The sequence below is a fragment of the Pseudacidovorax sp. RU35E genome, from assembly GCF_900156165.1.
Lineage (GTDB): Bacteria > Pseudomonadota > Gammaproteobacteria > Burkholderiales > Burkholderiaceae_C > Xenophilus.
In genome coordinates this window covers 221965-276035 of sequence record NZ_FTMY01000007.1, presented here as the reverse complement: position 1 = coordinate 276035, position 54071 = coordinate 221965, and the positions used below count along the sequence as shown (strand labels likewise).

Sequence of the window (54071 nt, the reverse complement as noted above, 5' to 3'; positions counted from 1 at the left end):
TCTTGGCCTCGACCACATCCATGATGCCCAGCGCGCGCTGGTAGCCGCCAATGCCGATGGCGCTCGGATCGGTCTTGTTGGTCCGGCCTTTGCCAGCACGGCCGAGCGACGGATCGCAGGCGCCGTAGAAGATCCACTCGGCGAGGCGATTCACCCAGAAGCGGATGCTGTCGGCGAAAGGTGCGTCGTCACCGGCCGTGGGGTCGTTCTGCTGCTCGCTGTCGAAGGCGCCGTGGCCCTCGCGGGCCCGCTTGATCATGAGCTTGACCAGCGGGCGCAGAGCCGGCCAGGAGACCTTGGCGCCCTTGTCCATGGCCGCCTTGTTCTCTTCGTAGAAGGCCATGGCCGAGGCCATCCCTTCATCGGGCGAGCCGGCGTTGAGCAGCAGGCCCTCGAAGGTGTCCCACTTGTCCATGTCATCCGGCCACTGGATGATGGCCTTCATGACCTTGCCGTGCCACATCGGGTTCTTCAGGAACCGCGCAAGCACCGAGTCGTAGGCCAGCACCGTCCCGATGATGATGGCGTCCATGCTGTCATCGGGCGGGCCCAGGTTGAGCACGCTGGCCGTCACGAACTTGGCGAGTTTGTCCCGTTGCGCTGGCGTCTGGACGTTCTCGTCGTTCTCGATGTCGTCCATGATGGCCAGGTCAGGACGGTGAGAACCATGGCGGCGGCCCCGGATCTTCTTGGCCGAGCCGAAAGCCTCGATCTTTCGGCCGTTGGCCGTGACGATCACCCCGGCCCGCCAGACCTTACCCTGGCCCGCAGCCTCGGGGAAGTCGCCCGCGATCCGCGGGTTGGCCTCCAGCTCGGCCTTGATCGCTTCGAGCATTTCGGCGGCCTGCTCGAATGCGTCCATCACGATCACCGGATACCACTTGATCCCGGTGATGACGGTCCAGAGCACGAAGGACATGGAGACCTTCGTGGACTTGGCTTCACCCCGTGGCGCGGCGATGGCATCGCGCTGGCCGGCCTTCGTGGCGACGATGCGCGGCAGGCGCTCATACAGGTACTTGTGCAGCTCGCTCGGTTCGGCCGTGCCGTAGTGCGGGAAGTAGGTGCGGTCCCAGAATTCATAGCCGCTGATCGGATCGAACACCTTGCGGCGGCGCTCTGCCACGGCCTCCGGCGAGATGTCCCAGCCGTCGAGGTTGGCATCGATCTGGCGGCGCAGCTGCTCGGCGAGCTGCGCAAGGCCTTCGAAGAACTCCTTGCCCGGTTTCTTTGCCACGGTTTAACCCGCCTTCGCCAGCTCTTCGCCGAAGGGTTCGAGCATGTCCAGCAGCGCTGCGACGTGCTGGGGAAAGCGGCGCTGGGCGAACCCGGCCAGCAGGCGCAGCACGTCCAGCTGGACCGCCTGCTTGTTCAACTCGGGCGACAGGCGGCGGAACGAAGCCATCGTCTTGTTGAAACTGTCGCTCATGCTCGCCAGCGTCTCTGCGCGGTCGCGGGCGGACATGTTCTTGTCGTCTCGCAGCATGTCCATGGCGGCCTGGTGCTGGACAAGGTAGTCCTCCAGCAGCTTCTTGCCCATGGTGGCGAAGTTCTCGTCGCCCAGGGCCACGGCCGAGCGGACGCTGTCCCAGTCATCGCCCGCCGCCTTGGCCTCCGTCTTCCAGCGATTACCCGTCGACTTGGGCACGCCTGCCTTGGTGCAGGCGATTTCCATCGGCAGGCGCTGGTAGACGTACAGGCCGCGCAGCGTAGTGCGCTTCTCCGAGCCGTGTGCCATGGGTCAGGGGCCCGGGAACATGCCGCCGCCACCACCGCCGCCGCGGAACCAGGCCTTGATGCCTTCGATGATCAGCGCGGTGCCGACCGCCATGGCGCCGCCCGAGACGGCCCCGGCCACGGCCGCGCGCTGCTCGACCGTGCGCAGGCGGCCGTCGATGCCCTCCAGTCGGGCATTGAACGCGTTGCCCTGGGCCTCCATGCGCGCGTTGATCGTCCGGCCCTGCTCCTCGATCCGGGCGTTGGTGGCCTCCTGCCCGTCGCGCAGTGCCTGCACCATGCCGTGGATCTGGCCCAGCAGCAGCAGCTCCTGGGTGCGGGCGCTGTCACGGCCGCGGTCTTGTTCTTCGGGTGCGCTCATTGGGCGGGGCTCTCGGTGAGGAACTCGATCAGCGCGCGGTGTCGTTCTCGGTCGACGGCGCAGCTCTTGGCGTTGGCGTGATGGTTGGCCCAGGCGTCGGCGAGGCTGAGGCCGGAATCAGCAGCACAGGCTTGCTCGGAGGTGTCAGCAGATCCGCAGGAATGGGCCGGGACATCAGTGCCGGCGAGCGAGCTGTTCCACATCCATACAGCAGCAAGGCTGAGGCGAAAACGATCAGCATCGACATCGCCACGCTTCGGCTGGCCAGCAGCCGCATCAGGGCTGGCCGGCTGAGCAGCACCTGGCGATGGACTGCCCGAACCCCCAGCCACACGGACAGGGCGAACAGCAGCAGGAACGACAAGAGGCACGCGAGCCAGAACATCACGGTATTTCCCTTCGAGGGCGGTGTAGGAATCGTTGAGGGTGAGCAGCCGGCGATTCAGATCGGCAGAGGCCTGTTGACCGCGCTTGGCCTCGGCGGCGAGCTGCTGCGCGAAGGCTTCGGCCTGGTCGCGCTCCTTCTTCACCCAGATGACGCGCTCGCGGTTCTGGCCCGCGTTGTCGCCCGCGTGGTAGGCCAGGGCGCCGAGGCCGAAGAGCATGGCCGCGAAGGCCAGCATCGCGACCACGGCCCAGAGGTAGGACTTGAATCCGTTCATGGCTTGGCTCCATCGGGCTTGATGCACCAAGCGGCCTCCGCCTTGCGGCGGTTGTGGAGACCCTGGACGAAGCGGTACTCGGGCTGGCCGTTGGGCAACATGCGGCCGGTGCGCACCAGCGCCCAGTTGGGCTTTCCGTCAGGGGTGAAGGCGAGGGCGCGGCAGCCTTCGGCAAGGCGGCCGGCATTGATCAGTCCGAGCGCGCGGCTTTCGCAGAGGTTGCGGTTGCCGAGGTTGTGGGCGAACGATGAGAGGGCGTCGAAGGTGTTCTGCCCGATGCGCGTCTTCACGCAGTCGAGCAGCGTGAGCTGGCCGCGCTCGATCACCAGCTGCTCGACCTCGGCGCAGCGCTCGGGCGACCAGGTGTCGCCGATCACCACGGGGTACGGGCTCACGTACTTCGTGATGCCGTTGCATACCGTGGGCAGGCCGCTGGCCAGGTTGTCGGCATATACGCGTCCAGGGTTGGCGTGGTCCGGCTCCCACTGGCCAATGAACGCCATCAGGCCCGCGCTCGCCAGGGCCAGCGGCGCGCCGAACTTCCAGACTGTGGTGGGGACTCGCATGGACCGGGATCGTGGTCCGCGTCGCCCAAACGAATAAGGCCGACAGATGTCGGCCTTGAGTCCTCGTTGAGGGCTTTCTAACTTAGCACGGCCCCGACGACACGGTCAATCGGTGGCCGTCGAAAGGGGGTCGATGCTCACGAGCCAAGCAAACTCAGTTGTGGTGCAGGTACTCATGCGTAACGCCTGCACACACCCCTTCCTTGAAGGCAAGCGCGATGTGGTAGCCGGTGCGCTGCCACTGCATCAGCTTTCCTCCGTCAGCCATGGCGCTGATGGCATTGGCTGGGCCTACAGCATCCACGATCTCTTGCTCGGTACGCCCAGTTAGCGTTCCCAACGCGGCAAACGTGTTCGCCAGGTCGCGACCAGGCGCCGTAACGGCCTTCTGCTGGGCAACGGAAATCAAGCCGACCACGAGTGCCACGCCGACCATGATCAAGAAGTAATCCATGACCCCTCCGGTGTTGGGCTTGCAGGCCCGTTGTTAAGCAGCCTTCTTCTTGGACGTCACTGACGCCTTGAACGGATCGCTTGCCGCCTTGATTGCGGCCTTGGCTTCTGGCGGGCTGTTGCGGTAGTTGTCCAGCAGGATTCGCTCGTCCTCCTTCAGCGCTGGCGCCTCACCCAGAGGTCTTCCGTTGAGCAGGTAGTTCAGGTCCGCATCGAACTCCGTCAGAAGCTTCATCAGCTTAGAACCATCGGGCAGGCGCTCGCCAGCTTCCCAGCGCTCGACCGTCTTTCTGTCAACACCAATGCGCTGTGCGAACTCCTGCTTTGTCAGGCTGCCTCGCACCTCCGCGATCCGCGCTCCCACCGCCTCGAACTCGTTCTTCATTGGACGAATAAATCCTTGACACGGGACTTATTCGTCCCATAATTCCTCGCACCGATTCGCAATGACTAACAGCGAACACATGCGCACACCAACCGCCAACGAAATCAAGCACAGCCTGCGCAAGCAGGGCAAGACGCTCAAGTCCTTCGCCGCCGAGAACGGCTTCAAGTACCGCACCGTCAGCGATGTGGTGCGGGGCCTTCGCCAAGGCAACTTCGGTGAAGGCCGAGAGGTGCGTCTGAAGCTGGGCCTGCCCGTCAACGACTGATTCGATTTTCACACTGTTTAACAGCATCATGAAACCAGCCCCGAACACGAAGGCGACCGGCGCGCAGGCTATGGAAGAGGCGATGCGCGCAGCGCTGGACTTCGCTGCCGCTGCACACGCCTCGTTGGAAGCTCAGCGGAGCGATCAAGGCATAAGCGCCTCTGCCTATCGGAAACACATTCGCGCCATGCGAGCTGTGTTGTGGTGCGGCATGAACGACGTCGGCCGCGCCAAGCGCATCGCTGTTCGTCAGCGTCGTCAGAAGCACGGCTGAGGACCAGACACATGGTGATGAAGCCGCGCTATCGCCTCCACACGGACGGCGCACTCTCGTTGGTGTACTGCCCGCCCGACTACTTCCAGGTGCATCTCGTTCGCTGCAAGCAGTTCCTTACGCGACATCGCGCCACGCCTGCGCGCGCCTGCAAGCCAATGGACCCCGAGCGCATCAAGGCAGGCCTGCGCATGAAGGGGGTAACCCCTGCGGCGATTGCGGAGCAACTGGGCGTGTCGACGCCCACCATGTCGCAGGTCATCAGTGGTCGGAGCGTCTCGGCGCGTATCCGTAACCGTATTGCCGAGATCCTGGGTAAGCCAGTTGACGAGATCTGGCCGCCCGCGAAGAAGCCACCCCTGCGCCGGACGAAGGCCCAACTGGCGAGGGCTGCCGCGTGACCTGGCGTACAGCCCGCGAGTTGGCAGGCCTACCCGGCATGCCCTCATCCGAACGGCGGACGCGTGAGCGGCTGGCGCGTCTTGGCCTGCCCAGTCGGCAACGCGCCGGCCGTGAAGGCGGCGGCGGCATGGAATACGACTGCAGCGCGCTGCCTGCCGAGACGCGCAAGGCGATCCTGGTTAACCAGATCGCGGCCGTGCCGGTGTTGCCCACTGCCGCCCTTGCGACGCCCATCGCCAAGCCCATCCAGTCCGCTGCCCTGCCGGCGGTGGCCACGGCGGCCCGCCGCCCGCCCAGCGATCAGGAGCGCGCCTGCGCCGATGCCCGGCTGATCCTGATACAGCACGCCATAGACCTCGCCGGCCTGCAAGGGCGCGACAAGGCCTGCCAGATGCTGGCGCTGCAGTTGCTGACGGGCCAGGCCAGCGCTGAGCTGCAGATGGCCGCGCGGCTGGCAAACCGGCGGGCCCGCACCGCCGCCGTCAGCGCCCGCACTCTCTATCGCTGGCTCTCCCAGTACCAGACGGATGGCTGGTCTGGTCTCCTGCCGGCCGAGCAGACACGCGAGGTAGTGGCAGCGCTGGACGAGGACGTCGCCGAGGTGCTGGCGCGCTACCACTCCCGAAATGCGCTCTACCGCAATCTGTCGGTCGCAGCCAAGGAGGTAACCAAGGATCTTGGCCGCACCTATGACAGCTGGGAGCAGCTCTACGGCCGGGCCCGGCGCGCCCTCGCCAAGGTCGACAAGGTCAAGCTCATCAAGGCCCGGCACAGCGGGTCGGAGCGCGCGGCCAAGCTGCCCTACAAGAAGCGCGACACCAGCATGCTGCGCCCGCTGGACGTGTGTCTGGTGGACGGCCACACCTTCAAGGCGAAGGTGCGCCACCCGGATCACGGTGCCCCCTTCGCGCCCGAAGTAACGCTGGTGATCGACGCGGCCACGCGCCGGGTCTGCGGCTGGTCTGCCTCGCTGTCGGAGAACACCATCGCGGTCGGTGACGCCATGCGCCACGCAGTCGGCAACGCGGGCGTGTGGGCCATCGTCTACTCCGACAACGGCGCGGGCGAGCGGGCCAAGGTCTTCGACTGCCCGGTCGACGGGATCATGAAGCGCCTGGGCAGCGATCACCGCACCGGCATCGCTGGCCACCCGCAGGGCCACGGCCTGATCGAGCGCAGCTGGCGCACCCACATGATCAACGTGGCGCGGCGCTTCGGCTCCTACCAGGGTAGCGATGTCGACCAAGGCACGCTTCGCAAGGTTCGCGCAGACATCGACAAGGAGCGGCGCGCGCTCAAGCGCGCCGAGTCATCCGGCGGTGTGGTGGCGCTGACGCCCAAGGTGCCGAGCTGGCAGCAGTTCCTCGATGCCGTCGAAGCCGGCGTCGCCGAATACAACGCATGCCATCGGCATCGCTCCCTGCCTCGGCGCGCAGACAACAAGCGCATGACGCCGGACGAGGCGTGGGAGGCAATGTTCGAGCCCGAGCTGCAGGTCAAGCTGGACGTGCAGCAGCTGCGCATGACCTTCATGCCTTCGGTGCTGCGCACCGCCACGCGCGGCCTCGTGACGCTGTTCAACCAGGACTACACGGCCGACGAGCTGATGGGCATGGCGGTGGACGGCAAGCAGGTCTCGGTGCGCTACGACATCCACGACCCGAGCTTCGTGTTGATCTACACGACGGCCGGCGAATTCGTCTGCCAGGCGAAGTGGGACGGCCGCAAGGGCGACTACTTCCCGAAGGCCGTCATCGACCACGCCCGCGAACAGCGGGCCCGCCGCGCGGTTCGCCGGCTGGAAGACAAGGTCGAGCTGGCCCTGCGCGAGATCAGCGGCCCCCCGCTGGCCGAAACCCTTTTGCTGCCCGAGCCCAGCGCCCCCGAGGTGCTGGTGCCCATCGTCGTGGGGACTTCCTTTGCCGAGCCCCTCCCCACTTCCCACGACGAAGTCGAGGAGGTGCGAGCCACCTTGAGGCGGCCTTTCTTCGAGTCCGAGAGCGACCGCTACGAGTGGCTGATGGGCCATCGCGGCGAGTGGAGCGGGGAAGACACCCAGTGGGTGCGGGGCTACGTCGCGGGCGCTGAGTACGCCGGACTTCGGGAGTACTTCCAGAGCCGGGGGCTGGCCTGGGATGACGACGAAGCGATTTTTAAGAGTGCCCGGTGAAGGCGGCCACCTTCACCGAGCGTGCCTGCAAACGTGGTGATGCCACAGACAAGGAGATTGTGATCATGAAGCCAGGATTCGTCAAAACGGCGAACTACAAGGCGCTGCAGCAACGGTTCAAACAGGTTGAAGGCCGTGGCGCACGCGAGGCCGGCCTGCTGGTCGTATACGGCCCCTACGGCATCGGCAAGAGCGAGCTGACCAACCGGTGGACGGTGGACATCGGCGGCGTGTTCCTGCGCGCGAAGAGCACTTGGCGGACCAAGTCGATGTTGGCCGAGCTGGCATCGGCCCTCGGGCTTGACCCCCGCGGCAGCGTGGCCCAGATCCAGAACGCGTGCATCGCGCACCTGGGCGTGCACATGACGCCCATCGTCATCGACGAAGCCGACCACCTGTTCAAGGGCGCCGGCTCCAAGTTGACCATCGATCTGATGGAGGCGCTGCGCGACATCACCGACCTGACGGGCATCGTCTGTGTGTTGGTGGGCATGAAGCAGCTCGGCCTCAAGGTTGACGCCCACGGCTGGATCGGCAGCCGCGTCGGCGGCGACGTGGAGCTGAAGCCGCTGGACATCGCAGACGTGCGCGCCACGGTGCAGGCCAAGTGCGAGGTGGCGGTCGATGAAGGCGTGATCGAGGAGATCCATCGCCAATCCAAGGGCATGATCCGCGGCGTCCTGAACGCGATCCCGCTGATCGAGGCGTGGGCCCAGGCGAACAGCCTCAATCGGGTCGAGGCGAGCCAGATCGCCAACAAGCGCCTGGTCAGCGAGTTCAAGCCGGCGCCCATCGGTCGCGTGGGAGCCTGACATGGCGGCCGTCAAGACCTGGCAGGTGGCCGTGGTGCTGCTCACGCTGCAGGCCCGTGAAGCCGACTCGAGCCTGACGTTCAACGAAGGCGCGCTGGCGGCCTGGGTGCCGTCGCTGCGCAGCACGTCGGCCGCGCGCGCCGCCATCCACGCCATGCTGCGCGCCAAGCTGATCGAGCTGGCGCCGCAGGCGGGGGTGGCGGACACGGCGCCCCTTCAATACCGGCTGACCTCGGCAGGCTGTGAAGCCGTGCAGGGGGCCAAGAAGCTGCTGCCGACGCTGCACAAAGCTGCGCACGGCCCCATGACGCCTGCCGACCAGGTGGAACCCTTCGCGGGGCGCCTGTGGCGGCTCCTGTGCATCCGCAAGGTGCTCACGGCGGAGGAGGCGGCCAACCTGCTGCTGGACGCGGGCGAGGACGTCGGCCGGGCGCGCACCCGTGCCAGCGAGCTGCTGCTCGCCTGGTCGCGGCAGTGCCCGCTCGCCATCCAGGTCAGCGACCGACGCATCAAGGGCGCGAAGCGCTACGGGCTGACCGTCGACCTCGGGCCCACGCCGCCGGATCTGCGCGCCAGAGGAAAGGGCCGCACGCTGTGAGCTACACGCAGGAGCCCTGGTTCATGATCCTGGTGGATCGCTGCCGGGCCATGAAGCACTTCGAAGTGGCGGAGCGGTTGGGCATCAGTCGAGGAACGCTGAGCGTGGTGCTCAACGCCAAAGCCAAATACGGCAGCGGCGAGGCGAGCACCGCCCGCATCGCTGACAAGGTGATCCACACCTTCGGGCAGTACGCCTGCCCGTACCTCACCGCCGACTCTGGTGATGGCGAGCCCGTCGTCATCACGGCCGACCGCTGCCGGGCCTATGCATGGCGCGGCGCGCCCACCAGCAACCCGCGCGAGATGCAGCACTGGCAGGCGTGCCAGAAGTGCCCGCACAAGGCTGCCTGCGCGCCCGCGCCGGAGCGCGAAGTTAAACCGCGCAAGCCAAGGGGGGCGGAGTGATGCCCGCCATCCACATCGAGCGGCCTCGGCTGGCCTGGATCAAGCGCCGCGCGCGCCGGCTGATGCGCTTCTACGGCATCGACCGCCGCATGGCCATCGCTGACGCGCACCGCGACTACATCGACTTCGTGCTGCCCGGCGGCGCGCACCTGACGGCTGTCCGCGGAGGTCGGCTATGAGCGCGACCCGCTTCCCTTTCGAGCCCGGCGCCGTGGTGGTCTACCGCTGCAGCCGCTGGGCCCGCCTGGCCCACCGCCTCCGGGTGCTGCTCGGGAGGGCTGGCTGATGGCGAACGCGACCGAGCGCACCCGCCAGGTATGGCTGCATCTCCTTCGTGCCGGCGGCTGGTGGAGCGTGACCGAGCTGCTGGCCGAGAACCGCGCGTGGCGGGAGTTCGGCACCCACCTGGGCAACGCGATGCGCAACCTGCACAAGTCCGGCTGCTGCCAGCGAAGGCTCGCAGAGGGCGGGCTGCACTACGAGTACTGCGTGACCCCGCAGTGCACGGTTCTCCAGGGCGTGACGCTGCTGGAGCTGATGGAAACCATTCACTGAGGAGGCGCCATGCCTGATCCGAAGACTGAAGCCGAGGTGGCTGCACTGATCGACAAGCTCGGCGCCTGCCTGCAGGACCAGCACCACAACGTCGCCCTCAGCACGCTGCTATCGCTCTATCGCACGGTCGCCGTGCAGCACCCGTGCTGCACGCAGTCCGCTGCCAACACCGCCATGACGGCTGCGATGCAGATCGCCATGGCCGCCCGAGGGACCGCGCCGTCTGGCGCACCCATCCACTGATCCACCACCCCGAAAGGAAAACGCATGAGCAAGAAAGACATCCCCCCGGGCTACTGGGAAGACGCCCGTGGCGCCTATATCCCGGTCTCCAAGATCAAGGCCATCGACAAGGACCGCACGCAGGTCGTGGAGGCCCTGGTGGCCATGGCGAAGGACGAGCAGGCGAAGCTCACCGCGTTCAAGTTGAACACGATGGCGGCCGTGCAGGAGTTCATGGAGCGCAGCCTGAAGGAATACGACACGAAGTGGGGCGGTGCCAAGGGCAACGTGACGCTGACGACGTTCGACGGCCGCTTCAAGATCATCCGATCCATCCAGGACACGCTAGTCTTCGACGAGCGTCTGCAAGCCGCCAAGGCACTGGTGGACGAGTGCATCCAGGAATGGAGCAAGGGCAGCAAAGCGGAGATCAAGGCGCTGATCAACGACGCGTTCGACGTCGACACGTCCGGCAAGATCAACACCGGCCGCGTGCTGGGTCTGCGCCGCCTCAAGATCGACGACGAGCGCTGGCAGCGCGCCATGGATGCCATTGGCGACTCCATGAAGGTCGCGCACAGCAAGCCCTACATCCGCTTCTACGAGCGCGACGAGCACAGCGGCGAATACGTCGCCATTGCGCTCGACCTGGCCTCTGTGTGACGCCATGACGCTCGGCACCTTCGCCAGCTACGCGCTCACCTTCGGGTTGGGCGTGGTCGTGGGCATCGTTCTTCTCTGCTTCTGTTTCGGCGCCTTCGGGCGCGGCAAGGAGCAGGGCGAATGAACGCCCTATTCCACATCGAGACCGCGTGCAGCCTCGCCCAGGTGCGGCTGCGCGTCGACATCGACCGGCGGACCCTGCAAGCCCGGCTTGCGACGGTGGTCGAGTTTGCCCAGGCCCGGGCGCGGCTGGGCATCGGCCCGGTGGTGCTCAGCCGCGCCGGCTACGTGGAGCTGCCGGGCTTCATCCGATGCCCGGAATGCGGCGGCCCGCTGGCGGCCGATGTGTTCGAGCACAACGTGGACACCGGCATGCCCGACACGTTCGGAGTGCACCTCTGCTGCACCGAGCTGCAGGAAGAGCTCGCGGAAGCGCGTGCGACCGACACCGTGCCCATCTGGAACCACAACTTCCTTCCCTTCCAGTGGGCCGCCATCAACCGCCTCGCGACCGAATGGCTGCAGCGCAACGTGAGGGTTGCACCGTGACGTATCTCGAATGGATCGAGACGCTGGGCGCTGTGCTCGGAGCTGCCGGCGCGCTGCTGCTCGCCCTCAATAGCCGCCACGCAGGCTGGGGCTTCGTCCTCTTCCTGGCCAGCAATGTCGTCTGGTGGGTCTTCGGCCGCGAGACGGGCCACTGGCGCCTGCAGGCGCAACACCTGGTGTTCTCGATCACCAGCCTCATCGGTATTTGGCGCTGGCTCATCCAGCCGCGTCTGGCTGCCGCAATGCAATTTCTCGAAGAGATCAAGGGCTGACGCGATCAGCCCAGCAGGAGCACCCATCATGAAGATCCAAGTCGAACTAAATCTGGAGGCGGCGGTCGCTGCGGCCATCGCGCCGGAGAAGCTGGCACCCATCCTCGACAAGCACCTCACCGAGGCCATCACGTCGGCCATTCGCGACGCCACGGGATGGGATAGTGAGTTCCGCAAAGGGCTGCAGGAACAGCTCCGCGGCATGTTGCCCCACGGGCTCCGACTGGACGACGTCGCCAAGTTTCAGCATGTCCTCAACGATGCGCTGACCAGCCTCGTGGGGAGCATGAACGCAGAAGCGGTTAAGACGGCGCTGAAGAAGGCCGCCGCCGACGCGCTGCCGGAAGTGCCTTCGGTGGTGAAGCTGTCCGAGCTGCTTGAGGAGGCCAGAGGTGGCTTCCACAAGGGAAAAGAGGAGGCTTTCTATGCCTTGTGGGAACCCGCTGAGCACGGGGGTGGCGGCCACCTCTATCTGCACGACGAAACTGGCTCGTCAGCGCTGTTCCATTCCCGGACGATGAGTAAGTACGACGCGAAGGTCCAGCTTGCCGTCACGCGCGAAGGCGAGGTTTACGCTCTTCGTCTGCGAGACAAGCAGGTCACCCCGGCGTCCCGACCTGACGTGATCAGCGGCTTCGACGCGATCCTGATGTCGATGTACGTTGGGCGCACGCGCCTCGATGTGGATCTCGACGAAGACGACGTGTCGCGCGCCGCCGAGCCGCACGATGACTGAGGGCCAGACCATGACCGCTCGCCCAGACATCCTCACCGCCGGTGGGAACTACTTCAACTTCCTGGCGCCGGCCCAATCCGTCTTCGACATCACCGACATCGCCGCCGCCCTTTCGAAGCTCTGCCGTTTCGGCGGCCACACCCGTCGCTTCTACTCGGTCGCCCAGCACAGCGTGCTGATGTCGTACTACGTGCCGCCTGCAGATGCCTATGCGGCGCTCATGCATGACGCGGCCGAGGCCTTCGTGGGCGACATGCCGCGCCCGCTGAAGGAGTTGTTGCCGGAGTACCGCCGCCTGGAGAAGCGCGTGGAGGCCGCCGTGATGGAGCGCTTCAATGTGCCGCTGCCGCTGCCCGAGAGCGTGAAGTACTTCGACCGCGTGATGCTGGCCACCGAGCAGCGCGACCTCATGCCGCCCCACGACGACGAGTGGCCGCTGATCGCCGGCGTTGCGTGCCTGTCCATCACCATCACCCCCTGGGCGCCGCAAGAGGCCTACAACCTCTTCCTGGGCCGCTATGCGCAGCTGCGCGGGGAGGCGTCGGAATGACCCCCGATCAGGCCCTCGCCAAGATCAAGAAATGCCTGGCTGTTGCCCGGGGTAACAGTCCCGAGGAAGCGGCCGTCGCGTTGAACCAGGCGCGCAAGCTAATGGATCTGCACGGCCTGACCGAGCGGGACGTCAGCCTGGCCGACGTGAACGAGGTTCGCGTGAAGGCCAGCCACAAGTCCGCCACCCAATGGGAATCGCGGCTCGCGCAGATGATCGACGAAGCCTTCGGCTGCGATCACTTCATCAATGTGAAGCGCAGTTTGAACGCTGCCTTCAACGTGGTGACCACGCGCTACTTCGTCTATGTGGGCCTGTCCGAAGCGCCAACGCTTGCCGGCTATGCACACGAAGTCCTGTCGCGCCAGTGCGCCCGTGACCGCCTGGCCCACATCGCCAAGCAGCCCCGCAACTGCAAGCCGGCGACGAAGACGGCGCGCGGCGACGCGTTTGCGGAGGGATGGGTCTATCGGGTTGAGGACAAGCTGGAAGCCTTCGCCCAGCCCGAGCGCAATGCCCAGTTGCTGCTGGACTACATGGAGGCGAAGCACCCGGACATGACCACCGAGAAGGTGCGGCAGAAGAAGCTGAAGCGCAACCCGGACGCCGGCCATTTCATGGCGGGCATGTCGGCGGCAGAAAGGGCCCAGCTCAACCGCGGTGTGGGTGCCTTGGCGCCCAAGGGGTTACTGACATGAAGACCGCCCTCGCCATCGTCGGAGCCATGTACCTGACCGCCTGCATCCTCGCGAAGCTCGGCTATGCCGACATGCAGGTTTGCTTCGCCTGGAAGGGCAGCTGCAGCGCGGTTTCCTCCCCGTCCCAACCTCTTCGCCGGAGCACGGTATGAGCGACCACAGCACCATCGAGTGGACGGATGCCACCTGGAACCCGGTGACCGGCTGCAGCCTGGAGAGCCCGGGCTGCAAACTCTGCTACGCCATGAAGCTGGCCGGCACGCGCCTGAAGAACCACCCCAGCCGAGCCGGTTTAACCACGATGACCTCGGCCGGCCCGGTATGGACCGGCGAGATCCGTGTGAACGAGGGCTGGATGGAGCAGCCCCTGCAGTGGACCCGCCCGCGCATGATCTTCGTCTGCGCGCATGGCGATCTGTTCCACGAGGAGGTGCCGGACGCCGTCATTGACCGAGTGTTTGCGGTGATGGCGCTGGCCCGTCGCCACACATTCCAGGTGCTCACGAAACGCGCTCGGCGCATGCGGCAGTACTTTGCGCATCCTGTGCGCGAGGCGCTGATCGGTAAGCAGATCGCCCAGCTGGAGTTCGCGTACAGCGGCAATCCGATGAGTGTGTGGACCGGCCTGCCGCTGTACAACGTCTGGTTGGGTGTCAGCGCCGAGGACCAGCGGCGCGCGGACGAGCGTATCTCTGAGTTGCTCGACGTGCGTGCCGCCGTGCGCTATCTGTCCCTGGAGCCGCTGCTCGGCCCTATCCAGCTCAACGCGCAGTTGCTCACGCGGGTCGAAACGGGTTCCCAGGCTGGCCAGCGGTTCATCGACTGGGTGATCGTGGGCGGCGAGAGCGGTCAAGGCGCTCGGCCGATGCACCCGGACTGGGCGCGCAGCCTGCGCGACCAATGTCATGCCGCCGGCACCGCCTTCTTCTTCAAGCAGTGGGGCGAGTGGATGCCGCGGGGCCCGGAGTCTTGGGGCTATCCGCTGATCGACGGCGTTCCACGCGTTCGACTCACGGACACAGGCGAGGACGGGAGCGACTTAGGCTCCGGCGGGGACCACCATGTCTGGATGCAGCGCCCAGGCAAGAAGGCCACCGGCCGACTGCTTGACGGCCGCACTTGGGACGAGATGCCGAATGCGGCTGGAGGCGTCGCGCCATGCTGACGCCCCAGTTCATGCTGGCGCTGGCCGCCAAGCTGGTGATCGACCTGTTCGCTGGCGGCGGCGGTGCGTCCACCGGCATCGAGCAGGCCCTCGGCCGTCCCGTCGACGTGGCGATCAACCACGACGAGGACGCCATCGGCATGCACGAGGCGAACCACCCGCAGACCCGGCATTTCCGCGCCGACATCCGCGAGGTGGATCCGCTGGCGGTGACCCGCGGCCAGGCCGTGGGCCTGCTGCACGCGTCGCCCGATTGCACCCACCACTCCCAGGCCCTGGGCGGCCAGCCGCGCAAACAGGAAATCCGCTCCCTCGCATGGCAGGTGCTGCGCTGGGCGGGCAAGGTGCGGCCGGACGTGATCACGCTGGAGAACGTGGAGCAGATGCTGGTCTGGTCACCGCTGATCGCCAAGCGCGACCCCACCACCGGCCGCGTGCTGACGCTCGACCGAGTGCGCGACCCGAAGACGGGCAAGCTCGTGCACCGCGTGGCCGAGCCTGGCGAGCAGGTGCCGCGCGGCAATCAGTTCCTGGTGCCCGACCCTTCGCGCAAGGGCCACAACTGGGAGCACTTCGTCGGGGCGCTGCGCTCGCTGGGCTACGTGGTGCAGTGGCGCGTGATCGTCAACGCCCAACTGGGCGCCCACAGCACCCGCAAGCGTCTCTACCTGGTGGCCCGCTGCGATGGCCTGCCCATCACGTGGCCCGAGCAGACCCACGCGAAGAAGCCCACGGGCAAGCTCAAGGCCTACCGCCCTGCCGCCGACTGCATCGACTGGAGCATTCCCGGCCGCAGCATCTTCGACCGCGAGAAGCCGCTGGCCGAGGCGACGATGCGCCGCACGGCCTATGGCCTGCGCCGCTTCGTGCTGGACAGCGCCGATCCCTTCATCGTACCGGCCTGCTTGGTCCCGGTGACGCACAGCCGGGACACGGCCTACAGCACCAAGGAGCCGCTGCGCACCATCACCACGGCCAACGGGGGCGAGACGGCCCTGGCGGTGGCGACGCTGATCCAGATGGGATACGGCGAGCGGGACCGCCAGGCGCCGCGCGCGCTCGATCCGCAGCAGCCTCTCGGCACCATCGTCGCGGGAGGCGGGAAGTTCGGCGTTGCCGCCGCCACGCTGGTGCAGATGGGGCACGGCGAGGGAGCTGCAGGCGGCGAGCGTTGGAGCTACGGCGTCAACGACATTCGCGGCCCGGTGGGCACGATCACGGCCAGCGGTGCGGGCCAGGGCCTGACAACGGCCTACCTGGTGCAGGCGAACGGCGGGTTCAACGCCACACACGCGCGTGACGTGCGGGAGCCGCTGTCCACCGCCACCACCAGCGGCAGCCAACAGCAGCTCATCACCGCGGAGCTGCGCCACGGCCTCACCGAGCACGAGGAGGCGGGCGCGCTGCGCTGCGCGGCCTTCCTGATGCGCTACCACGGCACCGGGGGCCAGTGGGCAGACCTGCGCGACCCGATGACCACCATCACCACGCACGACCGCCTCGCGCTGGTGACCGTGTGGCTCAAGGGCGAGCCATGGGTGATCGTGGACATCTGCCTGCGCATGCTGGTGCCGCGCGAGCTGTACAACGCCCAGGACTTCCCCCCGGGCTACATCATCGACCGCACGGCTGACGGCAAGCGCCTCTCCGCCAAGGCACAAGTGCGCATGTGCGGCAACAGCGTCAGCCCGCTGCCCATGCGCCTGATCGTGGCCGCGAACTACAGCGACTTCCACGAGAGCCGGAGGGCCGCCTGATGCCGTTCTATCGCCTGGGCAACGGGATCGTGCACATGAAGGGCTCGAAGCTGCCCGCGCCCTGCGCTGCCCGCGTGCTGATCGAAGGGAAGGAGGCCGCGTGCCTCGCCCCCAGCGGCTTCCTCTGCGATGGCCCTTCGAAGTCTGGCAAAGGGACGTGCGATGCCGCCATGTGTGAGGGCCACGCGACCCAGGTCGGACCCAACAGCCACCTGTGCCCCAGCTGCCGCACAGAGGCCGTGGACGAGATCGGGCAGCGCAACCTCTTCACCCACTTGGTGCAACCATGAGCAAGCGATTCACCTATCGCCCTGACGGGGCGTTCGGGCCCGACGTGATCGACCATCAGACCGGACGGTGGATGAGCATGGACCTGGCGCGCGACTTCGCCGCCGTGGTCAACGACGCAGTGTCGCCCGAAGGCTGGGTGTTGGTCCCGAAGGATCCGGCTACGCCGCTCCCGGACTACGACGAATGCGCACGCCAAGCCACCGAGGCGACCGGCCTGCCTTCTCAGCATCCCTCGCCCTGGTTGAGCATCTTCATCCGCGAGATCAGCAGATGGTGCGAGCACCGGGCGCTGGACGACAAGTTGAGCGCGCGCGCCCTGCAGCTGGCGGACCTGCACATGTTCGAGTTGCTCCAGGCGCATTGCAGGGCCGGCGATTCGCATCGCTTGGTTCTGGCCCTGATGGATGAGTCGGGCCGCTCTGTCGTGCGCACCCTGGAGGAAGCCGATCCGGTCATCGTCCAAGCCTTCGAATGGCTCACCGAGCGGCAGTACGTCAGTCTGGCGAAGGATGGTGAAGGGGAGTACATCGAGGTGCACCGCCGCCCGGGCGAGGAGTGAAGCATGAGCAAGCTTGCCCGCGATAACCGCAACGCTGACCTCGCCCGGATCCACATGGCGAAGGCGCAGCTCGGCATGGACGATGCCACGTACCGGACGGTGCTGATGACGCAATGCGGCGTCAGCAGCGCCCGCGACCTGGACCACGCCGGCCGCCAGCGCATGCTCCGCTACCTTCAGACGCAGGGAGCAGCCCCAGCGAAGAAGCGACCCTTCGGCCAGCCCGAGAAGATCGAGTGGCTGTGGAAGAAGCTGGGCGAGGCGCAGCGCATCCGTGACGCCTCGCCCCAGGCCCTGCTCGCGTTCATCGCCCGCGTCACCGGCACGGGCTATTCCCACGCGCGCTTCCTTCCGGTTGCCGACGCCACGAAGGTGATCGAAGCCCTGAAGGCCATGCTTAACCGACCGAAGGCGGACGCCCGGCCATGATGGACAAGACCGCACCGGCCGAAGAGCTGCTGCCCCCGCTGCTGCAGCAGTTCGTGCGCCTGATCGGGTTGCCGGCGACGCTGCGCTTCGTGGAGCAGTACGGCGGGGTGCGCGTCTACATCCCGGCTGAGGCCACCGCCGAGCATCCCTTCGCCGAGCTGATCGGCCTGGACAACCTGCGGGCACTGTGCGCCGAGTTCTCCCAGGACGGACACGGCCTGCGTTATCCGATGCCGAAGGCGACGGCCGCCCTGACGGCAGTCCGCAACGCCCGGATCCGGGAGGAGTACAAGCACCGGACGGCGCGCGAGCTGGCCCTCATCTACCGGCTGACGGAGCGGTCCGTGGAGCGCATCGTGGCGGGCGCCGACCAGGCGTCCGACCTGCAGGCGCAGCTCGATCTGTAGGTTTAACTCGGCCCCGGTTAACCTCCAGCGCGCCGAGTTAAACGTCCGACCTCAGCCCATGCCCGGACGCGGTATCCCACCCAAAACGGCCCCACGCGGGCCGTTTTTCATGTCCGACCTTGAGCGAGGTCGGACGTCTGGTCACGGCGGGGCAGGGTCCGGTAAGTCTTTGACACGTCTGGTTTTTCTGAGGTCGGACGCTAAACGGGGCGTCCGACCTCAAACGTCCGACCTTGGCACCGGTGTGGCGGCTGAGGCTGGCGGCCGACTCCAAAGGGCTGCCGAGCGGCTTTCCCCAATGAAATCAGGCCTCTGGACGGCCCGGCCCGTTCCGGGCTACCCTGGCCCGGCCCGCCCCATTTCAGGCCCACAGCGGCCGTTCTGACGCCTCGGGCGGCCCAAATCGGCCCAATCTGCCAAACGGCCCGCCGACCCGGCCAACCTCACGTAACCCCGCGTCCCGATTCAGGTTTCCCAATTCGCCGACCTCCATCCGGGTCTGACAAAACGGTCACCTCCCCACATGGTGGGGCGAGGACTTCCGCGCCCATCCCTGCTTCTGGTCCGCAACCATGAAAAAAGCCGGCGGGTGCCGGCTTGTCTCGAGGCCACGTGATGGGGACACCGCCCCCGCAGGACGTTACTGCGGCGTCGGATCGGTGATGAAGCCGATCTTGCGCACGCCGGCCCTCTGGGCAGCGGCCATGGCCGTGGCCACACGCTCGTAGCGCACGTCCTTGTCGCCGCGGATGTGCAATTCGGGCTGCGGGTCGCGAGCGCCCTCGGCCGCAAGACGCGAGACCATGGTCGCGTCATCGACCTTTTCCTGATTCCAGAAGTAGCTGCCGTCGGCGGCCACGCTCAGCTGGATGGTCTGCGGCTTGGTCTCTTCGCGCTCGTTGGTGGCGCGCGGCAGGTCGATGTTCACCGCATGCTTCATCACCGGCACGGTGATGATGAAGATGATGAGCAGCACCAGCATGACGTCCACCAGGGGCGTCATGTTGATCTCGTTCATCACGTCGTCGGTGTCGTCCTGGGTTCCGAAGGCCATGGCGTCAGCCCTTCTTCAACGGCAGGATGGTGGCGGCTTCGCCATTGGCATGCACCCGGCCACCCGTCACGAAGTAGGCATGCAGGTCGTGGGCGAAGCTGTTGAGCTTGTTCAGCACGAACTTGTTGCCGCGCACCAGCGCGTTGTAGCCCAGCACGGCGGGAATGGCGACCGCGAGCCCCAGCGCCGTCATGATCAGCGCCTCGCCGATCGGGCCGGCCACCTTGTCGATGGTGGCCTGGCCTGCAGTGCCGATGCCCAGCAGGGCGTGATAGATGCCCCAGACCGTGCCGAACAGGCCGATGAAGGGCGCCGTCGAGCCGACGGACGCCAGGATGGCCAGGCCGCCTTGGAGGCGCGCCGTGAATTCGTCGATGGCATTGCGCAGGCAGCGCGTGATCCAGTCGCTCACGTCCAGTGCATCGTGCAGGTGCGCCTTGGTGTTGCGGTGGTGGGCAGCGGCCTCGCGGCCCTCGAGCGCAAGCACGCGGAACGGGTTGCTGTCGTCCTTGCCCAGCTTGTCCAGCGCTGCGGCGAAATCCTCGCTGTGCCAGAAGTTGCCGGACTGTCGCGCCATGCGCTTGTAGCGCACGATGTCGATGGCCTTGAGCAGGATGACGATCCAGGATGCGAGCGACATGCCCAGCAACAGCAGGGCCACGGCCTTGGTGACGAAGTCGCCTTGCGTCCAGACGTGCATCAGGCCAAATTGGGAATCCATAAATACTCCTGCGGAAGGTTCAGTTGTTGTGCAGCGTGAAGTTGAGCGGCGCGTTGTAGACGTACTCGGAGGCGGGCGGCGCGCCCGCCGGACGTCGGATCGCGATGCGCGACTTGAGTGCGGCCTCTCGGGCGGCACGGTCCAGCCTTTCATAACCGCTCGACGTCACGACCTGGGCCTGTCGGGCGACGCCGTTGGTATCGAAGGTGATGCGCACGACCACCATGCCCGACTCGCCAAGGCGCTGACTCATCGGCGGGAAGGCCAGGGGCGGCGCAACCAGCCATTCGGCTTGCGCGCCCGTGAGTTCCACGCGTGACGGTGCCGGAGGAGCCACCGGCGCGGGCGGAGCGACCGGGGCCGGCGGTGCGGGTGGCGCGGGTGGTTCAGGCGCCGGCGCCGTCACCGGCGGGGGTTCCACCGCGCCCGTCGGGGCATTGGGAGCCGGCACGGGCTTGGTCTCGCGGATCGCCACCGGGCGAGGCGGTGGCTTGGGGGTTTGCTTCTGTGGAGGAGACGGCGGCGGGGGCGGAGGGGGCGGTGGTGGCGGCGCCGGCCGAGGCGGCTCGATGATCTGCGCCAGCAGTTCGACTGGCACGACCACCTCGGCGGCCTTGCGGATGAGCCCGCTCTGCAAGGCCCACAGCGCAGCGGCATGGAAGAGCACCACGCCGCCGACGATCAGGGTCGTGCGGGAGACGCCGAGTGGGGAAGAGGAGGGGGAAGAGAATCGGCTCGACACGGTCAACCCAGAAAGACAGCCCGGCGCGAACGTGGCGCCGCTGAGCGTAGATCAGAAATAAGGGATCTAGCGGCGCAATACCCACCAGACCGAGCCGGCGAAGATCAGGCTGCCGACAAGGGCTGCGACGAATTCCATGCTTTGCTTTCCGTGATGGCGGTGGCAAGCTGGATCGCGCGGGGTTCGATGTCGCTGTGGAGGGCGGCAACCGGGTGCGACGCACTGCATTGGGCCACCACGTCGCGGGCACAGGTTTCGCAGCGGCCGCACTGGGTGGCCACGCCGAGCTCGAATTGGATCTCGTCGAAACTCATGCCTGCACGGGCATGCCGCACGATCTCGCGGTCCGACACTCGGCGGCATACACAGACGATCATGGCGGTGGCTGCAGTTGGCTGGCTGTGAGGAAGAAGTGCAACGATTATAAATACGAATTTCTCGCATTCGCAATCTCTATCCTGGTCCGGCGCAGGGGGCATTCCTGCTCGCCGTGCGCTCATCGGCTTGCCAGCATGACGCGCAAAAAGAAGGGGCCATCGAGGCCCCTGCGTTTCCATCGGGCGGCAGCGCCGCCGGTTGCTCAGTCGGCGTCGCCCATCTGCGACTGCAGGTAATTCTGCAGGCCCACCTTGCCGACCAAATTGATCTGCGTCTCCAGGAAGTCGATCTGCTCCTCGGTGTCTTCGAGGAGGTCCTCCAGCAGGTCGCGCGAGACGAAGTCGCGCACCGACTCGCAGTAGGCAATGCCGGCCTTGAGCGTGGATTGCGAGCCCTGCTCGGTGCGCAGGTCGCAGTCGAGGATTTCGGAAACGTCTTCGCCCACGTTGAGCTTGCCCAGATCCTGGAGGTTGGGCAGGCCGTCGAGCATGAAGATGCGGTCCATCAGCTTGTCCGCGTGCTTCATCGCTTCGATGGATTCGGAATATTCCTTCTTCGCCAGCTTGTCGAAGCCCCAATGCTTGAGCATCCGGTAGTGAAGGAAGTACTGGTTGATGGCCGTCAGTTCGATCTTGAGCTGGGCCTGGAGATGATCGATGACCTGGGGATCGCCTTGCATGTTCTCGTCCTCGGACCTGAAGGTCCCAAAGCGGCGGATTGTGCGGGTGCACTCCAGTGCCCACAAGGCAAGACCCGGCCGGTCTGGTCTGCATGCGTTTGATCGTGAGAGGCGTTCGTATCGCTTCGGTCGCGCCCGCCGACTTCGCCATAGCGACCGGGCTCCCGATTGATAGTGTTTATCTATCAAGTTCCTGTAGCTCATGCATATACTAGAGCCTCGCAAGTTTTTTCGACCTCAAGAGGAACCGCACATGTCCGTGATCAACACCGAAATCAAGCCCTTCAAGGCCACCGCTTACAAGGATGGCAAGTTCGTCGACGTCTCCAGCGACGACGTCAAGGGCAAGTGGTCCGTCTTCTTCTTCTACCCGGCCGACTTCACCTTCGTGTGCCCGACCGAGCTGGGCGATGTGGCCGACCACTACGCCGAGTTCCAGAAGATGGGCGTGGAGATCTACTCGGTCTCGACCGACACCCACTTCACCCACAAGGCCTGGCACGACTCGTCCGAGACCATCGGCAAGATCAAGTACACGATGATCGGCGACCCCACGCTGGCCATCAGCCGCAACTTCGAAGTGCTGCGTGAAGACCAGGGCCTGGCCAACCGCGGCACCTTCATCGTCGACCCGCAAGGCGTGATCCAGGCGCTGGAAATCACCGCCGAAGGCATCGGCCGCGACGCCAAGGACCTGCTGCGCAAGGTCAAGGCCGCCCAGTACGTCGCCGCCCACCCCGGTGAAGTCTGCCCCGCCAAGTGGGAAGAAGGCGCCGCCACCCTGAAGCCTTCCTTCGACCTGGTCGGCAAGATCTGAGCATGCCCTTCGCCCGGCTGGCGTCAGGCGCCGCGCACCGTGTCCGGTCCCCTGAGAAGGGGTGGGCGGCGCACGCCTGAACCTGCCTGCCGGGTGGCTGCGCAGCAGCTGCCCCCGAGCCCGGGGCACCCTTGTGACCCGGGCTTTTTTATTGCCGGCCCGTCCCTAGATGCTGGAGACGAGCCCCGCCGCCGGGCAAGCGCCCCGAAGCTCCTCTCCCATTGAAGACCCGAACGCCAGAAAGACACCGCCATGCTTGACGCCGCCACCAAAGCCCAGCTTTCCAGCTACCTGGAGCGCATTTCCCAGCCCATCGAGATCGTGGCTGCGCTGGACGACTCGTCGGCGTCGGCACAGACGCGCGAGCTGCTCCAGGACATCGCCAGCACGTCCAAGCTGGTCACCGTGATCGACCGGGCAGAGAGCAGCGAGCGCAAGCCCTCGTTCTCGATCAACAAGCCTGGCCAGACCGACGGCCCGCTCTTCGCCGGCCTGCCGATGGGCCATGAATTCACCTCGCTCATCCTGGCCATGCTGCAGCAGGGCGGCTATCCGCCCAAGGTCGAGCAGGCCATCCTCGACCAGATCAAGCAGATCGACGGCGACTTCGAGTTCGAGGTCTACGTCTCGCTCACCTGCCACAACTGCCCGGACGTGGTGCAGGCGCTGAACCTGATGGCGGTGCAGAACCCGCGCATCAAGACCACCATGATCGAGGGCGGCACCTTCCAGAAGGAGATAGAGGACCGCCAGATCATGGGCGTGCCCACCGTCTTCATGAACGGCCAGATGTTCGGCTCCGGCCGCATGAGCCTGGAAGAGATCCTGGCCAAGATCGACACCAGCGGCGTCGAGCGCGAGGCGAAGAAGCTCAGCGCCAAGGAAGCCTTCGACGTGCTGATCGTCGGCGGCGGCCCCGCTGGCGCTGCCGCGGCCGTGTACGCTGCCCGCAAGGGCATCCGCACCGGCGTGGCCGCCGAGCGTTTCGGTGGCCAGGTGCTGGATACCTTGGGCATCGAGAACTTCATCTCCGTCAAGGAGACGCAGGGCCCGCACTTCGCGCTGGCGCTGGACGAGCACGTGCGTCACTACGACGTGGACGTGATGAACCTGCAACGCGCCTCAGCACTGATACCGGGCAAGGACATGATCGAGGTGCGCATGGAAAGCGGCGCGACGCTCAAGGCAAAGACCGTGATCCTGTCGACGGGTGCGCGCTGGCGCAACATCAACGTTCCCGGTGAGCAGGAGTTCAAGAACAAAGGCGTGGCCTACTGCCCGCACTGCGACGGTCCGCTGTTCAAGGGCAAGCGCGTGGCGGTGATCGGCGGCGGCAACTCCGGCGTCGAGGCGGCCATCGACCTGGCCGGCATCGTTGGGCACGTGACGCTGATCGAGTTCGACACCCAGCTGCGCGCTGATGCCGTGCTCCAGCGCAAGCTCACGAGCCTCCCCAACGTGAGGGTGCTGACCAACGCGCAGACCACGTCCATCACCGGCACCGACAAGGTGAACGGCCTGACCTACAAGGACCGTGCGACCGGCCAGGAGCAGCGCGTGGACCTGGAGGGCGTGTTCATCCAGATCGGGCTGGTGCCCAACACCGACTGGCTCAAGGGCACGGTCGAGCTGTCGCGCCACGGCGAGATCATCGTGGACGCGAAGGGCCAGACCTCCGTGCCAGGCGTGTTCGCGGCGGGCGACTGCACCACGGTGCCGTACAAGCAGATCATCATTGCCGCCGGCGAGGGCGCGAAGGCGGCGCTCAGCGCCTTCGACCACCTGATCCGCACCAGTGCGCCCGTGGCCGCCTGAGCGAGGGCGGCGCCCGCGAAGGGTGCCGCCTTTGCCCCCAGACCGCGGTGTTGCGCCGCTGCTCTTTAGAATCCCGCCCGCCGTGCAGTGCCCCGCTGCACGGCGTTTTTCGTTTCGGGGCCATGTCGAGGAACACCATGTACAAAAACCTCGCAGCCGCGCTCGCGGCCGCCTGCTGTTTTCTTTCTTCTCCCTTCGCCCATGCCCAACCGGCGCCGTCCCAGGTGCCTCTGAAGGTCGGCATCGTCTATGTCGCGCCGCTGGGCGATGCCGGCTGGGTGCACCAGCACGAACTGGGCCGCCAGGCCATCGAGGCGGCGCTGCCCGGCAAGGTGAAGACCAGTTATGTGGAGAACGTGGCCGAAGGGCCCGACGCCGAGCGCGTGATCCGCGACCTGGCACGCCAGGGCAACCAGCTCATCATCACGCCCAGCTTCGGCTACATGGCGCCGACGATGCGCGTGGCGCGCGAGTTTCCGCAGGTGCGTTTCGAATCGATCACCGGCTACCAGCGTGCCGACAACGTGGCGACGGCCAATGCGCGCTACTACGAAGGCCGCTACCTGGCCGGCGTGGTTGCAGGGCGCATGAGCAAGTCGCATGTGGCCGGCTATGTGGCGGGCTTCCCGATTCCCGAGGTGCTGCAGGGCATCAACGCCTTCACGCTCGGCATGCGCTCGGTCGACCCGACTGCCCAGGTCAAGGTCGTGTGGCTCAACCAGTGGTTCGATCCGGCGCTGGAGCGGGATGCGGCCATGCGTTTGATGGACCAGGGCGCGGATGTGCTCGCCTTCCACACTGGCTCCACCGCCGTGATGAAGGCGGCGCAGGAACGTGGCCGGATGGCCGTGGCCTATCACTCCGACATGCGGCAGGTGGCGCCCGACGCGCAGATCGTCGCGGTCACGCACCGCTGGGGCGACTACTACGTCCAGCGCGCCAGAGCCGTGCTGGATGGAACCTGGAAGAGCACCGACACCTGGGGCGGCGTCAAGGAGGGGATGATCCGCGTCGGCGACTTCGGCCCCAAGGTGCCCAAGGCGGTGCAGGAGGAAGTGCTGGCCCGCCAGCAGGATATCGCTGCCGGCCGGCTGCAGCCCTTCCGCGCCGCTGCTGCCGACGTGCGCGACAACCAGGGCCAGGTCGTCATCGCACGCGGGCAGGCGCTGGACGATGGCCAGATCCTCAAGATGAACTGGCTGGCCGAAGGTGTGCAGGGCCGCGTGTCGCCCTGAGCATGACGGGGCAGGTGTACCGGGTCGTGCCGACGGGCTCTGCCGGGGCGTCTGGCGTACATCGATATAGGCGGTATACGGCGCGCCGCCGTTTCCCTGCCCGCGCTTCCAGTACGCTTCGGCGCGGTGGTGCGCGCTGTCGGCGCCATCCGCCGGGCCCGCCGCTTGCAGGCCCCGCGCCATCTCCCACCTCCACCCATGATGAAAAAAGCCTACCGCGCCTCGCTGCTGCGTTTCGATGACGCTGGCCGACCCCTGTTCGACACCGACGGCCTGCTGGTCGTCGCGCCCGATGCCCAGGGCCGGGACCGCGTGGTCGACGCTGGCAGCCATGGCGCGGTGCAGCCGCGCCATCCCGACGTGGAGCCCGAACACCTGCCCGGCCGCATCCTGGCGCCCGGCTTCGTGGACATGCACATCCACTTTCCCCAGACGGACATCATCGGCGCGCCCGCCGACGGCCTGCTGCCCTGGCTGGAGAACTACACCTTCCCCGCCGAGACCCGCTTCGCCGAAGCCGCGCATTCGGCCGAGGTGGCCGAGGTCTTCCTGGACGAGCTGCTGCGCCACGGCGTGACCACCTCGCTGACCTTCGCGACCTCGCATCCGGCTTCGGTGGATGCCCTCTTCGCGGCCGCACGGCGGCGGCAGATGCGCCTGATCACCGGCAAGGTGCTGCAGGACCGCCATTCGCCCGACGGCGTTCGCGACGAAACCGAGCGCAGCCTGGCCGACACCGAGGATCTCATCCGCCGCTGGCATGGCGTGGATCGGCTCGGCTATGCGATCACGCCGCGTTTTGCGCCCACCAGCACCGAGGCCCAGCTGCGCGGTGCAGGCGAACTGGCGGCGCGCTATGCCGACACCTGGATCCAGTCGCACGTGGCCGAGAACAAGGACGAGGTGAAGTGGGCGCGCGAGCTGTTTCCCGCATCGCGCTCCTACCTGGGCATCTACGACGACTTCGGCCTGATGCGCGAGCGCGCGGTGTACGCCCACTGCATCCACTTCGACGACGACGACCGCCAACTGATGCGTGCCACGCGCACGGCGGCAGCCGTGAGCCCGACCAGCAACCTGTTCCTGGGCAGCGGCTTCTTCGACTTCGAGGGCGCCCAGCGCGTCGACTACCTGCATGGCCTGGCCAGCGACGTGGGCGCTGGCACCAGCTTCAGTCCCTTCCAGACCATGCTGGCGGCCTACTACGTCGGCCGCGAGGGCCAGACCAAGCCCGGCCTGAGCCTGGCGCCTTCGCGCCTGTGGTGGCTGCACACGGCCGGCGCCGCCCAGGCGCTGGGCCTGGCCGGCACCATCGGCAACCTGCAGCCGGGCTGCGAGGCCGACTTCCTGGTGCTGGATCCGGCCGCCATGCCCTTGCTGGCGCGCAAGGCCGCCGCCGCGGCCTCGCTGGAAGAGCTGCTGTTCGCCCTGATCGTGCTGGGCGACGACCGTGTCATCGAGCGCACCGTGATCGCCTGCGCCGGTTGAGTGATGCCCAGTGCGCGCGTGCCACAATGCGGGCCCTCTTTTCCGACGCGTGTTCCGGCACGCCCAGCGCGAGTCATCCCATGAGCATCAAGAGCGACCAATGGATCCGGCGCATGGCCGAGCAGCACGGCATGATCGAGCCCTTCGAGCCGGGCCAGGTGCGCCAGCAGGACGGCCGCAAGCTCATCAGCTACGGCACCAGCAGCTATGGCTACGACATCCGCTGCGCGCCGGAATTCAAGGTCTTTACCAACATCCACAGCACGGTGGTGGACCCGAAGAATTTCGATGAGAAGAGCTTCGTCGACATCCAGGCCGACGTCTGCATCATCCCGCCCAACAGCTTCGCGCTGGCGCGCACGGTGGAGTACTTCCGTATTCCGCGCAACGTGCTGACCATCTGCCTGGGCAAGAGCACCTACGCTCGCTGCGGCATCATCGTCAACGTCACGCCCTTCGAGCCAGAGTGGGAAGGCTACGTGACGCTCGAGTTTTCCAACACCACGCCACTGCCCGCCAAGATCTATGCGGGCGAGGGCTGCGCGCAGGTGTTGTTCTTCGAAAGCGACGAGGTCTGCGAGGTCAGCTACAAGGATCGCGGCGGCAAGTACCAGGGACAAAGCGGCGTGACGCTGCCCAAGGCCTGAGTCCGACCGCGTCGGGCGCATCCGGCGGATGCCGGGTGCATCCGACACGCCGCGCTTGGCGACACCTACACGGTTGCGCGTAGGGGGCCGCCAATCCGTGCCCGGGCGGCTGACCATGCTCTGCGCCACCGACGCGGATGGTCCGCGCAGGAGCTCCAGATGCCCAACCTCTTCACGCCAAGCCGTCCGTCCTCGTCTCCGATCCAGCGCCTGCTGATGGCAACACTCGTCGTCGTCGCCCTTTTTCTGCTCGCCGCCTTTTACGAGGTGGCTCAAGGGCAGGTGCGTGCGGCCCACCAGCGTGAAGCACAGGCCCGTATCCAGGTTCAGACCGCCGCCGAAACGCGTACGCAGCGCGAGCGCCTGACCGCGGCTTTCCAGCAACCGATCGGCGTACAGTCCGTGGCCTACACCCTGTCGCGTTGAGGCGCGCCGGGTCCCTCTGGAAAGGAAAGCGATGCGCTGGGAAGGCAATGAGGAATCCGACAACGTCGAAGACCGCCGCGGCATGGGCGGAGGTGGCGGCTTTCCCATCGGCGGGCGCAGCATCGGCCTGGGCACGGTCGTCGTCGCCGTTGTCGCCGGCTGGATCTTCGGCATCAATCCACTGACGCTGCTCGGCGCACTCAGCGGCGGCGGCAGCCCTGTCGTCCAGCAGCAGGCACCTTCGCATGCGCCGCGCAACGACCGCGAGACCGCCTTCGTGCGCACGGTGCTGCGCAACACCGAGGTGGTGTGGGGCGAAGTGTTCCGAGAGGGTGGCGCCCAGTACCGCCCGCCCACGCTGGTGCTCTTCGACAACAGCACGCCCACGGCCTGCGGCACCGGCCAAAGCGCCATGGGTCCCTTCTACTGTCCGGGGGACAGCAAGGTCTACATCGACCTGCGCTTCTACGACACCCTGCGCGACCGCCTCGGCGCACCCGGCGAATTCGCGCAGGCCTATGTCATCGCGCATGAGGTGGGCCACCATGTGCAGCACCTGTTGGGCATCACGGACAAGGTCGACGCCATGCGCCGGCGCCAGAGCGAAGCCCAGGCCAATGCGACCAGCGTGCGCGTCGAACTTCAGGCGGACTGCTTTGCCGGCGTGTGGGCCCAGCGCTCGCAGGAGTCTAAGCAGTGGCTTGACCCGTCCGATATCGCCGCCGCCATGAATGCCGCCGAAAAGATCGGCGACGACGCCCTTCAGCGTTCGGCCGGCCGCGCCGTGGTGCCCGACAGCTTCACGCACGGCAGCAGCGCCCAGCGCCAGCGCTGGTTCATGAACGGCTACAAGAGCGGCCAGGTTAAGGCCTGCGACACCTTCAACGCCTCCACGCTCTGAGGTTTGCACGGTCGGCCTGAAGGCCGCAGATCGCCCGTCACCCCGCTGTCACTGCCGTTTTTTGCGGCAATGCGACAATCGCGGACTTCCTATGAGTACTCTCTATTCCGACCTCGCGCTGGCGGACCCGTTGAAGCGCGCCGTGGCCGACATGGGCTACGAACACATGACGCCGATCCAGGCGCAGGCGATTCCGGTGGTGCTGTCCGGCCAGGACGTGATGGGCGCCGCCCAGACCGGCACCGGCAAGACCGCCGCCTTTTCCCTGCCGCTGCTGCATCGCCTGCTCAAACACGAGAACGCCTCGACTTCGCCCGCCCGGCATCCGGTGCGCGCGCTGGTGCTGCTGCCCACGCGCGAACTGGCCGATCAGGTGGCTCAGCAGGTCAAGATGTACGCCAAGTACACACAACTGCGCAGCACCGTGGTCTTTGGCGGCATCGACATGAAGCCGCAGACTGCCGAGCTCAAGAAGGGCGTGGAGGTCCTGGTGGCCACGCCCGGCCGGCTGCTGGATCACATCGAGGCCAAGAACGCGGTGCTGAACCAGGTCGAGTACGTCGTGCTCGACGAGGCCGACCGCATGCTGGACATCGGCTTCCTGCCCGACCTGCAGCGCATCCTGTCGTACCTGCCCAAGCAGCGGACCACGCTGCTGTTCTCGGCCACCTTCTCGCCCGAGATCAAGCGCCTGGCCTCCAGCTACCTGCAGGACCCGATCACCATCGAGGTGGCGCGGCCCAACGAGACGGCCTCCACCGTCGAGCAGGTGTTCTATGGCGTGCACGAGGACGACAAGCGCCGAGCGCTCAAGCAGATCGTGCGCCAGCGTGGCATCACGCAGGCTTTCGTCTTCGTGAACAGCAAGCTGGGTTGCGCCCGGCTGGCCCGCTCGCTGGAACGCGAGGGCCTGCGCTGCACGGCCCTGCACGGCGACAAGAGCCAGGACGAGCGCCTGAAGGCCCTGGCCGCCTTCAAGGCCGGCGAGGTGGACCTGCTGGTGTGCACCGACGTCGCGGCCCGCGGCCTGGACATCAAGGACGTGCCCGCCGTCTTCAACTACGACGTGCCCTTCAACGCCGAGGACTACGTGCACCGCATCGGCCGCACCGGCCGTGCTGGCGCTTCGGGCCTGGCGGTGAGCTTTGCGGGCGGTGGCAACGACGCCCGCCTGGTGGCCGACATCGAGAAGCTGATCAAGAAGAAGATCGAGCTCCAGCCGCTGGAGATGGACGACGAGCGTCCGCGCGGCCGCATGAACGACGGTCGCCGCCGCTGGCGCGAGGACGGCGAGACGGGCGATTCCCGCGACACGCTTGATCGGCCCCGCAGCAGCGCCCCTGCGGCGGCCGAGGGCTACCGCGCCCCGCGCCCGCAGCGCACCCACGCATCGCGCGATCCTTTCTTCGACAAGCCCTATGAGGCCGCTGGCGGAGACGAGGCACCCGCCTGGGAGCAGTCCGCCAAGGCGCCGGCACCCAAGCAGCCGGCATCGGGCAACATCCGCACCAAGCGCAAGGTGGCCGCGCTGTTCAAGTCCGCGGAGCCGCAGCAGCAGAATTGAGTGCCCTGCGCGGCCGGCCCTCGCGGGTCGGGCCGCTGCGATGGTCCCCAGGCTGGCACGCGTGCCAGCCTTTGTCTTTCTGCCGGTCGCTGGCCGGTACCCTGCATCCACAAGAAGGAGACTCCCATGCCCGGCCTGTTGCCCGACGTCGATCCCGACGGCCTGCTCGAGTTCTCGGTCGTCTACACCGACCGCGCCCTCAACCACATGTCTAAGCGCTTCACTGGCGTGATGCAGGACATCCTGTCCACGCTGAAAGAGGTCTACCACGCCCACACGGCTGTGCTCGTGCCGGGCAGCGGCACCTTCGGCATGGAGGCCGTCGCGCGCCAGTTCGCCAACCGCGAGAAGGTGCTGATCATCCGCAATGGCTGGTTCAGCTATCGCTGGAGCCAGATCTTCGACGCGGGTGGACTGGGCGGCGGCGCCATCGTCTGCCAGGCTCGCCAGCGGGGTGAAGGCCCGCAGGCGCCCTGGGCGCCGTGCCCGGCCGAGGAGGTCGCGGCCACCATCCGTGCCGAAAAGCCCAAGGTCATCTTCGCGCCGCATGTGGAGACCGCGAGCGGCATCCTGCTGCCCGACGACTATCTGCGTACGGTGAGTGCTGCTGCGCGCGAGGTGGGCGCGCTCTTCGTGCTGGACTGCGTGGCCTCGGGCGCTGTGTGGGTGGACATGCAGGCCACCGGCGTGGACGTGCTGATCAGCGCGCCGCAGAAGGGCTGGAGTGGCTCGCCCTGCTGCGCCATGGTGATGCTCGGCGAACGCGCCCGCGAGGCTATCGACGGCACCACGAGCAGCAGCTTCTCCTGCGACCTCAAGAAGTGGATGCAGATCGCCGAGGGCTACGAGCGCGGCCAGCATGCGTACCACACGACCATGCCGACAGACGCGCTGGTGCTGCTGCGGGACGTGATGAAAGAGACCCGGGACTGGGGCTTCGAGGCGGCGCGCCAGGCGCAGTTCGAGTTGGGTGACAAGGTGCGTGCGCTGCTCGAATCGCGCGGCCTGCCCAGCGTGGCGGCGGAAGGCTTCAAGGCGCCGGGCGTGGTGGTGAGCTACACCACCGACCCCGGCATCCAGAGCGCCAAGAAGTTCATCGAGGCCGGCCTGCAGACCGCCTCCGGCGTGCCGCTGCAGTGCGGCGAGGGGCCCGACTTCATGACCTTCCGCATCGGGCTGTTCGGCCTGGAGAAGTGGCGCAACGTAGACCGCAGCGTGGGCCACCTGAAGGCCGGCCTGGACAAGGTGCTCGGCACGGCCTGAGCCGCCGCCGCCGCTGCGTGAGGGCGGGCGCTCAGCCTGGCGCCTGCGCCTGGGTGCAGCGCACGTCGATGCGCTCCCGCTCGTCCAGCGTGGCACCGATGCGCACGGCCGTGAGGCAGCCACCCCAGACGCAGCCGGTGTCGGTCGACAGCAGGTCGGGCCGCGAGAGCCAGCCCAGCGTGGACCAGTGGCCGAAAGCGACCACGGCCTTGGCAGTGCGCCGGCCGGGCACGTCGAACCAGGGCATGTAGCCCGTCGGGGCTTCTGCGGCGCTGTCCTTGGCTTCGAACTCCATCGTTCCCTCGGCGCTGCAGAAGCGCAGCCGGGTGAGTGTGTTGACGATCACCCGCAGGCGCGCGCTGCCGGAGAGATCGTCGGACCACGAAGCAGGCTCGTTGCCGTACATCTCCTGCAGGAAGTTGCCCAGGTTCGGGCCGCGCAGCACGGCCTCGAGTTCGTGGGCGCGCGCCATCGTGTCTTCCACGGTCCAGGCGGGCAGCACGCCCGCGTGCACCATGAGCAGGTCGCGCCCGCCGATGCGCTCGTGCAGCGCCATCGCGCGGTGGCGCAGCCAGTCCAGCAAAGGCTCCCGGTCGGGGGCGTCCAGGATGGGCGCGATCGTGTCGCGCCGCCCTGGCTTGCGCACGCCATGCGCCACGCCCAGCAGGTGAAGGTCGTGGTTGCCCAGCAGGCTGCGGGCCGAATCGCCCAGCGCCTGCACCCGGCGCAGCACGCCCAGCGAGTCGGGTCCGCGGTTGATCAGGTCGCCGAGCAGCACCAGCCGGTCGCGGCTGGGGGAGAAGTCCAGGGTGTCGAGCAGCCGGCCCAGGGCCTCGTCGCAGCCCTGCACATCGCCGATGAGATAGAGTGCCATGCCCTCATTCTCCCCCTCACTTCTCGATGGATGTTCTCCTGCTGGCCTTGCTGACGACGTGCAACGCGTTGTTCGCGATGTCCGAAATGGCTCTCTCCACCTCGCGCCGCGCGCGCTTGGCGGCACTGGCCGAAACCGGCGATCCCGGGGCCATCGCGGCACTCAAGCTGCTGGACATGCCGACGCAGTTCCTCTCGACCGTGCAGATCGGCATCACCTCCATTGGCATGCTCAGCGGCATCGTGGGCGAATCGGCCTTCGCTGGGCCGCTGGCCATCCGCATGCAGGAATGGGGGCTGGGCGAAGGCGCGGCCAGCATCCTGTCGACGGCGGTGGTGGTGACCGGGATCACTTTCTTCACGATCATCTTCGGCGAGCTGGTGCCCAAGCGCATCGGTCAGCTCTATCCCGAGCCGGTGGCGCGCTGGGTTTCCCGACCCATGAGTGCGCTGGCCAAGGGCACCAAGCCTTTCGTCTTCCTGCTCTCCGGTACCACGGCGGCAACGCTGCGACTGCTGCGCATCGACGCAACCGGGGCGCGCGCGGTGACCGAGGAAGAAATCTCCGCCAGCCTGGAGGAGGGCGTGGATGCCGGTCTCATCGAGCGCCATGAGCACCAGATGGTGCGCAACGTCTTCCACCTGGACGACCGCCGCCTGTCTTCGTTGATGGTGCCGCGCAGCGACATCGAGTGGATGCCCGCCAACCTGACGGTGGCCGAGGCCTTGCAGAAGGTGGCCGCGGCGGGCGCCATCAACCTGATGCATTCCTGGTATCCGGTCTGCCGCAACTCCCTCGACGACGTCGTCGGCGTGGTGAGCGTGGCGCACCTGCTCAAGTTGGGGCCGTCGCATGACGGCGCCCTGGGAACGCTGGCGCAACCGGCAGCCTTCGTGCCCGAGACGCTCACCGGGCTGGAACTGCTGGAGCAGTTCCGCGCGCAGGCGGGCCGGATGGTGCTGGTGGTGGACGAGTACGGTGTGGTGCAGGGCCTGCTCACGCCGCGCGATCTGCTGGAGGCCATCACGGGTGAGCTGCATCCGCATGTGCCGACCGACGCCTGGGCCACCCACCAGCCCGACGGCAGCTGGGCGCTCGACGGGTTGATGCCGGTGTCGGAGTTGCGGGCGCGGCTGGCCATCCGCGAACTGCCGGACGAGGAGCGTGGCCGCTACAACACGGTCGCCGGGCTGCTGATGGCTGTGTCGGGTCGCATGCCGGCGGTGGGCGAGCAGATCGAATGCGCGGGCTGGGGCTTCGAGGTGCTGGCGCTCGAAGGGCGCCGCATCGACCGCGTGCTGGCGCGGCCGCTGACCAGCGCTCAGTGAGCGTCGCCGCTCGCCGCGGATCCCGACTCGCGTTGCTCCCGCCGCCATTGCCAGGGCGGCGTGGGATGGACCGCCTTCCACAGGCCGACGCGCGCACGGCGTGCCCGTGCTTCGGCGGCGGCGTAGCGGCGCCGCGCGGCGGCCGTCTGCGCGTCGGCGTACTGGCGGTACCACCAGGCCAGACCCGCCTCCAGCATGGCCTCCCCGGCATCCATGCTTGGCGCTGCGTCAGGGTCTTCTGGCGGCGGCACCTGCACCGCGCAGACGGCACGGCCGTAGCGGTCGCGGTCCACGCAGCGCAGTTCGACCTCGCGGTGCAGCGCCAGCCGGGCCAGCAGGCGCCGGGCGTTGCGGCCCTGGGCCTGGCCGGCCTCGGGCGCGTCGATGGCGTGCACGCGCACCGTCAACACCTCACCGCCATCGCAGTCGGCATGCAGGGTGTCGCCGTCGCTCACGGCCGTGACGAGGCACAGCAGCAGGGTTGCGGCCAGGGCCACTGGCGTCAGCTGTCTTCCGGCCCGAGCAGCACCACGTCCGCCGCGTCGTCCCCGAACTGCGCCTTGATCTCCAGCACCTTCGGCATGTTCTGTTGAAGCAGGTCCACCAGCGTGGGGTCGAAATGGCTGCCACTCTGGCTCTGGATCCAGGCCATGGCCTCCTCGACGGGCCAGGCCGGTTTATAAGGCCGCACGCTGGTCAGCGCGTCGAACACGTCGGCCAGGGCCACGATGCGGCCGACTAGGGGGATGTCCGCCCCGGCCAGTCCATGCGGATAGCCGCTGCCGTCCCACTTCTCGTGATGTGTCAGCGCGATGGTGCGGGCAAGCTGGAAGAGCCGTGAAGGATGGTTGCCGAGGATGTCGGCACCGATGACGGGGTGGGCCATCATGATGGCCCGTTCCTCAGGGGTCAGGGGGCCGGGCTTCTGCAGGATGGCATCGGGGATGCCGATCTTGCCGATGTCGTGCATGGGCGCCGCATGGAGCAGATCGTCCGCCTCGGCGGGGCCGTAGCCAGACGCGAGTGCCAGCAGGTGCGCATAGTGGCTCATGCGCACCACGTGCATGCCCGTCTCGTTGTCCTTGTATTCGGCAGCCGCGCCCAGGCAGCGGATGGCCTGCAGGCGCGTGGCCTGCAGCTCTTCCATGCGCACCAGCGACAGGTGGGTGCGGATGCGCGCGCGCAGGATGCCGGCGTTGAGCGGCTTGACCACGTAGTCGACGGCGCCGCAGGCCAGCCCCAGCTCTTCGTTGGCCTCGTCGGCCAACGCCGTGGCGAAGATCACCGGCACGTAGCGGGTGAGCGTCTGGTTCTTCAGCTCGCGGCAGACTTCGTAGCCCGTCATGCCCGGCATCATCACGTCCAGCAGCACCAGGTCGGGCGCCGCGGCCGAGGCCAGCGTGAGCGCGCTGCGACCATCCTTGGCGAAGACGAGGCGATAGTCCGTGTGCAGCATGCTGCGCACCACCTGCAGGTTCAGGGGCTCGTCATCGACGACGAGCACGGTGGGCCGCTGGATCGTGGAGAGGTCGGTCATGAATGGTGGGAAGCCTTCTCGCCTGCCATGGCCACTTCGGGGGGCAGCCGCTCGATGAGTGATTCTAGGAGCCGGGCCGCGGTGCCGAACTCGAATCCGTCCAGCGCCTGGCGCAGCGCATCGGCGGCCTCGCCTTCGCCCATGAAGGACAGTGTGGCGGCCATGTCGGGCCAGTCCTCGTCACCATCCATCTCGTTGCGGTGGACGACGCGCAGCAGTCGATCCAGCGCCGAACGCAGCTGCGGCGCCTCCAGCAGCAGGCGCTCGCCGTCGGGTGCGGACGGGGGCAGCGGGCGGCTGTCGAGGGCAGCCTGCACCGCATCGAACTCGGCACTGAGGGCGGGGATCGCCTCACGCGCCGCGTCCAATTCGCCGCCCGCCAGGGCCAGTTCGACGCGTGTGGCCGCCGCGAACAGCCCGTCGCAGGCCAGGTTGCCCGCCAGGCCGCGCAGGCGGTGGGCGATCTGGCGGGCGTCGTCCAGCTGACCACACTCGATCTTTTCCGCGATGGCCGCCGCGGCTGCGCCGTGCTGGGCCAGCATCTTGTCGAGGGCCCGGCGCAGCGCGGACTCCTGCGTCCAGTTGCGGATGCCGCGCTCCCAGTCGATGCCCGACGGCTGCACCAGCGCGAGGGCGGTGGCAGCCGTTGATGGCATGGGCAGCGCTGCGTCGCCGCCGCGCTGCAGGCCCGTGACGCGCGCCATCTCGGCCAGCAACTGGGCGGCCTCGAAGGGCTTGGGTACGAAGCCTTCCATGCCCGCTGTGCGTGCGGCCTCACGGTCGGCCGCCAGCACGCTTGCGCTGAGCGCGATCAGTGGTGTGGGCTGCAGGCTGCGTGAGGCTTCGTAGGCCCGGATGCGCCGCGCGGCCTCCAGTCCGTCGATGCCGGGCATGTGCACGTCCAGCAGCACGACATGGAAGCGGTGCTTCATCAGCATGTCCAGTGCCGCTGGCGCGTCGGCGGCGGTGCTCACCTGATGGCCTCGCTGGCCGAGCGCGAGGCGAACCAGGTCGCGGTTCTCGGGCACGTCGTCGACCGCCAGCACCGACAGCGGTGGCGGCTCGACGGGCGGCTCCGGCACCGTGGCCGCGGGCGGCGGTGTCAGCGTGACCTGCAGCGGAAGCAGTACGCGGAAGGTGCTGCCCTGGCCGGGCGTGCTCTGGACTTCGATGCGGCCGCCCATGAGCTCGGTCAGCTGGCGGGCGATCGTGGTGCCCAGGCCGGTGCCGCCGAAGCGCCGGCTGGTCGATGCATCCGCCTGCGCGAAGGGGTCGAAGATGGCGGACAGGCGTTCAGCGGGGATGCCGATGCCGGTGTCCTGCACCGACAGCTCGACGAGGTCGCCGGCGCGCCGTGCCTCCAACCGCACCTCGCCGCGCTCGGTGAACTTGATGGCATTGCCCAGCAGGTTGGTCAGCACCTGTCGGATGCGCACGGCATCGGCGCGGAAATGGTCGTCCAGGTCCTCGTCCCACACCACCTGGAGGATGAGACCCTTGCGCTCGGCCTCGAGCCGCAGCGCAGTGGCGGTCTGTTCCAGCAACTCGCGCAGCGAGAAGTCGGCCAGTTCGAGTTCCAGCGCGCCGCGGTCGAGCTTGGCTGTGTCGAGGATGCCGTTGAGCAGGCCGAGCAGGCTCTGGGCCGACTGCCGCACGGTCTGCAGGTGGCGCCGCTGCTCCACCGCCAGCGGGCCTTCGAGCAGCAGCTCGGTGAAGCCGAGGATGGCATTCATCGGGGTGCGGATCTCGTGGCTCATGTTGGCCAGGAACATGGTCCGCGCCGCCGCCGCCTGCTCGGCGCGGGCCTTGGCGTCGCGCAGGGCGCCTTCCATCTGGCGGCGGGGATTGATGTCCTGCGCGAGGAGCACCACCCGCACCACGATGCCATCGGCATCGAAGATGGGGTTGTACGAGCCCTGGAGCCAGAACTCCTGGCCTTGCCGGGTCACGCGCCGGTACTCGCCCACCTCGAACTCGCCGCGACGCAGGCGTTGCCAAAGGGCATCGAAGGCCGTTTGACGGCCGGCGGCGGCATCGACCAGGTCGTGGTGGTGACGGGTGACGAAGGCCTCCAGCGTGTAGCCCATCCAGCCGAGCATGCGGTCGTTGGCCCATTCGATCCGCCCGTCCATGGCGAACACCGCGACGCCCATCACACGTTGCACCGCCTCGGCGGTGCCGCCCTGCATCCAGTGGTGGCGGCGGGTTTCGGTGATGTCCAGCAACACGCCGTCCAGCCGCGGCGGCCCACCTTCGCGTGGATGGGTGACCTGGCCGGTGAACCAGACCCAGCGCTCGGAGTCGCTGCGGTGCAGCAGCCGGAACTCGGCCGTCACCGGGCCGCCCTCCGGCACGCCGGCTGCCAGGATCAGCGCTTGCTGGATGCGCAGGCGGTCGGAGGGATGGATCAGGTTGGCGATGGTGCGCCGTCCCGAGGTGAAGTCCGAGGCGGGCCAGCCGGTCAGCGCGTCCACGCTGGGGCTGGCGAACAGCATGGTGTGCGGCTCGTCCAGCAGCGTGCTGAATGAAACGCCGGGAATGTTGTCGATCAGCGCGCGGTAGCGGCGCTCGCGCTGGCGGATGGCTTCTTCCTCGGCATGCTGGGCACTGATGTCGGCCAGCGAGACGATGCGGCCCGTCTCGCGGCCCTTGGCATCGGCGCCGAGGCCGGCGCGCGCCAGTCGCAAGGCCAGCGTGCCCCCGCCTTCCAACGGACGCAGGGCGCGGCGTTCGCCTGGGCCGGCGGGGCTGTTGGCCGGATCCCTCAGCCACTCGGTGAGGTCGGTATCCGCTGCGTCGAGCAGGGCCGGGAGTGCCTTGCCCCTGGCCTCATCCGCCCGCAGTTCCAGCAGGCGCAGCGCTGCGGCATTGGCGGCGGTGATGCGGTGTTCGGCATCGAGCACGACCAAGCCGTCCGGCGCCTGCTCGAAGCGTTGGCGCAGGGCGTCGAGCGTCGCCGCCTGTTCGCGTACCTGCCGGATGCCGCACACGCCGATGTAGAGCAGCGCCAGGGCGCAGAGGCCGAACCATTGCTGGGTCCAGGGCAGGCCATTCCAGTCGGCGAGCACCGGCGCCGCCACAGGGCCGGGCAGGGCGCCGACGGCCGTCATGACAGCGGCGATGGGAGGCGCGACCAGAGCCCAGAGCGCAGGCTGCCAGGGCGGGGGTGCCGTGGTGCTGGCGGGCGCGCGCAGCAACGCGTAGGCGAGCAGCATGGCGAGCGCGGCGGCAGCCAGCAGCACACTCATGAAGCCCAGCGGCGTGGCGCTCGTGCCGACGAAGACCGCCGCGCCCGCCAGACCCACCATGGCCGCGACGCCGGCACGCCAGCGGTCGGCGCCTCGCCAACTCGCGACCAGCGCGGCAACCAGCGCCGCGGCTGGCAGCAGCGGCCAGCCCCAGGATGACGCTTCGTCTTCGTTGCCGAGAAGGCCCAGCCCCGCGTGGATGGGAAGGGCGAGGCCCATGGCCCAGAGCATGGCGGCGAGCAGGGCTGCGGCTGTGCGGTCCGCCGGCGTGGCAGCGGATCGGCCCGCCTTGAGCGCGTGCCAGCCGCACAGCAAGGCGGCTGCAGCAGCCAGCCACATGCCCGCCGCCGGCCGCAGTTGCGCGAGGGTCCCGAGCCAGTCGGTCTGCGTGGGCATCGTGTTGAGAATCGGAAGGAGGAAGCTTACTGGGTCCTACAACGCGCGGGACGCTTTCTGCGCGGACCCGGCGCCGGCCGCCGCGATCCCGCCAGCCAATAAAAAAGCCCGCAAGCATCAGCTTGCGGGCTTTGAGATGGTGCCGGCGACCGGAATCGAACTGGTGACCTACGCGTTACGAGTGCGTTGCTCTACCAACTGAGCTACGCCGGCGAAAGACTTATTCTAGGACTAGAAGGCGCTGTAGTTGGCGGCTTCGTGAACAGCCCGAGAGTATAGCGCGAAAAAGCTCACGCCTCCAAGTGGTACTTGGTGACGCGCTCGACCTCGTTCTTGGAGCCGAGGATCACGGACACCCGTTCGTGCAACTTGCTCGGCTGGATGTCCAGGATGCGCTCGCGACCGTTGGTGGCTGCGCCACCGGCCTGCTCGACCAGCCAGGCCATCGGATTGGCCTCGTACATCAGGCGCAGCTTGCCCGGCTTCTCGGGTTCACGCTTGTCCCAGGGGTACATGAACACACCGCCGCGCGTGAGGATGCGGTGCACGTCGGTGACCATGCTGGCAATCCAGCGCATGTTGAAGTCCTTGCCGCGCGGGCCGTCCTTGCCGGCCAGGCATTCATCGATGTAGCGCTTCACGGGGGTGTCCCAGTGACGCATGTTGCTCATGTTGATCGCGAATTCCTTGGTGTCGGCCGGGATCTCCATCTTGTCCTGCGTGAGGATGAAGCTGCCCTGTTCGCGGTCGAGCGTGAACATGGCCACGCCGTCGCCGACGGTGAGCACCAGCACCGTCTGCGGGCCGTACAGGCAGTAGCCGGCGGCCACCTGCTTGCAGCCGGCCTGCAGGAAATCGCCTTCCTGCACGCCCGGATGGTCGTCCGGCTTCTTGAGCACGCTGAAGATGGTTCCGATGCTGACGTTGACGTCGATGTTGCTGGAGCCGTCGAGCGGGTCGAACATCAGCAGGTATTCGCCCTGCGGGTAGCGGTTGGGCACCACGTAGATGCTGTCCATCTCCTCGCTGGCCATGGCGGCCAGGTGGCCGCCCCATTCGTTGGCTTCGATCAGCACCTCGTTGGCAATGATGTCCAGCTTCTTCTGCACCTCGCCTTGCACGTTCTCGCTGCCGGCGGTGCCCAGGACGCCGCCCAGGGCGCCCTTGTTGACCGACAGGCTGATGCGCTTGCAGGCGCGGGCCACCACCTCCAGCAGCAGTCGCAGCTGGCCGGGGATGAGGCCGTCGACGCGTTGCTGCTCGACGAGGTAGCGGGTGAGAGAGATGTTCTGAGAGGCCATGGGGTCTCCTGGGGGGGTTTCGGAAGAATCAGGGAGCGAGGGCGCGGCTGACGACCTCGAGCGTGTCCTTGCTCAGGCCCGGCCGGGCCGCCACGCGGGCGATGGCCTCGCGCGCGGCGCCGCGGTAGGGCTCGGCCAGCTTGTTCCAGCGGTCCAGTGCGCGCGCCAGGCGGGCGGCGACCTGCGGGTTGATCTCGTCGAGCTCGATCACCCGCTCGCTCCACCACACATAGCCGGCGGCGTCCAGGCGGTGGAAGGCGCCGGGGTTGGCGCTGCAGTAGCTGAAGATCACACTGCGTGCACGGTTCGGGTTCTTGACGGAGAAGTCCGGATGCCGCGTGAGCTGCTTGACCAGCGGCAGAACGTCCCCGCCGCGGTCAGGCGCGCCGGCCTGCAGGCTGAACCATTTGTCGATGACCAGGGCCTCGTCCTTGAACATGGCATGGAAGCGCGCCAGCGCCTGCGCCGCCAGCGGGTGGCCCGACACGACCAGCGCCGTCAGCGCATTGAAGCGGTCGGTCATGTTCGACGCATCCTTGAAGCGCTGCAGCGTCTTGCCCGGCCAGACGGCATCGCCCGATTCGCGTGCGGCGATGCACAGATGCGCCAGCGCCATGCCGGCCAGTGCGCGGCGGCCGGCCGAGACGGGCTCGGGGCGGTAGGCGCCGGTGTCCTTGTTCTCCTCGTACACCTGCTGCCACTCTCCGAACAGGGCGGTGGCAAGCTGCATGCGCATGGCTTCGCGCACCTGGTGCACCCGCTGCGGATCGACCACGTCCAGCTGCTCGGAGATATAGACCTCCGAGGGCAGCGTCAGCACCAGTTCCTTGAAAGCGGCATCCAGCGCGCCATTGCGCAGCACCTCGCGCATGGCCCCGACGAAGGCCTCGTCCAGCACCGGTGCGCCCGGCTGACGGCTGTCGTCGCCGATGGCCGCGAGCGCTGCGCCGAGCGCCAGTCGCTGGCCGGCTTCCCAGCGGCTGAATGGGTCGCTGTCGTGCGCCAGCAGGGCCAGCAGCTGTTCGCGCGTGTAGTCGAACTGCAGCACCACTGGCGCGCTGAAGCCGCGCAGGATGGAGGGAACCGGTGCCTCGTCCAGGCCGGTGAAGGTGAAGCGCTGCTCGGCTTCGTGCAGCACCAGCGTGAGCGATTCGCCGGCGGGCTGTGCCTCGCCGTCCAGTTGCAGCGGCAGCGCGCGGCCGTCCGCGCCCAGGAGGCCCAGGGCCACCGGGATGACGAAGGGCTCCTTGACCGCCTGGCCAGGCGTCGGCGGGCAGCTCTGCGTGAAGGCCAGCGTGTACGTGCGGGCTTCGGCGTCGTAGTGGCCGGTGGCGGCCAGGCGCGGCGTGCCGGCCTGGCTGTACCAGCGCTTGAACTGCGGTAGGCGCCGGGCCAGCTCGCTGTCGGGGTTGGCGTCCGCGATGGCCTGGGCGAAGTCGTCGCAGGTCACGGCCTGGCCGTCATGGCGTTCGAAATACAGCGTCATGCCGCGGCCAAAGCCCTCGCGGCCCACCAGCGTCTGCATCATGCGGACGACTTCTGCGCCCTTCTCGTAGATGGTGACGGTGTAGAAGTTGCTGATCTCGATGTAGCTGTCGGGCCGCACCGGATGGGCCATCGGGCCCGCGTCCTCGGGGAACTGGGCGGTGCGCAGCACCCGCACGTCCTCGATGCGCTTGACGGCGCGCGCGGAGGGCTCGGCGCACAGGTCCATGCTGAACTCCTGGTCGCGGAAGACCGTCAGGCCCTCCTTGAGCGAGAGCTGGAACCAGTCGCGGCAGGTGACGCGGTCGCCGCTCCAGTTGTGGAAGTACTCATGGCCCACCACGCTTTCGATGTTGGCGTAGTCGGCGTCGGTCGCCGTGGCCTGGCTCGCCAGCACGTACTTCGTGTTGAAGATGTTCAGGCCCTTGTTCTCCATCGCGCCCATGTTGAAGTCGCTGGTGGCGACGATCATGAAGCGGTCCAGGTCCAGCGGCAGGCCGAAGCGGGCCTCGTCCCACAGCACCGAGTGGATCAGCGAGTTCATCGCATGCTCGGTCTTGTCCAGGTCGCCAGCGCGCACGTAGACCTGCAGCAGGTGCTCGCGGCCGTTGCGTGCCTTGATGCGCTGCTCGCGCGCCACCAGCTTGCCGGCCACCAGGGCGAACAGGTAAGCGGGCTTCTTGAACGGGTCGACCCACTTGGCGAAATGGCGGCCCTCGGGCAGCTCGCCTTCTTCCACCAGGTTGCCGTTGGACAGCAGCACCGGGTAGGCCGTCTTGTCGGCGCGCAGGGTGACGGTGTAGCTGGCCATCACGTCAGGACGGTCCAGGAAATAGGTGATGCGGCGGAAGCCCTCGGCCTCGCACTGGGTGAAGAAGGTGTTCTGGCTGACGAACAGGCCCATCAGCTTGGTGTTCTTCGCCGGGCAGCAGGTGGTGAAGATCTCCAGCTCGAACTCGTCGGGCAGGCCGTCGAGCACCAGCTGGCTGCCTTCCATGCGGAAGGCGGCGCCCTGGCCGTTGACCAGCACGCGCGCCAGGTTGAGCTCGTCGCCGTCCAGACGCAGCGGCTGCGCCGCCACGTCCGGGTTGCGGCGCAGCTTCATGCGGTTGAGCACGCGGGTCTTGGCCGGGTCCAGATCGAAACACAGATCGACGGTATCGATCCAGTAGGCCGGCGGGGCATAGTCCTCGCGCTGGATGGCGACGGGCGGAGCCGATTGGGCATCACGAGAGAGCAACATCGAGCGTCTCCAGAAAATTTGAGCGAAGGAGGGAGTGGTAGTCGCGCACGGTCGCGATCACATGGGGGCCGGCGAGTTCGTCGGCGTCGTGGGTGCTGCACACGGCCACGGCCCGCATGCCGGCGCGGCGCGCCGCCTCGATGCCGAAGGGCGCATCCTCGAAGACGATGCAGCGCGCGGGATCGGCGTCGATGCGGCGGGCCGCTTCGAGAAAGATGTCGGGCTCCGGCTTGCCGCGCAGGCCCTCGTCGCCGCCGACGATGGCCAGGGGCGGCGGGTCCATCTTGAGGCGTTCGAGGGCGAAGGCCACGTTGTGCCGGTCGCCCGCGGTGCCGACGCCGACCTTCAGGCCGCGCGCAGCGGCTTGTCGCGCAAACGCGGTGAAGCCCGCCACCTCGGCAAAGGGCGCGTCGAAGAGTTCGCGGTAGATCGCTTCCTTTTCGTTGACCAGCGCGAGGCATTCGTCCGCCGGCAGCTCGCGTTCGAAGACCTCGCGCATGCACTCGGTGCCGGTGCGGCCCGTTGTGCGACGCAGGATCTCGTCGGCCGGCATGGTGATGCCGTGCCGCTGCGCAAAGGTCACCCACGACTTCGCATGCCAGGGCATGGAGTCGATCATGGTGCCGTCCATGTCGAAGATGAGCGCCTGCACGGGCAGGGCGGCGCCGTCGGGGCGCGAGCTGCGGTCGGGCATCAGACGCCCTGCTTCAGCGAGGCTTCGATGAACGGATCCAGGTCGCCGTCGAGCACCTTCTGAGTGGCCGAAATCTCGACGCCGGTGCGCAGGTCCTTGATGCGGCTGTTGTCCAGCACGTAGCTGCGGATCTGGTGGCCCCAGCCGACGTCGGTCTTGCTGTCCTCCAGCTTCTGCTGCTCTTCCATGCGCTTGCGCATCTCGAAGTCGTACAGGCGCGAGCGCAGTCGCTTCCAGGCCACGTCGCGGTTGCTGTGCTGGCTGCGGCCGTCCTGACACTGCACCACGATGCCGGTCGGGATGTGCGTCAGGCGCACGGCCGAGTCCGTCTTGTTGATGTGCTGGCCACCGGCGCCGCTCGCGCGGTAGGTGTCCACACGCACGTCGGAGGGGTTGATCTCGATCTCGATGGAGTCGTCGATCTCCGGATAAACGAACAGCGAGGCGAAGCTGGTGTGGCGCCCGCCTGACGAGTCGAAGGGCGATTTGCGCACCAGGCGGTGCACGCCGGTCTCGGTGCGCAGCAGGCCGAAGGCGTATTCGCCCTCGACCTTGATCGTGGCGCTCTTGATGCCCGCGGTTTCACCCGGCGACTCGTCCTCGACCGTGGTCTTGAAGCCCTTGCGCTCGGCGTATTTGAGGTACTGGCGCAGCAGCATGCTGGCCCAGTCCTGCGCCTCCGTGCCGCCCGCGCCGGCCTGGATGTCGACGAAGCAGTTGTTGGGGTCGGCCGGGTTGTTGAACATCCGGCGGAACTCGAGCTGCTCGATCTCCTTGCGCAGTTCCTCGGCGTCGTCGGCGATGGCCTTCAGGCCTGCCTCGTCGCCTTCTTCCTTGCTCATCTCGTAGAGCTCGGTGTTGTCGGCCAGATCGCGCTCCAGGCGCTGGATGGCCAGCACCACGCCGTCCAGCGCCTTCTTTTCCTTGCCCAGTTCCTGGGCCTTCTTGGGATCGTTCCAGACCGTCGGGTCTTCCAGCGAGGCGTTGACCGTCCTCAGGCGTTCGGCTTTGGCATCGAAGTCAAAGATACCTCCGCAAGTCGGCTGTCCGGGTGCTCAGGTCGGCCAGGGTGGTGCCAATGAGGTTGATCTGTTCTGCGTCCATGGTGCGGTCCTGTTCTTGCGGGTATTCGGGGAAACGCGCGATTTTCTCACGCGGCGTCGTCGGCAGAGGGCGGCTCGAAGGGCAGCACCACGCGGAAGGTGGACCCTTCGCCCGGCGTGCTTTCCAGTTCGATGCGTCCGCCGTGGCCCTGGACGATCTGCTGGGTGATGAACAGGCCGAGCCCCAGGCCGCTGGCGACCTCGCGACGGCCCGATTCGGCCCGCTCGAACTGCTCGAAGATGCGGGCCTGGTCCTCGGGTGCGATGCCGATGCCCCGGTCGCGTACGCTCATCACCGCCTCCTCGCCCCGCAGCTCGACGCGCACGTCCACCGGCTTGCTGCCGCCGTAGCGCACCGCGTTGGTGAGCAGGTTGGTCAGCACCTGTTCGAGCCGGAACTCGTCCCAGACGCCCGTCAAGGGCTCCGCGGCCTCCAAGTGGATGCTGGCGCCCGCGGCCTCGGCCTGCTGCGCGAGGGCGCCGACCACGCGCGCCGCCATGGCGCTCAGGTCGAAGGCTTGCGGACTCATCGACAGGCGGCCGTTGCGCATGCGGGTGACGTCCAGCAGGTCGTCGATGAGGCGCACCATGGCCTGGATCTGGCGCTGGTCGCGCTCGGCCGTCTCCTTGAGCCGCTCGGGCGTGAAGAAGAACATGTGGCCGCGCGCAAGGTGCATCTTGCGCACCTGGGTCTCGAGATAGAGCGTGTTGAGCGGCGTGCGCAGCTCGTGCGAGACCATCGACATGAAGTCGTCGCGCATGCGCACGGCGCGCTCCAGGTCGGCGCGGGCCTCGCGCAGCTCGGCCACCAGCGCCTGCTGCTCGCGGTGCAGCGCGGCAAGCGCATCCATCTCGCGCCGCAGGGCCACGCGGCTGTGATACAGCTCGACGAAGACGCTGACCTTGCTGCGCACCATGTGCGCGTCCAGCGGTTTGTGCAGGAAGTCGACCGCGCCGCTCTCGTAGCCCTGGAAGGCGTAATTGAGCTCGCGGCCGGCGGCGCTGACGAAGATGATCGGGATGGTGCGCGTGCGCTCGGTGCCGCGCATCAGCTCGGCCAGTTCGAAGCCGTTCATGCCGGGCATCTGCACGTCCAGCACGGCCAGGGCGAACTCGTGCTCCAGCATCAGCGCCAGGGCCTCGTCGCCCGAGCGTGCCTGGAACACGCGGCGGCCCGGATCGCGGATCAGCGCTTCGAGCGCGATCAGGTTCTCGTCCAGGTCGTCGACGATCAGGAGCTTGGTTTCGATCTCGGACGGGTCAGTGGGCATGGTGCTGGGCGTCGAGCAGGATCAGCAGCCGGCGCAGTTGTGCGAGGGGCAGGACGTAATCGGGCTGGCACAGGGCCAGGGCGGACCGGGGCATCTGGGGCGCCATGGCTTCGACGGGCGACTGTACGGCAGTGAGGCCGCCGGCCGCGCCGATGTCGGCCAGGCCGCGGGCGCCGTCCTCGTTGGCGCCGGTCAGCAGCAGGCCGGCCAGCCGCGGGCCGTAGGCGTCGGCCGCGGAACTCATCAACAGATCGATGGAAGGTCGCGAGAAATGAACCGGCGGCTCGCAGCTCAGCGAGAAGTGATGGTCCGTTTCGATGAACAGGTGGTAGCCGGGCGGCGCGAAGTGCAGCGTGCCTCGGGCGACCTGTGCCTTGTCGCGCGCTTCGCACACGGCCATGGGCAGGCGGTGCGAGAAGATATCCGCCAGCCGGCTTTCGCGGTCCTGCGGCAGATGCAGCACCGCCACCAGCGGCAGGTGCCAGGGCGTGGGCAGCGCGGCCGTCAGGCGCAGCAGGGCGTCGACGCCGCCGGCAGAGGCACCGACCACCACGGCATCGACGCGGCGCACTGCGCCCGGATCGACCTCGCCGTCCTCCAGCAGGCCGCGGTCCGGTTCCATGTCGCGCGCCGCAGGGGACTGGCGATGGGTGGCCATCAGGCGGCCTTGCGGAAGATGCGCTCCGCGCGCGCGACCGATTCGAAGCGCTCGGCATAGGCCGAGAAGTCGACGCTCTCCTTCGAGCCGAGGCCCAGGAAGCCGCGGTGGCACAGCGAATCGTGGAACAGGCCCAGCGCGCGGTCCTGCAACCGACGGTTGAAGTAGATGAGCACGTTGCGGCAGGAGACGAGGTGCGTCTCGGCGAACACGCTGTCCGTGGCCAGGCTGTGGTCGGCAAAGATCACGTTGGCCCGCAGCGAAGGGTCGAAGCGGGCGCTTCCGTAGGCCGCGGTGTAGTAGTCGGCGAAGGACTTGTGGCCGCCCGCACGCTGGTAGTTGCCGGTGTACTCGCGCACGGCGTCGGCAGCGAAGATGCCCTGGCGGGCCTTCTCGAGCGATTGCGGGTTGATGTCCGTGGCGTAGATCAGCGCGCGCTCCAGCAGGCCTTCCTCGCGCAGCAGGATGGCGAGGGAATAGACCTCCTCGCCCGTGCTGCAGCCCGCCACCCAGACCTTGATCGACGCATAGGTGTGGAGCACCGGCACCACGTGCTTGCGCAGCGCGAGAAAGTAGTCCGGATCGCGGAACATTTCGCTCACCGGCACCGTGAGGTACTGCAGCAGCCGGCCGAAGACCTGGGCGTCGCGTAGCACCTGCTCCTGCAGCGCCGAGATGCTGCGATAGCCCATCTGTTCCAGCGCGAAGTTCACACGGCGCTTCTGCGAGGCGCCGGTGTAGTCGCGGAAGTCGTGGCTGTAGCGCAGGTAGATCGCTTCCATGAGCAGGCGCAGCTCGATGTCCGACGCGCTCGGCGGCGGGGGCGGAGGTGCGGGAGCGTTGGGCGGCTCGCCCGTCGGCTCGGCCATGCGCGGCAGCAGCGGGTTCACAGCCGCTCCATGTGCGGCATCCACACGCGAAGCAGTGAGAACAGCCGATCCAGGTCGATCGGCTTGGCCAGGTAGTCGCTGGCGCCGGCGGCCAGGCACTGCTCCTGGTCGTCCTTCATGGCCTTGGCGGTCACGGTGATGACGGGCAGCTTGCGGAAGCGCGGGTCGCTGCGCAGGCGGCGTGTGGCCTCCAGGCCGTCCATCTCCGGCATCATGACGTCCATCAGCACGAGGTCGATGTCGGGCACGGCGTCGAGCTTGTGCAGCGCCTCGCGGCCGTTGCGGGCCACTTCGATCTTGGCGCCCCGATGCTCGAGCGCGCTGGTCAGGGCGAAGATGTTGCGCACGTCGTCGTCCACCAGCAGGATGCGCCGGCCTTCGAACACGCGGTCGCGCTCGCGCGCGGTGCGCAGCATGTTCTGGCGCTCGGCCGACAACTGCGATTCCACCTTGTGCAGGAACAGCGTCACCTCGTCGAGCAGCCGCTCCGGCGAGCGGGCGCCCTTGATGATGATGGAGCGCGAATAACGCAGCAGCTCGGCCTCCTCGTCGCGCGTGAGGTTGCGGCCGGTGTAGACGATCACGGGCGGGAAGGAGCAGATCTCTTCAGACGACATGCGCTGCAGCAGCTCGCCGCCCTGCATGTCGGGCAATCGCAGGTCGGTGATCATGCAGTCGAACACGCGCTCGCGCAGCAGCGCCAGGGCTTCCTCGCCGGTGCCAACGGCCGTGATGGCCACGTCGTCGTCGCCTATCAGGTGCACCACGCTTTCGCGCTGCACATCGTCGTCCTCCACCAGCAGCACCTGCTTGACCTTCTGCGCCAGGCGTGCCTCCAGTCGCGAGAACACGGCCTGCAGCTGCTCGCGCGTGGTGGGCTTCAGTGCATAGCCCACGGCGCCCATGTGCAGGGCCGCCTCGGCCTGGTCCTGTGCCGACACCACGTGCACTGGGATGTGCCGCGTGCCGGCATCGTCCTTGAGGCGCTGGAGCACTGCCAGGCCGGAGCTGTCGGGCAGGCGCATGTCGAGCAGGATGGCATGCGGCTGCAGTTCCTGTGCCAGCGCGAAGCCGTCCGCGGCGCCATGGGCCACGAGGCAGCGCCACCCGTATTCGTGCGCCAGGTCGTACAGGATGCGGGCGAACTGCGGCTCGTCCTCGATCACCAGTACGCGGCGCACGTCGTCCGCCAGCTGGTCGCGATCGTCCGCGAAGGTCGGGGCCGGCGCCGGCTGGGGTGCGGGCGTGGCAGCCTCGGCCGGGCCCGGCAGGGGCGGCAGGGTGACTGGCGCTGCGGCGGTGCTGCTGCGCGGCAGCGGTGCGGCGTCGTCGCCCTCCAGCCGCTGCGCCACGTCCGCCGGCAGGCTCAGCGTGAAGGTGCTGCCGCGGCCCAGGTCGCTGCTGACGGTGAGCGTGCCGCCCAGCAGCCGCGTGAGGTCGCGCGAGATCGACAGCCCCAGCCCCGTGCCACCGTACTTGCGGCTTGTGGTGCCGTCGGCCTGGTGGAAGGCCTCGAAGATGAGCGCCTGCTGGTCCGCGGCGATGCCGATGCCGGAGTCGCGCACATCGAATCGCACGCCACCCTGTGGCCCGGGTTGCACGCTCAGCAGCACCTCGCCGCGGTCCGTGAACTTGATGGCGTTGGACAGCAGGTTCTTGAGGATCTGCTCCACGCGCTGGCGGTCCGAGATGAGGTGCGCCGGCGCATCGGGCGAAACCTCGATGCGCAGCGCGAGTGCCTTGTTCTGCGCCAGCGGCGAGAAGGTGGACTGCAGCGATTCCACCAGTCGCGCCACCGGCAGGAATTCGGCATGGATGTCCAGCCGGCCGGCTTCGACCTTGGCGATGTCCAGCACGTCGTTGATCAGCGTCAGCAGGTCGTTGCCCGAGTCGTGGATCGAGCGTGCGAAGCGCACCTGCTCCTCGCTGAGGTTGCCCTGCGCGTTGTCGGCCAGCAGCTTCGAGAGGATCAGGGCGCTGTTGAGCGGCGTGCGCAGCTCGTGCGACATGTTGGCCAGGAACTCCGACTTGTAGCGGCTCGCACGGGCCAGGGCGTCGGCGCGTTCCTCCAGGTCGGACTGGGCGCGGCGCAGCGCCGCGTTGCGCTGGTCCAGCTGCTCGGTTCGTTCGGCCAGCTGACTGTTGATCTGCTCCAGCTCGGCCTGCTGGTTCTCGAGGTTGACCTGGCTCTCGGTGAGCGCGCGGGACTGCTCCTCCAGTTCCTCGTTGGCCGTGCGCAGCTCTTCCTGCTGGACCTGCAGTTCTTCGTTGAGCTGCTGCGTCTCGGCCAGCACCTGCTGCAGGCGCTCGCGGTAGCGCGCGGCCGCCATCGAGCTGCCCGCGTCGTCGGCGATGTTGCGCAGCAGCTCCAGCTCACGCGGCGAAGGCGGGCTGAGCAGGCCCAGTTCGACCACGCCGTTGACCTGGCCCTCGTGCGCGATGGGCAGCAGCAGCACGGTGTGCGGCGGCGCTTCGCCCAGGCCCGAGCTGACGCGCAGGTACCCAGGCGGAACGGGCGTGACGTCCATCAGTTCGCCACGCGACGCGGCCTGGCCCACCAGGCCCTCGCCCGGCAGGAAGCTCTGCGAGGCGGCCTCGGACTCGCGCGAGAAACCGTAGCTGGCCACGCGGCGCAGGCTGGCGTCGCTGTCGTGCACATAGACGGCACCCACGGCGCTGCGCAGATGCTGGGCACAGAACTCCAGGACCTGGCGGCCCAGGTTCTGCGCCGTCAGCTGTCCCACGGTGCGGCTGGCCAGCTCGTTCTGGGCGCCGCGCAGCCAGGCCTGCGCCTCCATCCGCTCGGAATGGTCGGCCTGCTCGGCCAGGGCCTGGCCGTAACGGTCGGACAGCTGCAGCATCTGCCGTCGGCCGAGGATCGACAGCACCACGCTGATGAGCGCGCTCAGCAGCAGGTAGCCGGCCACCACGCCGACCGCGGCGCGGTTGGCGCTGCGGTTGCGCTCGGCACGCAGCGTGGCCTCCGTCCCGAGGAAAGCGTCGAGCGTGGCGCGCGACTCGTCCGCCAGGCGCTTGCCGCGGCCGGACTGGAGCCGCTCGCCGATGTCCTCGCCACGCTGCTTGGCCTCCACCACCTCATCGGCGTAGCTCTCCCAGCTGCGCTGCAGTTCGTCGAGCCGGGTGGCGCGGCCCACCTGTTGTGGGTTGTCGGCCACCAGCACCTTGAGCTCACCCAGCAGGCCGTGGGCGCGGTTGCGCGCGGCGTCGGTAGGCTGCAGGAAGGCGGCGTTGCCGGTCAGCAGATAGCCGCGCACCGCGGCCTGCATGTCGGCCTGCAGCAGCTGGGTCTCGGTGGCGGTGCGGGTGACGCGGTCGGTGTGCTCCACCCAGCTGATGACGGACAGCAGGTAGGCAATGAGCGCCACGAAGACCACGGCACCCAGGGCGCCGAGCAGCAGCGGCAGCTTGACGTTGCGGCTGAGCAGGCGGCGGAACTCATCGTTGGCGATGGCAGGGCGTCGGTCCATGGGTGGGGCGTGGTCGGAGCAAAACCGACCGAGTCTGCCCGAGGACTCGAGGACGGGCTGTCGGAAAACGCCGCTTGTCCGCCAGAGCGAGGCACCGAGGGCTACGGCCTGCCGAGAAACTCCTCAATCAGTCGGGCGACCTGATCGGGCTGGTCGTGGTGCAGCATGTGGCCGGCGTCCTCCACGCGCGCGTCGCGGACATCGCGCAGCACCGCGAGCCGCCGGTGGAATTCGTCCAGCGTGTAGCGGCCTGCCCACCAACCCTGCAGGCTGTCGTCGCTGGCCACCACGGCCAGCACGGGCGCGCTGATCGCGGCATAGAGCGCGAGGGTCTCGTCGACGCGGAAGATGTTGGCATTGATCACCTTGTGTGCGGCGTCACCCTGGATCTCCCAGCGCTCGCTGCCATCGTCCTGACGCTGCGGACTCGCCCATTGGCGGGCCAGCCAGTCGGCCTTGTCCTGCGACAGGCGCGGGTTGGTCTTCATCAGGCGGCGTGCCACGCCTTCCGGGCCGCTGTAGCCCGACAGGCGCATGCCGCCTTGATGCAGTCGCTTGTTCTCGTCGATCCAGCGGGCATAGCGCTTAGGGGCCTCGTCGGCGGCGTAGGCGGGCATGCCGAAGCCTTCCAGGTTGACCAGTCGCCGGACGCGCGCCGGTCGTACGCCCGCATAGTGCATCGCGACATTGCCGCCCATGCTGTGGCCGACCAGGTCGACGGCGCGGTCTGCGGCGTAATGGTCGAGCAGCCAGTCCAGGTCCGCCAGATAGTCGGGCATCCAGTAGTTGTCCACGCCGCCACCGTCGGTCTGGCCGAAGCCGCGCCAGTCGGGCGCCACCACGAAGCGCTCCTGCGCCAACGCGTCGATCACGAATTGCCAGGAAGCCGCCACGTCCATCCAGCCGTGCAGCAGGACCAGGGGGGGGCGCGTGTCCGACGGCGTGCCCCAGGCGAGCACGTGGTAGCGCAGGTTGCGCACGGGAACGAAGTGGGATTGCGGCAGGCGGCGGGGGGCGTACATGGGCGGCGATCATAGAAAGACCGCCGCCGCCGGGCAGTCCGGCAGCGGACAGGGGCGGGCCGCGTCAGGCCGCCTTGATGCCCCGCATCAGGATCACGCCTCCCAGCGTGGTGGTGTCGCCGCGGATGCGACGGGCCAGCGCCTCGGGCGTGCCGCCGCGCGCCTGCCAGCCAGCTTTCAGCAGCGCCTCGCTCACTTCGGGCGTGCGCAGCACGGTCTGCAGTGCGCCATTGAGCCGCGTGACGGCGCCCGGGGACTGGCCGGCCGGTGCAGCCAGCGCCGTCCAGATCTCGAGGTCCGCACCACGCACGTCGGCTTCGCGCAGCGTGGGCATCTCGCCGGTGAGCGGGCTGCGTTCGGGGGCGGTGATGCCGATGGCCTTGAGCCGGCCCTGGCGCACGTGCGGCAGCGCCAGACCGGGCGGCAGCAGGGCCAACTGGATCTGACTGGCCAGCATGGCCTCGATCACCTGTGGATTGCCGGCGAAGCCCTGGTGTTGTGCGCGGATGCTGGTGCGCATCTTCAGCAGTTCCATGCCCAGGTGGCCGACCGTCCCGTTGCCGGGTGTGCCGTAGCGGGCATCGGTGCCCAGGTTGCGGGCCCACAGCAGCAATTCCTCCGGACGCGTGCCTTGCGCCTGCGCACTGACGGCCAGCACCAGCGGCGCCGTGCCGATGAGGCCCACGGGGGTGAAGTCGGCCTCCGGATCGAAGGGCACGGCACCGTCCAACAGCCGCGCGATGGTGAGGTTGCCGTTGATCAGCGCCCCGAAGGTGTGGTCGTCGCGGGCCTTGGCCACCGCATTGGCGGCGATGTTGCCGCTGGCGCCGGGTTTGTTTTCCACGCTCACGACCTGGCCGAGCAGCCGCGCCAGCGGCTCGGCCACGATGCGCGCCGCGGTGTCCGGCGAGGAATTGGGTGGGAAGCCGACCAGAAGTTTCACCGGGCGGCTGGGCCAGGTACCGCCAGCGTCTGCGGGCGCCGCCGGCCGCGAAGTGCGGGCTGCGGTTTGCGCCCAGGCCGGAACGCATGCGCTGGCTGCCAGGGCGGCACAGGAACTGAGCAGACGGCGCTTGTCGACCATGAACGTGTCCGGAATTGACGAAAGTTACAAGACGTTAACGGACTCGATGCCGGGGCGCAAGCCGGGGTTGCCTCGGTGGCAGGGGCAAGGCGTACGCAGCGACGCGTGCGTGCAACGCCGCGCCCGGCCCCGGCGCGGCGGCACCGCGCAGACCGCGTCAGTCGGGCGTCTTGTCGAACTGGAGCTCGGTCCGCGTGTCGTCCTCGCCCCGCGTCGCCGCGGGCCGCGGCACGTCGCCACCCTTCTGGCGTTCGCGGAACAGGGCGGCCCGCGTCAGGAAGATCGTCGTGATCGGCGCCGTCAGCGCCACGAACATCGCGATCAGTGCCGCATGCAGGAAGAGGCTGGAGCCTTGCGCCGAGAAGTACACCGCCGTGGCCAGGGAAATGGACCACACGCCGGCCGTTGCACCGAGCGTGGGCGTGTGAATGCGGCGAAAGAAGGTAGGCATGCGCACCAGGCCGAAGGAGCCGATGGCCGCGAAGCCGGCGCCCACCACCACCAGGAGGGCCGTGAGCGCCTCGGCCCACCAGGGCAGCGGCCCGCTCATTCGATCACCTCGCCGCGCAGCAGGAACTTGGCCAGCGCCGTGGTGCCGACGAACCCGAACAACGCGATGAGCATGGCCGCCTCGAAATAGACGGCGCTCGAGTAGACGATGCCCAGCGTCAGCATCATCAGCATGCCGTTGATGTAGAGGCAGTCCAGGGCCATGATCCGGTCCTGCGCTGTGGGGCCCATCATCAGGCGGGCGAGGGCGCACAGCATCGC

The 54071-nt window shown here is 67.8% G+C and carries 61 protein-coding genes and 1 tRNA gene (2 of these 62 only partly in view); 33 read left to right on the top strand and 29 right to left on the bottom strand.

The annotated features are described in order from the left end of the window. The 7 genes from terL to BXA03_RS14880 form a co-directional block, all read right to left on the bottom strand. A protein-coding gene (gene terL, locus BXA03_RS14910) for a phage terminase large subunit (protein WP_076509164.1) crosses the window boundary here: on the bottom strand, nucleotides 1-1237 show its 5' portion. It extends 440 nt beyond the left edge of the window; 1237 of the gene's 1677 nt are visible here — the first part of the coding sequence; its start codon is at nucleotides 1235-1237; the stop codon falls past the left edge of the window. A gap of 3 nt (nucleotides 1238-1240) precedes the next feature. After that, complete coding sequence (locus BXA03_RS14905) at nucleotides 1241-1738, bottom strand: DUF1804 family protein (RefSeq protein WP_076509161.1); 498 nt, start codon at nucleotides 1736-1738, stop codon at nucleotides 1241-1243. A 3-nt stretch (nucleotides 1739-1741) separates the two neighbouring features. Further along, complete coding sequence (locus BXA03_RS14900) at nucleotides 1742-2098, bottom strand: hypothetical protein (protein ID WP_076509158.1); 357 nt, start codon at nucleotides 2096-2098, stop codon at nucleotides 1742-1744. Further along, entirely contained in the window at nucleotides 2095-2760 is a 666-nt protein-coding gene (locus tag BXA03_RS27240) for a hypothetical protein (protein ID WP_076509156.1), read from the bottom strand. The genes BXA03_RS14900 and BXA03_RS27240 overlap by 4 nt, the downstream gene beginning before the upstream one ends. Then, nucleotides 2757-3326, bottom strand: coding sequence for a lysozyme (locus BXA03_RS14890; protein ID WP_076509153.1), 570 nt, complete (start codon nucleotides 3324-3326; stop codon nucleotides 2757-2759). Before BXA03_RS14890 ends, BXA03_RS27240 begins: the two co-directional genes overlap by 4 nt. A 154-nt stretch (nucleotides 3327-3480) precedes the next feature. After that, complete coding sequence (locus tag BXA03_RS14885) at nucleotides 3481-3780, bottom strand: hypothetical protein (protein ID WP_076509150.1); 300 nt, start codon at nucleotides 3778-3780, stop codon at nucleotides 3481-3483. 33 nt (nucleotides 3781-3813) lie between these two features. Beyond that, entirely contained in the window at nucleotides 3814-4164 is a 351-nt protein-coding gene (locus BXA03_RS14880) for a helix-turn-helix domain-containing protein (protein ID WP_076509147.1), read from the bottom strand. 79 nt (nucleotides 4165-4243) lie between these two features. On the opposite strand from BXA03_RS14880, the gene BXA03_RS14875 reads away from it, so the two are divergent. From BXA03_RS14875 to BXA03_RS14775, 23 genes are all read left to right on the top strand, one after another. Continuing rightward, nucleotides 4244-4432: a helix-turn-helix domain-containing protein gene (locus tag BXA03_RS14875; RefSeq protein ID WP_076509145.1), complete on the top strand. Its 189-nt coding sequence runs from the start codon at nucleotides 4244-4246 to the stop codon at nucleotides 4430-4432. Between the two features lie 28 nt (nucleotides 4433-4460). Further along, entirely contained in the window at nucleotides 4461-4706 is a 246-nt protein-coding gene (locus tag BXA03_RS26570) for a hypothetical protein (RefSeq protein ID WP_143476320.1), read from the top strand. An 11-nt stretch (nucleotides 4707-4717) separates the two neighbouring features. Beyond that, entirely contained in the window at nucleotides 4718-5107 is a 390-nt protein-coding gene (locus BXA03_RS27235; RefSeq protein WP_234983696.1) for a helix-turn-helix domain-containing protein, read from the top strand. Further along, nucleotides 5104-7278, top strand: coding sequence for a Mu transposase C-terminal domain-containing protein (locus BXA03_RS14865; RefSeq protein WP_076509142.1), 2175 nt, complete (start codon nucleotides 5104-5106; stop codon nucleotides 7276-7278). Before BXA03_RS27235 ends, BXA03_RS14865 begins: the two co-directional genes overlap by 4 nt. Continuing rightward, on the top strand, nucleotides 7275-8090 hold the full coding sequence (locus BXA03_RS14860; protein WP_143476319.1) for an AAA family ATPase: 816 nt from the start codon (nucleotides 7275-7277) through the stop codon (nucleotides 8088-8090). The genes BXA03_RS14865 and BXA03_RS14860 overlap by 4 nt, the downstream gene beginning before the upstream one ends. Before the next feature lies 1 nt (nucleotide 8091). Next, the gene (locus BXA03_RS14855) at nucleotides 8092-8688 is read left to right on the top strand and encodes a hypothetical protein (protein ID WP_076509139.1); all 597 of its coding nucleotides are present in this window, start codon (nucleotides 8092-8094) and stop codon (nucleotides 8686-8688) included. Nucleotides 8689-8711: 23 nt separating this feature from the next. Next, complete coding sequence (locus BXA03_RS14850; RefSeq protein WP_076509349.1) at nucleotides 8712-9095, top strand: hypothetical protein; 384 nt, start codon at nucleotides 8712-8714, stop codon at nucleotides 9093-9095. Further along, a complete protein-coding gene (locus BXA03_RS14845) occupies nucleotides 9095-9274 on the top strand; it encodes a hypothetical protein (RefSeq protein WP_076509136.1) in 180 nt (59 codons plus the stop codon). The genes BXA03_RS14850 and BXA03_RS14845 overlap by 1 nt, the downstream gene beginning before the upstream one ends. A 106-nt stretch (nucleotides 9275-9380) precedes the next feature. Then, nucleotides 9381-9650, top strand: a complete 270-nt coding sequence (locus BXA03_RS14840; RefSeq protein WP_076509133.1) for a hypothetical protein — start codon at nucleotides 9381-9383, stop codon at nucleotides 9648-9650. Between the two features lie 9 nt (nucleotides 9651-9659). Next, complete coding sequence (locus BXA03_RS14835) at nucleotides 9660-9893, top strand: hypothetical protein (RefSeq protein ID WP_076509130.1); 234 nt, start codon at nucleotides 9660-9662, stop codon at nucleotides 9891-9893. Between the two features lie 24 nt (nucleotides 9894-9917). Then, entirely contained in the window at nucleotides 9918-10535 is a 618-nt protein-coding gene (locus BXA03_RS14830; protein ID WP_076509127.1) for a DUF3164 family protein, read from the top strand. Nucleotides 10536-10655: 120 nt separating this feature from the next. After that, nucleotides 10656-11084, top strand: a complete 429-nt coding sequence (locus BXA03_RS14825; protein ID WP_076509125.1) for a hypothetical protein — start codon at nucleotides 10656-10658, stop codon at nucleotides 11082-11084. Then, complete coding sequence (locus BXA03_RS14820; protein ID WP_234983694.1) at nucleotides 11081-11356, top strand: hypothetical protein; 276 nt, start codon at nucleotides 11081-11083, stop codon at nucleotides 11354-11356. Before BXA03_RS14825 ends, BXA03_RS14820 begins: the two co-directional genes overlap by 4 nt. 28 nt (nucleotides 11357-11384) lie before the next feature. Next, nucleotides 11385-12092 carry a hypothetical protein gene (locus tag BXA03_RS14815; RefSeq protein WP_076509119.1) on the top strand — a complete coding sequence of 236 codons (708 nt, stop codon included), beginning with the start codon at nucleotides 11385-11387 and terminating at the stop codon, nucleotides 12090-12092. A gap of 10 nt (nucleotides 12093-12102) precedes the next feature. Further along, on the top strand, nucleotides 12103-12642 hold the full coding sequence (locus BXA03_RS14810; protein ID WP_076509116.1) for a YfbR-like 5'-deoxynucleotidase: 540 nt from the start codon (nucleotides 12103-12105) through the stop codon (nucleotides 12640-12642). After that, nucleotides 12639-13340, top strand: a complete 702-nt coding sequence (locus tag BXA03_RS14805; RefSeq protein ID WP_076509113.1) for a DUF7168 domain-containing protein — start codon at nucleotides 12639-12641, stop codon at nucleotides 13338-13340. Before BXA03_RS14810 ends, BXA03_RS14805 begins: the two co-directional genes overlap by 4 nt. Further along, nucleotides 13337-13492 carry a hypothetical protein gene (locus BXA03_RS26880; RefSeq protein WP_159444723.1) on the top strand — a complete coding sequence of 52 codons (156 nt, stop codon included), beginning with the start codon at nucleotides 13337-13339 and terminating at the stop codon, nucleotides 13490-13492. Before BXA03_RS14805 ends, BXA03_RS26880 begins: the two co-directional genes overlap by 4 nt. Continuing rightward, a complete protein-coding gene (locus tag BXA03_RS14800; RefSeq protein WP_076509111.1) occupies nucleotides 13489-14505 on the top strand; it encodes a phage Gp37/Gp68 family protein in 1017 nt (338 codons plus the stop codon). Before BXA03_RS26880 ends, BXA03_RS14800 begins: the two co-directional genes overlap by 4 nt. Further along, nucleotides 14499-16262 (top strand): DNA cytosine methyltransferase, encoded by a 1764-nt coding sequence (locus BXA03_RS14795; protein ID WP_076509109.1) that lies wholly within the window; start codon nucleotides 14499-14501, stop codon nucleotides 16260-16262. The genes BXA03_RS14800 and BXA03_RS14795 overlap by 7 nt, the downstream gene beginning before the upstream one ends. Further along, nucleotides 16262-16552 (top strand): hypothetical protein, encoded by a 291-nt coding sequence (locus BXA03_RS14790; RefSeq protein ID WP_076509106.1) that lies wholly within the window; start codon nucleotides 16262-16264, stop codon nucleotides 16550-16552. The genes BXA03_RS14795 and BXA03_RS14790 overlap by 1 nt, the downstream gene beginning before the upstream one ends. After that, nucleotides 16549-17112 (top strand): hypothetical protein, encoded by a 564-nt coding sequence (locus BXA03_RS14785; RefSeq protein ID WP_143476318.1) that lies wholly within the window; start codon nucleotides 16549-16551, stop codon nucleotides 17110-17112. Before BXA03_RS14790 ends, BXA03_RS14785 begins: the two co-directional genes overlap by 4 nt. A gap of 3 nt (nucleotides 17113-17115) precedes the next feature. Beyond that, complete coding sequence (locus BXA03_RS14780; RefSeq protein WP_076509101.1) at nucleotides 17116-17541, top strand: regulatory protein GemA; 426 nt, start codon at nucleotides 17116-17118, stop codon at nucleotides 17539-17541. After that, on the top strand, nucleotides 17538-17948 hold the full coding sequence (locus BXA03_RS14775; protein WP_234983693.1) for a Mor transcription activator family protein: 411 nt from the start codon (nucleotides 17538-17540) through the stop codon (nucleotides 17946-17948). The genes BXA03_RS14780 and BXA03_RS14775 overlap by 4 nt, the downstream gene beginning before the upstream one ends. A gap of 640 nt (nucleotides 17949-18588) precedes the next feature. Here BXA03_RS14775 and BXA03_RS14770 read toward each other — a convergent pair. The 5 genes from BXA03_RS14770 to bfr all read right to left on the bottom strand — a co-directional run bounded on the left by BXA03_RS14770 (nucleotide 18589) and on the right by bfr (nucleotide 21522). Beyond that, entirely contained in the window at nucleotides 18589-19002 is a 414-nt protein-coding gene (locus BXA03_RS14770) for an ExbD/TolR family protein (RefSeq protein WP_076509099.1), read from the bottom strand. 4 nt (nucleotides 19003-19006) lie between these two features. Continuing rightward, the gene (locus BXA03_RS14765; protein ID WP_076509097.1) at nucleotides 19007-19723 is read right to left on the bottom strand and encodes a MotA/TolQ/ExbB proton channel family protein; all 717 of its coding nucleotides are present in this window, start codon (nucleotides 19721-19723) and stop codon (nucleotides 19007-19009) included. A gap of 19 nt (nucleotides 19724-19742) precedes the next feature. Beyond that, the gene (locus BXA03_RS14760; protein ID WP_234983692.1) at nucleotides 19743-20465 is read right to left on the bottom strand and encodes an energy transducer TonB; all 723 of its coding nucleotides are present in this window, start codon (nucleotides 20463-20465) and stop codon (nucleotides 19743-19745) included. A 104-nt stretch (nucleotides 20466-20569) separates the two neighbouring features. Next, nucleotides 20570-20842, bottom strand: coding sequence for a (2Fe-2S)-binding protein (locus tag BXA03_RS14755; protein WP_076509091.1), 273 nt, complete (start codon nucleotides 20840-20842; stop codon nucleotides 20570-20572). Between the two features lie 203 nt (nucleotides 20843-21045). After that, nucleotides 21046-21522 (bottom strand): bacterioferritin, encoded by a 477-nt coding sequence (bfr, locus tag BXA03_RS14750; RefSeq protein ID WP_076509088.1) that lies wholly within the window; start codon nucleotides 21520-21522, stop codon nucleotides 21046-21048. A gap of 253 nt (nucleotides 21523-21775) precedes the next feature. Between bfr and ahpC the strand changes: the two genes are divergently transcribed. The 9 genes from ahpC (at nucleotide 21776) to BXA03_RS14705 (ending at nucleotide 31678) form a co-directional block, all read left to right on the top strand. Continuing rightward, nucleotides 21776-22339 carry an alkyl hydroperoxide reductase subunit C gene (gene ahpC / locus BXA03_RS14745; protein ID WP_058642001.1) on the top strand — a complete coding sequence of 188 codons (564 nt, stop codon included), beginning with the start codon at nucleotides 21776-21778 and terminating at the stop codon, nucleotides 22337-22339. 252 nt (nucleotides 22340-22591) lie between these two features. Beyond that, nucleotides 22592-24154: an alkyl hydroperoxide reductase subunit F gene (ahpF, locus tag BXA03_RS14740; RefSeq protein ID WP_076509085.1), complete on the top strand. Its 1563-nt coding sequence runs from the start codon at nucleotides 22592-22594 to the stop codon at nucleotides 24152-24154. Between the two features lie 137 nt (nucleotides 24155-24291). Next, nucleotides 24292-25389 carry a BMP family ABC transporter substrate-binding protein gene (locus tag BXA03_RS14735; RefSeq protein WP_076509082.1) on the top strand — a complete coding sequence of 366 codons (1098 nt, stop codon included), beginning with the start codon at nucleotides 24292-24294 and terminating at the stop codon, nucleotides 25387-25389. Between the two features lie 201 nt (nucleotides 25390-25590). Beyond that, nucleotides 25591-26877: a guanine deaminase gene (gene guaD / locus BXA03_RS14730; protein ID WP_076509343.1), complete on the top strand. Its 1287-nt coding sequence runs from the start codon at nucleotides 25591-25593 to the stop codon at nucleotides 26875-26877. A gap of 80 nt (nucleotides 26878-26957) precedes the next feature. After that, the gene (dcd, locus tag BXA03_RS14725; protein WP_017762084.1) at nucleotides 26958-27524 is read left to right on the top strand and encodes a dCTP deaminase; all 567 of its coding nucleotides are present in this window, start codon (nucleotides 26958-26960) and stop codon (nucleotides 27522-27524) included. A gap of 159 nt (nucleotides 27525-27683) precedes the next feature. Next, on the top strand, nucleotides 27684-27950 hold the full coding sequence (locus tag BXA03_RS14720) for a hypothetical protein (protein ID WP_076509079.1): 267 nt from the start codon (nucleotides 27684-27686) through the stop codon (nucleotides 27948-27950). Nucleotides 27951-27981: 31 nt separating this feature from the next. Next, nucleotides 27982-28851 (top strand): KPN_02809 family neutral zinc metallopeptidase, encoded by an 870-nt coding sequence (locus BXA03_RS14715; protein WP_076509077.1) that lies wholly within the window; start codon nucleotides 27982-27984, stop codon nucleotides 28849-28851. 91 nt (nucleotides 28852-28942) lie between these two features. Then, the gene (locus BXA03_RS14710) at nucleotides 28943-30415 is read left to right on the top strand and encodes a DEAD/DEAH box helicase (protein WP_076509074.1); all 1473 of its coding nucleotides are present in this window, start codon (nucleotides 28943-28945) and stop codon (nucleotides 30413-30415) included. 126 nt (nucleotides 30416-30541) lie between these two features. Beyond that, nucleotides 30542-31678, top strand: a complete 1137-nt coding sequence (locus BXA03_RS14705; protein WP_076509071.1) for an aminotransferase class V-fold PLP-dependent enzyme — start codon at nucleotides 30542-30544, stop codon at nucleotides 31676-31678. Between the two features lie 31 nt (nucleotides 31679-31709). Here BXA03_RS14705 and BXA03_RS14700 read toward each other — a convergent pair whose 3' ends face one another. Beyond that, nucleotides 31710-32552, bottom strand: coding sequence for a symmetrical bis(5'-nucleosyl)-tetraphosphatase (locus BXA03_RS14700; RefSeq protein ID WP_076509069.1), 843 nt, complete (start codon nucleotides 32550-32552; stop codon nucleotides 31710-31712). Nucleotides 32553-32578: 26 nt separating this feature from the next. Between BXA03_RS14700 and BXA03_RS14695 the strand changes: the two genes are divergently transcribed. Further along, nucleotides 32579-33880, top strand: coding sequence for a hemolysin family protein (locus BXA03_RS14695; RefSeq protein ID WP_076509066.1), 1302 nt, complete (start codon nucleotides 32579-32581; stop codon nucleotides 33878-33880). Here the strand turns inward: BXA03_RS14695 and BXA03_RS14690 are convergent. From BXA03_RS14690 to BXA03_RS14615, 16 genes are all read right to left on the bottom strand, one after another. Then, entirely contained in the window at nucleotides 33874-34377 is a 504-nt protein-coding gene (locus BXA03_RS14690; RefSeq protein WP_159444722.1) for a thermonuclease family protein, read from the bottom strand. The genes BXA03_RS14695 and BXA03_RS14690 overlap by 7 nt on opposite strands. A 5-nt stretch (nucleotides 34378-34382) precedes the next feature. After that, nucleotides 34383-35417 (bottom strand): HD domain-containing phosphohydrolase, encoded by a 1035-nt coding sequence (locus tag BXA03_RS14685; protein WP_076509064.1) that lies wholly within the window; start codon nucleotides 35415-35417, stop codon nucleotides 34383-34385. After that, nucleotides 35414-39061, bottom strand: a complete 3648-nt coding sequence (locus tag BXA03_RS14680) for a hybrid sensor histidine kinase/response regulator (RefSeq protein ID WP_076509061.1) — start codon at nucleotides 39059-39061, stop codon at nucleotides 35414-35416. Before BXA03_RS14680 ends, BXA03_RS14685 begins: the two co-directional genes overlap by 4 nt. 137 nt (nucleotides 39062-39198) lie before the next feature. Continuing rightward, nucleotides 39199-39274: transfer RNA gene (locus BXA03_RS14675), tRNA-Thr, on the bottom strand. Nucleotides 39275-39351: 77 nt separating this feature from the next. After that, nucleotides 39352-40362, bottom strand: a complete 1011-nt coding sequence (locus BXA03_RS14670) for a class 1 fructose-bisphosphatase (protein ID WP_076509058.1) — start codon at nucleotides 40360-40362, stop codon at nucleotides 39352-39354. A gap of 28 nt (nucleotides 40363-40390) precedes the next feature. Continuing rightward, a complete protein-coding gene (gene pepN / locus BXA03_RS14665) occupies nucleotides 40391-43090 on the bottom strand; it encodes an aminopeptidase N (protein ID WP_076509056.1) in 2700 nt (899 codons plus the stop codon). Continuing rightward, nucleotides 43074-43784 (bottom strand): HAD family hydrolase, encoded by a 711-nt coding sequence (locus BXA03_RS14660; protein ID WP_076509053.1) that lies wholly within the window; start codon nucleotides 43782-43784, stop codon nucleotides 43074-43076. The genes pepN and BXA03_RS14660 overlap by 17 nt, the downstream gene beginning before the upstream one ends. Next, nucleotides 43784-44888, bottom strand: a protein-coding gene (gene prfB, locus BXA03_RS14655; RefSeq protein WP_143476316.1) for a peptide chain release factor 2 whose coding sequence is annotated in 2 segments (ribosomal slippage) — nucleotides 43784-44806 and nucleotides 44808-44888 — 1104 coding nt in all. Because the reading frame shifts where the segments join, the coding sequence is not laid out codon by codon here. Before prfB ends, BXA03_RS14660 begins: the two co-directional genes overlap by 1 nt. A gap of 46 nt (nucleotides 44889-44934) precedes the next feature. Further along, nucleotides 44935-46158 carry a hybrid sensor histidine kinase/response regulator gene (locus BXA03_RS14650; protein ID WP_076509050.1) on the bottom strand — a complete coding sequence of 408 codons (1224 nt, stop codon included), beginning with the start codon at nucleotides 46156-46158 and terminating at the stop codon, nucleotides 44935-44937. After that, nucleotides 46148-46780, bottom strand: a complete 633-nt coding sequence (locus tag BXA03_RS14645; protein WP_076509337.1) for a chemotaxis protein CheB — start codon at nucleotides 46778-46780, stop codon at nucleotides 46148-46150. The genes BXA03_RS14650 and BXA03_RS14645 overlap by 11 nt, the downstream gene beginning before the upstream one ends. Before the next feature lie 35 nt (nucleotides 46781-46815). Next, a complete protein-coding gene (locus BXA03_RS14640) occupies nucleotides 46816-47685 on the bottom strand; it encodes a CheR family methyltransferase (protein WP_083716102.1) in 870 nt (289 codons plus the stop codon). A gap of 17 nt (nucleotides 47686-47702) precedes the next feature. Then, entirely contained in the window at nucleotides 47703-51194 is a 3492-nt protein-coding gene (locus tag BXA03_RS14635; RefSeq protein WP_076509047.1) for a response regulator, read from the bottom strand. 101 nt (nucleotides 51195-51295) lie between these two features. After that, nucleotides 51296-52216 (bottom strand): alpha/beta fold hydrolase, encoded by a 921-nt coding sequence (locus BXA03_RS14630; RefSeq protein ID WP_076509044.1) that lies wholly within the window; start codon nucleotides 52214-52216, stop codon nucleotides 51296-51298. Nucleotides 52217-52280: 64 nt separating this feature from the next. Beyond that, entirely contained in the window at nucleotides 52281-53300 is a 1020-nt protein-coding gene (locus BXA03_RS14625) for a Bug family tripartite tricarboxylate transporter substrate binding protein (RefSeq protein ID WP_076509042.1), read from the bottom strand. A gap of 157 nt (nucleotides 53301-53457) precedes the next feature. Beyond that, a complete protein-coding gene (mnhG, locus tag BXA03_RS14620; protein WP_076509040.1) occupies nucleotides 53458-53850 on the bottom strand; it encodes a monovalent cation/H(+) antiporter subunit G in 393 nt (130 codons plus the stop codon). Then, nucleotides 53847-54071 carry the 3' portion of a K+/H+ antiporter subunit F gene (locus BXA03_RS14615; RefSeq protein ID WP_076509036.1) on the bottom strand. 54 nt of this gene lie beyond the right edge of the window, so only the last 225 of its 279 coding nucleotides appear in the window; the start codon falls outside the window, past its right edge — the gene reads right to left on this strand; its stop codon occupies nucleotides 53847-53849. Before BXA03_RS14615 ends, mnhG begins: the two co-directional genes overlap by 4 nt.

What these genes read in the sequence shown, in the direction of transcription:
- BXA03_RS14680 (WP_076509061.1), bottom strand. Translation starts at nt 39,061, where the DNA reads ATGCCCACGCAGACCGACTGGCTCGGGACCCTCGCGCAACTGCGGCCG.
- BXA03_RS14885 (WP_076509150.1), bottom strand. Translation starts at nt 3,780, where the DNA reads ATGGATTACTTCTTGATCATGGTCGGCGTGGCACTCGTGGTCGGCTTG.
- BXA03_RS14800 (WP_076509111.1), top strand. Translation starts at nt 13,489, where the DNA reads ATGAGCGACCACAGCACCATCGAGTGGACGGATGCCACCTGGAACCCG.
- BXA03_RS14835 (WP_076509130.1), top strand. Translation starts at nt 9,660, where the DNA reads ATGCCTGATCCGAAGACTGAAGCCGAGGTGGCTGCACTGATCGACAAG.
- BXA03_RS14705 (WP_076509071.1), top strand. Translation starts at nt 30,542, where the DNA reads ATGCCCGGCCTGTTGCCCGACGTCGATCCCGACGGCCTGCTCGAGTTC.
- BXA03_RS14830 (WP_076509127.1), top strand. Translation starts at nt 9,918, where the DNA reads ATGAGCAAGAAAGACATCCCCCCGGGCTACTGGGAAGACGCCCGTGGC.
- guaD (WP_076509343.1), top strand. Translation starts at nt 25,591, where the DNA reads ATGAAAAAAGCCTACCGCGCCTCGCTGCTGCGTTTCGATGACGCTGGC.
- pepN (WP_076509056.1), bottom strand. Translation starts at nt 43,090, where the DNA reads ATGTTGCTCTCTCGTGATGCCCAATCGGCTCCGCCCGTCGCCATCCAG.
- BXA03_RS14890 (WP_076509153.1), bottom strand. Translation starts at nt 3,326, where the DNA reads ATGCGAGTCCCCACCACAGTCTGGAAGTTCGGCGCGCCGCTGGCCCTG.
- BXA03_RS14685 (WP_076509064.1), bottom strand. Translation starts at nt 35,417, where the DNA reads ATGACCGACCTCTCCACGATCCAGCGGCCCACCGTGCTCGTCGTCGAT.
- BXA03_RS26570 (WP_143476320.1), top strand. Translation starts at nt 4,461, where the DNA reads ATGAAACCAGCCCCGAACACGAAGGCGACCGGCGCGCAGGCTATGGAA.
- BXA03_RS27235 (WP_234983696.1), top strand. Translation starts at nt 4,718, where the DNA reads ATGGTGATGAAGCCGCGCTATCGCCTCCACACGGACGGCGCACTCTCG.
- BXA03_RS14770 (WP_076509099.1), bottom strand. Translation starts at nt 19,002, where the DNA reads ATGGCCTTCGGAACCCAGGACGACACCGACGACGTGATGAACGAGATC.
- BXA03_RS14625 (WP_076509042.1), bottom strand. Translation starts at nt 53,300, where the DNA reads ATGGTCGACAAGCGCCGTCTGCTCAGTTCCTGTGCCGCCCTGGCAGCC.
- BXA03_RS14765 (WP_076509097.1), bottom strand. Translation starts at nt 19,723, where the DNA reads ATGGATTCCCAATTTGGCCTGATGCACGTCTGGACGCAAGGCGACTTC.
- ahpC (WP_058642001.1), top strand. Translation starts at nt 21,776, where the DNA reads ATGTCCGTGATCAACACCGAAATCAAGCCCTTCAAGGCCACCGCTTAC.
- BXA03_RS14840 (WP_076509133.1), top strand. Translation starts at nt 9,381, where the DNA reads ATGGCGAACGCGACCGAGCGCACCCGCCAGGTATGGCTGCATCTCCTT.
- BXA03_RS14795 (WP_076509109.1), top strand. Translation starts at nt 14,499, where the DNA reads ATGCTGACGCCCCAGTTCATGCTGGCGCTGGCCGCCAAGCTGGTGATC.
- BXA03_RS14825 (WP_076509125.1), top strand. Translation starts at nt 10,656, where the DNA reads ATGAACGCCCTATTCCACATCGAGACCGCGTGCAGCCTCGCCCAGGTG.
- BXA03_RS14855 (WP_076509139.1), top strand. Translation starts at nt 8,092, where the DNA reads ATGGCGGCCGTCAAGACCTGGCAGGTGGCCGTGGTGCTGCTCACGCTG.
- BXA03_RS14735 (WP_076509082.1), top strand. Translation starts at nt 24,292, where the DNA reads ATGTACAAAAACCTCGCAGCCGCGCTCGCGGCCGCCTGCTGTTTTCTT.
- BXA03_RS26880 (WP_159444723.1), top strand. Translation starts at nt 13,337, where the DNA reads ATGAAGACCGCCCTCGCCATCGTCGGAGCCATGTACCTGACCGCCTGC.
- BXA03_RS14875 (WP_076509145.1), top strand. Translation starts at nt 4,244, where the DNA reads ATGCGCACACCAACCGCCAACGAAATCAAGCACAGCCTGCGCAAGCAG.
- BXA03_RS14715 (WP_076509077.1), top strand. Translation starts at nt 27,982, where the DNA reads ATGCGCTGGGAAGGCAATGAGGAATCCGACAACGTCGAAGACCGCCGC.
- BXA03_RS14905 (WP_076509161.1), bottom strand. Translation starts at nt 1,738, where the DNA reads ATGGCACACGGCTCGGAGAAGCGCACTACGCTGCGCGGCCTGTACGTC.
- BXA03_RS14635 (WP_076509047.1), bottom strand. Translation starts at nt 51,194, where the DNA reads ATGGACCGACGCCCTGCCATCGCCAACGATGAGTTCCGCCGCCTGCTC.
- dcd (WP_017762084.1), top strand. Translation starts at nt 26,958, where the DNA reads ATGAGCATCAAGAGCGACCAATGGATCCGGCGCATGGCCGAGCAGCAC.
- BXA03_RS14845 (WP_076509136.1), top strand. Translation starts at nt 9,095, where the DNA reads ATGCCCGCCATCCACATCGAGCGGCCTCGGCTGGCCTGGATCAAGCGC.
- BXA03_RS14815 (WP_076509119.1), top strand. Translation starts at nt 11,385, where the DNA reads ATGAAGATCCAAGTCGAACTAAATCTGGAGGCGGCGGTCGCTGCGGCC.
- BXA03_RS27240 (WP_076509156.1), bottom strand. Translation starts at nt 2,760, where the DNA reads ATGAACGGATTCAAGTCCTACCTCTGGGCCGTGGTCGCGATGCTGGCC.
- bfr (WP_076509088.1), bottom strand. Translation starts at nt 21,522, where the DNA reads ATGCAAGGCGATCCCCAGGTCATCGATCATCTCCAGGCCCAGCTCAAG.
- BXA03_RS14630 (WP_076509044.1), bottom strand. Translation starts at nt 52,216, where the DNA reads ATGTACGCCCCCCGCCGCCTGCCGCAATCCCACTTCGTTCCCGTGCGC.
- BXA03_RS14775 (WP_234983693.1), top strand. Translation starts at nt 17,538, where the DNA reads ATGATGGACAAGACCGCACCGGCCGAAGAGCTGCTGCCCCCGCTGCTG.
- BXA03_RS14710 (WP_076509074.1), top strand. Translation starts at nt 28,943, where the DNA reads ATGAGTACTCTCTATTCCGACCTCGCGCTGGCGGACCCGTTGAAGCGC.
- BXA03_RS14880 (WP_076509147.1), bottom strand. Translation starts at nt 4,164, where the DNA reads ATGAAGAACGAGTTCGAGGCGGTGGGAGCGCGGATCGCGGAGGTGCGA.
- BXA03_RS14755 (WP_076509091.1), bottom strand. Translation starts at nt 20,842, where the DNA reads ATGATCGTCTGTGTATGCCGCCGAGTGTCGGACCGCGAGATCGTGCGG.
- BXA03_RS14700 (WP_076509069.1), bottom strand. Translation starts at nt 32,552, where the DNA reads ATGGCACTCTATCTCATCGGCGATGTGCAGGGCTGCGACGAGGCCCTG.
- BXA03_RS14810 (WP_076509116.1), top strand. Translation starts at nt 12,103, where the DNA reads ATGACCGCTCGCCCAGACATCCTCACCGCCGGTGGGAACTACTTCAAC.
- BXA03_RS14720 (WP_076509079.1), top strand. Translation starts at nt 27,684, where the DNA reads ATGCCCAACCTCTTCACGCCAAGCCGTCCGTCCTCGTCTCCGATCCAG.
- BXA03_RS14645 (WP_076509337.1), bottom strand. Translation starts at nt 46,780, where the DNA reads ATGGAACCGGACCGCGGCCTGCTGGAGGACGGCGAGGTCGATCCGGGC.
- BXA03_RS14650 (WP_076509050.1), bottom strand. Translation starts at nt 46,158, where the DNA reads ATGCCCACTGACCCGTCCGAGATCGAAACCAAGCTCCTGATCGTCGAC.
- BXA03_RS14785 (WP_143476318.1), top strand. Translation starts at nt 16,549, where the DNA reads ATGAGCAAGCGATTCACCTATCGCCCTGACGGGGCGTTCGGGCCCGAC.
- BXA03_RS14695 (WP_076509066.1), top strand. Translation starts at nt 32,579, where the DNA reads ATGGATGTTCTCCTGCTGGCCTTGCTGACGACGTGCAACGCGTTGTTC.
- BXA03_RS14640 (WP_083716102.1), bottom strand. Translation starts at nt 47,685, where the DNA reads ATGGCCGAGCCGACGGGCGAGCCGCCCAACGCTCCCGCACCTCCGCCC.
- BXA03_RS14850 (WP_076509349.1), top strand. Translation starts at nt 8,712, where the DNA reads ATGATCCTGGTGGATCGCTGCCGGGCCATGAAGCACTTCGAAGTGGCG.
- BXA03_RS14805 (WP_076509113.1), top strand. Translation starts at nt 12,639, where the DNA reads ATGACCCCCGATCAGGCCCTCGCCAAGATCAAGAAATGCCTGGCTGTT.
- ahpF (WP_076509085.1), top strand. Translation starts at nt 22,592, where the DNA reads ATGCTTGACGCCGCCACCAAAGCCCAGCTTTCCAGCTACCTGGAGCGC.
- mnhG (WP_076509040.1), bottom strand. Translation starts at nt 53,850, where the DNA reads ATGAGCGGGCCGCTGCCCTGGTGGGCCGAGGCGCTCACGGCCCTCCTG.
- BXA03_RS14900 (WP_076509158.1), bottom strand. Translation starts at nt 2,098, where the DNA reads ATGAGCGCACCCGAAGAACAAGACCGCGGCCGTGACAGCGCCCGCACC.
- BXA03_RS14670 (WP_076509058.1), bottom strand. Translation starts at nt 40,362, where the DNA reads ATGGCCTCTCAGAACATCTCTCTCACCCGCTACCTCGTCGAGCAGCAA.
- BXA03_RS14660 (WP_076509053.1), bottom strand. Translation starts at nt 43,784, where the DNA reads ATGCCCGACCGCAGCTCGCGCCCCGACGGCGCCGCCCTGCCCGTGCAG.
- BXA03_RS14790 (WP_076509106.1), top strand. Translation starts at nt 16,262, where the DNA reads ATGCCGTTCTATCGCCTGGGCAACGGGATCGTGCACATGAAGGGCTCG.
- BXA03_RS14780 (WP_076509101.1), top strand. Translation starts at nt 17,116, where the DNA reads ATGAGCAAGCTTGCCCGCGATAACCGCAACGCTGACCTCGCCCGGATC.